Origin of the sequence: Pectobacterium sp. F1-1, from assembly GCF_025643735.1 — a bacterium.
GTDB lineage: Bacteria > Pseudomonadota > Gammaproteobacteria > Enterobacterales > Enterobacteriaceae > Pectobacterium > Pectobacterium colocasium.
On sequence record NZ_CP104733.1, the window covers coordinates 2,537,542 to 2,595,212 of the forward strand.

At 52.4% G+C, this 57,671-nt stretch carries 53 protein-coding genes and 2 pseudogenes (2 of these 55 only partly in view); 23 read left to right on the forward strand and 32 right to left on the reverse strand.

The features are described from left to right. On the reverse strand, positions 1-184 hold the start of the coding sequence (locus NAL19_RS21715) for a hemagglutinin repeat-containing protein (RefSeq protein ID WP_317630280.1). The gene continues 17,078 nt to the left of window position 1, outside the view; the window shows 184 of its 17,262 coding nt (coding positions 1-184); the start codon lies at positions 182-184; its stop codon lies beyond the left edge, outside the window. A gap of 50 nt (positions 185-234) precedes the next feature. Continuing rightward, positions 235-1,908 (reverse strand): ShlB/FhaC/HecB family hemolysin secretion/activation protein, encoded by a 1,674-nt coding sequence (locus tag NAL19_RS11195; RefSeq protein ID WP_263057369.1) that lies wholly within the window; start codon positions 1,906-1,908, stop codon positions 235-237. A 335-nt stretch (positions 1,909-2,243) separates the two neighbouring features. Here NAL19_RS11195 and NAL19_RS11200 point away from each other — a divergent pair, with 335 nt between their 5' ends. Then, on the forward strand, positions 2,244-2,909 hold the full coding sequence (locus tag NAL19_RS11200) for a GntR family transcriptional regulator (RefSeq protein WP_225084771.1): 666 nt from the start codon (positions 2,244-2,246) through the stop codon (positions 2,907-2,909). A gap of 29 nt (positions 2,910-2,938) precedes the next feature. Here NAL19_RS11200 and NAL19_RS11205 read toward each other — a convergent pair whose 3' ends face one another. Together NAL19_RS11205 and NAL19_RS11210 are read right to left on the reverse strand one after the other, a co-directional pair. Then, the gene (locus NAL19_RS11205) at positions 2,939-3,361 is read right to left on the reverse strand and encodes a type III secretion system chaperone (RefSeq protein ID WP_263057370.1); all 423 of its coding nucleotides are present in this window, start codon (positions 3,359-3,361) and stop codon (positions 2,939-2,941) included. Between the two features lie 24 nt (positions 3,362-3,385). After that, on the reverse strand, positions 3,386-8,269 hold the full coding sequence (locus tag NAL19_RS11210; RefSeq protein WP_263057371.1) for an AvrE-family type 3 secretion system effector: 4,884 nt from the start codon (positions 8,267-8,269) through the stop codon (positions 3,386-3,388). A gap of 179 nt (positions 8,270-8,448) precedes the next feature. Here NAL19_RS11210 and NAL19_RS11215 point away from each other — a divergent pair, with 179 nt between their 5' ends. The 8 genes from NAL19_RS11215 (at position 8,449) to NAL19_RS11250 (ending at position 18,116) form a co-directional block, all read left to right on the forward strand. Further along, a complete protein-coding gene (locus NAL19_RS11215; RefSeq protein ID WP_263057372.1) occupies positions 8,449-9,933 on the forward strand; it encodes a pectate lyase in 1,485 nt (494 codons plus the stop codon). A 1-nt stretch (position 9,934) separates the two neighbouring features. Then, positions 9,935-10,258: a DNA-binding protein gene (locus NAL19_RS11220; protein WP_263057373.1), complete on the forward strand. Its 324-nt coding sequence runs from the start codon at positions 9,935-9,937 to the stop codon at positions 10,256-10,258. A gap of 720 nt (positions 10,259-10,978) precedes the next feature. Then, entirely contained in the window at positions 10,979-11,512 is a 534-nt protein-coding gene (locus NAL19_RS11225) for a fimbrial protein (protein ID WP_225084775.1), read from the forward strand. A 58-nt stretch (positions 11,513-11,570) separates the two neighbouring features. Continuing rightward, on the forward strand, positions 11,571-12,293 hold the full coding sequence (locus tag NAL19_RS11230) for a molecular chaperone (RefSeq protein WP_263057374.1): 723 nt from the start codon (positions 11,571-11,573) through the stop codon (positions 12,291-12,293). Then, complete coding sequence (locus NAL19_RS11235; protein WP_263057375.1) at positions 12,290-14,854, forward strand: fimbria/pilus outer membrane usher protein; 2,565 nt, start codon at positions 12,290-12,292, stop codon at positions 14,852-14,854. Before NAL19_RS11230 ends, NAL19_RS11235 begins: the two co-directional genes overlap by 4 nt. 14 nt (positions 14,855-14,868) lie before the next feature. Continuing rightward, positions 14,869-16,311: a fimbrial protein gene (locus NAL19_RS11240; RefSeq protein WP_225084778.1), complete on the forward strand. Its 1,443-nt coding sequence runs from the start codon at positions 14,869-14,871 to the stop codon at positions 16,309-16,311. Between the two features lie 21 nt (positions 16,312-16,332). After that, positions 16,333-17,085, forward strand: a complete 753-nt coding sequence (locus NAL19_RS11245; RefSeq protein WP_225084779.1) for a molecular chaperone — start codon at positions 16,333-16,335, stop codon at positions 17,083-17,085. 170 nt (positions 17,086-17,255) lie between these two features. Next, positions 17,256-18,116, forward strand: coding sequence for a MarR family transcriptional regulator (locus NAL19_RS11250; RefSeq protein WP_263057376.1), 861 nt, complete (start codon positions 17,256-17,258; stop codon positions 18,114-18,116). A 407-nt stretch (positions 18,117-18,523) separates the two neighbouring features. Here the strand turns inward: NAL19_RS11250 and NAL19_RS11255 are convergent, their stop codons facing one another. From NAL19_RS11255 to NAL19_RS11310, 12 genes are all read right to left on the reverse strand, one after another. Then, positions 18,524-18,844 carry a hypothetical protein gene (locus NAL19_RS11255; protein WP_225084781.1) on the reverse strand — a complete coding sequence of 107 codons (321 nt, stop codon included), beginning with the start codon at positions 18,842-18,844 and terminating at the stop codon, positions 18,524-18,526. A gap of 283 nt (positions 18,845-19,127) precedes the next feature. Then, positions 19,128-20,186 (reverse strand): type III secretion protein HrpN, encoded by a 1,059-nt coding sequence (locus NAL19_RS11260; protein ID WP_317630281.1) that lies wholly within the window; start codon positions 20,184-20,186, stop codon positions 19,128-19,130. 145 nt (positions 20,187-20,331) lie between these two features. Further along, positions 20,332-20,679: a type III secretion protein gene (locus tag NAL19_RS11265; RefSeq protein ID WP_263057377.1), complete on the reverse strand. Its 348-nt coding sequence runs from the start codon at positions 20,677-20,679 to the stop codon at positions 20,332-20,334. Further along, positions 20,672-20,863: an HrpT family type III secretion system protein gene (hrpT, locus tag NAL19_RS11270; protein ID WP_263057378.1), complete on the reverse strand. Its 192-nt coding sequence runs from the start codon at positions 20,861-20,863 to the stop codon at positions 20,672-20,674. Before hrpT ends, NAL19_RS11265 begins: the two co-directional genes overlap by 8 nt. A 29-nt stretch (positions 20,864-20,892) precedes the next feature. After that, on the reverse strand, positions 20,893-22,962 hold the full coding sequence (gene sctC / locus NAL19_RS11275) for a type III secretion system outer membrane ring subunit SctC (protein WP_263057379.1): 2,070 nt from the start codon (positions 22,960-22,962) through the stop codon (positions 20,893-20,895). Continuing rightward, the gene (locus NAL19_RS11280) at positions 22,955-23,389 is read right to left on the reverse strand and encodes a type III secretion system chaperone (RefSeq protein ID WP_263057380.1); all 435 of its coding nucleotides are present in this window, start codon (positions 23,387-23,389) and stop codon (positions 22,955-22,957) included. The genes sctC and NAL19_RS11280 overlap by 8 nt, the downstream gene beginning before the upstream one ends. Then, on the reverse strand, positions 23,376-23,600 hold the full coding sequence (locus NAL19_RS11285; protein WP_015840423.1) for a type III secretion protein HrpF: 225 nt from the start codon (positions 23,598-23,600) through the stop codon (positions 23,376-23,378). Before NAL19_RS11285 ends, NAL19_RS11280 begins: the two co-directional genes overlap by 14 nt. Before the next feature lie 124 nt (positions 23,601-23,724). Continuing rightward, the gene (gene sctL, locus NAL19_RS11290; RefSeq protein ID WP_263057381.1) at positions 23,725-24,324 is read right to left on the reverse strand and encodes a type III secretion system stator protein SctL; all 600 of its coding nucleotides are present in this window, start codon (positions 24,322-24,324) and stop codon (positions 23,725-23,727) included. Between the two features lie 60 nt (positions 24,325-24,384). Next, positions 24,385-25,032 carry a type III secretion protein gene (locus NAL19_RS11295; protein WP_225084787.1) on the reverse strand — a complete coding sequence of 216 codons (648 nt, stop codon included), beginning with the start codon at positions 25,030-25,032 and terminating at the stop codon, positions 24,385-24,387. After that, positions 25,029-25,796 (reverse strand): type III secretion system inner membrane ring lipoprotein SctJ, encoded by a 768-nt coding sequence (gene sctJ / locus NAL19_RS11300; RefSeq protein WP_225084788.1) that lies wholly within the window; start codon positions 25,794-25,796, stop codon positions 25,029-25,031. The genes NAL19_RS11295 and sctJ overlap by 4 nt, the downstream gene beginning before the upstream one ends. 6 nt (positions 25,797-25,802) lie before the next feature. Continuing rightward, on the reverse strand, positions 25,803-26,174 hold the full coding sequence (locus tag NAL19_RS11305) for an EscI/YscI/HrpB family type III secretion system inner rod protein (RefSeq protein ID WP_225084789.1): 372 nt from the start codon (positions 26,172-26,174) through the stop codon (positions 25,803-25,805). Positions 26,175-26,240: 66 nt separating this feature from the next. Beyond that, the gene (locus tag NAL19_RS11310) at positions 26,241-26,447 is read right to left on the reverse strand and encodes a hypothetical protein (protein WP_225084790.1); all 207 of its coding nucleotides are present in this window, start codon (positions 26,445-26,447) and stop codon (positions 26,241-26,243) included. Between the two features lie 345 nt (positions 26,448-26,792). Between NAL19_RS11310 and NAL19_RS11315 the strand changes: the two genes are divergently transcribed. Then, positions 26,793-28,373 carry an EAL domain-containing protein gene (locus NAL19_RS11315; protein ID WP_263057382.1) on the forward strand — a complete coding sequence of 527 codons (1,581 nt, stop codon included), beginning with the start codon at positions 26,793-26,795 and terminating at the stop codon, positions 28,371-28,373. Positions 28,374-28,485: 112 nt separating this feature from the next. On the opposite strand, the gene NAL19_RS11320 is transcribed toward NAL19_RS11315, so the two are convergent. From NAL19_RS11320 to NAL19_RS11335, 4 genes are all read right to left on the reverse strand, one after another. Then, positions 28,486-29,550, reverse strand: a complete 1,065-nt coding sequence (locus NAL19_RS11320; RefSeq protein ID WP_225084792.1) for a sigma 54-interacting transcriptional regulator — start codon at positions 29,548-29,550, stop codon at positions 28,486-28,488. Positions 29,551-29,920: 370 nt separating this feature from the next. Continuing rightward, the gene (locus tag NAL19_RS11325; protein ID WP_225084793.1) at positions 29,921-30,562 is read right to left on the reverse strand and encodes a response regulator transcription factor; all 642 of its coding nucleotides are present in this window, start codon (positions 30,560-30,562) and stop codon (positions 29,921-29,923) included. Positions 30,563-30,599: 37 nt separating this feature from the next. Beyond that, positions 30,600-32,069: a PAS domain S-box protein gene (locus NAL19_RS11330; RefSeq protein ID WP_225084794.1), complete on the reverse strand. Its 1,470-nt coding sequence runs from the start codon at positions 32,067-32,069 to the stop codon at positions 30,600-30,602. 242 nt (positions 32,070-32,311) lie between these two features. Next, positions 32,312-32,857: an RNA polymerase sigma factor gene (locus NAL19_RS11335; RefSeq protein ID WP_225084795.1), complete on the reverse strand. Its 546-nt coding sequence runs from the start codon at positions 32,855-32,857 to the stop codon at positions 32,312-32,314. 344 nt (positions 32,858-33,201) lie between these two features. Here NAL19_RS11335 and sctW point away from each other — a divergent pair, with 344 nt between their 5' ends. From sctW to sctU, 11 genes are read left to right on the forward strand one after another with little or no spacing between them, the layout of a single operon-like run. Beyond that, positions 33,202-34,410 carry a type III secretion system gatekeeper subunit SctW gene (gene sctW, locus NAL19_RS11340; RefSeq protein WP_225084796.1) on the forward strand — a complete coding sequence of 403 codons (1,209 nt, stop codon included), beginning with the start codon at positions 33,202-33,204 and terminating at the stop codon, positions 34,408-34,410. Further along, complete coding sequence (gene sctV / locus NAL19_RS11345) at positions 34,407-36,509, forward strand: type III secretion system export apparatus subunit SctV (protein WP_225084797.1); 2,103 nt, start codon at positions 34,407-34,409, stop codon at positions 36,507-36,509. The genes sctW and sctV overlap by 4 nt, the downstream gene beginning before the upstream one ends. Before the next feature lie 9 nt (positions 36,510-36,518). Beyond that, positions 36,519-37,451, forward strand: a complete 933-nt coding sequence (locus tag NAL19_RS11350) for an FHA domain-containing protein (protein ID WP_263057383.1) — start codon at positions 36,519-36,521, stop codon at positions 37,449-37,451. After that, complete coding sequence (gene sctN / locus NAL19_RS11355) at positions 37,451-38,818, forward strand: type III secretion system ATPase SctN (protein WP_263057384.1); 1,368 nt, start codon at positions 37,451-37,453, stop codon at positions 38,816-38,818. Before NAL19_RS11350 ends, sctN begins: the two co-directional genes overlap by 1 nt. Beyond that, positions 38,808-39,245, forward strand: a complete 438-nt coding sequence (locus NAL19_RS11360; RefSeq protein WP_263057385.1) for a type III secretion protein — start codon at positions 38,808-38,810, stop codon at positions 39,243-39,245. Before sctN ends, NAL19_RS11360 begins: the two co-directional genes overlap by 11 nt. Then, positions 39,242-39,763, forward strand: coding sequence for a type III secretion system HrpP C-terminal domain-containing protein (locus NAL19_RS11365; protein ID WP_263057386.1), 522 nt, complete (start codon positions 39,242-39,244; stop codon positions 39,761-39,763). Before NAL19_RS11360 ends, NAL19_RS11365 begins: the two co-directional genes overlap by 4 nt. Next, positions 39,760-40,917, forward strand: a complete 1,158-nt coding sequence (sctQ, locus tag NAL19_RS11370; protein ID WP_263057387.1) for a type III secretion system cytoplasmic ring protein SctQ — start codon at positions 39,760-39,762, stop codon at positions 40,915-40,917. Before NAL19_RS11365 ends, sctQ begins: the two co-directional genes overlap by 4 nt. Next, positions 40,914-41,567 carry a type III secretion system export apparatus subunit SctR gene (gene sctR / locus NAL19_RS11375; protein WP_039494872.1) on the forward strand — a complete coding sequence of 218 codons (654 nt, stop codon included), beginning with the start codon at positions 40,914-40,916 and terminating at the stop codon, positions 41,565-41,567. The genes sctQ and sctR overlap by 4 nt, the downstream gene beginning before the upstream one ends. Before the next feature lie 7 nt (positions 41,568-41,574). Continuing rightward, positions 41,575-41,835 carry a type III secretion system export apparatus subunit SctS gene (gene sctS, locus NAL19_RS11380; RefSeq protein WP_180740882.1) on the forward strand — a complete coding sequence of 87 codons (261 nt, stop codon included), beginning with the start codon at positions 41,575-41,577 and terminating at the stop codon, positions 41,833-41,835. Between the two features lie 6 nt (positions 41,836-41,841). After that, positions 41,842-42,642 carry a type III secretion system export apparatus subunit SctT gene (gene sctT / locus NAL19_RS11385; protein ID WP_225084802.1) on the forward strand — a complete coding sequence of 267 codons (801 nt, stop codon included), beginning with the start codon at positions 41,842-41,844 and terminating at the stop codon, positions 42,640-42,642. Positions 42,643-42,655: 13 nt separating this feature from the next. Beyond that, positions 42,656-43,735 (forward strand): type III secretion system export apparatus subunit SctU, encoded by a 1,080-nt coding sequence (gene sctU, locus NAL19_RS11390; protein ID WP_263057388.1) that lies wholly within the window; start codon positions 42,656-42,658, stop codon positions 43,733-43,735. A gap of 30 nt (positions 43,736-43,765) precedes the next feature. Here sctU and NAL19_RS11395 read toward each other — a convergent pair whose 3' ends face one another. Continuing rightward, the gene (locus tag NAL19_RS11395) at positions 43,766-44,701 is read right to left on the reverse strand and encodes a LysR family transcriptional regulator (protein WP_263057389.1); all 936 of its coding nucleotides are present in this window, start codon (positions 44,699-44,701) and stop codon (positions 43,766-43,768) included. A 142-nt stretch (positions 44,702-44,843) separates the two neighbouring features. Here NAL19_RS11395 and NAL19_RS11400 point away from each other — a divergent pair, with 142 nt between their 5' ends. Continuing rightward, positions 44,844-46,262 (forward strand): M20 family metallopeptidase, encoded by a 1,419-nt coding sequence (locus NAL19_RS11400; RefSeq protein WP_263057390.1) that lies wholly within the window; start codon positions 44,844-44,846, stop codon positions 46,260-46,262. Positions 46,263-46,499: 237 nt separating this feature from the next. On the opposite strand, the gene NAL19_RS11405 is transcribed toward NAL19_RS11400, so the two are convergent. From NAL19_RS11405 to NAL19_RS11425, 5 genes and pseudogenes are all read right to left on the reverse strand, one after another. Further along, positions 46,500-47,309 carry a MetQ/NlpA family ABC transporter substrate-binding protein gene (locus NAL19_RS11405; protein WP_225084806.1) on the reverse strand — a complete coding sequence of 270 codons (810 nt, stop codon included), beginning with the start codon at positions 47,307-47,309 and terminating at the stop codon, positions 46,500-46,502. A 335-nt stretch (positions 47,310-47,644) separates the two neighbouring features. After that, the gene (menC, locus tag NAL19_RS11410) at positions 47,645-48,757 is read right to left on the reverse strand and encodes an o-succinylbenzoate synthase (RefSeq protein WP_225084807.1); all 1,113 of its coding nucleotides are present in this window, start codon (positions 48,755-48,757) and stop codon (positions 47,645-47,647) included. 41 nt (positions 48,758-48,798) lie between these two features. Then, entirely contained in the window at positions 48,799-49,458 is a 660-nt protein-coding gene (locus NAL19_RS11415; RefSeq protein ID WP_225084808.1) for a methionine ABC transporter permease, read from the reverse strand. Beyond that, positions 49,451-50,473, reverse strand: a complete 1,023-nt coding sequence (locus tag NAL19_RS11420; RefSeq protein ID WP_225084809.1) for a methionine ABC transporter ATP-binding protein — start codon at positions 50,471-50,473, stop codon at positions 49,451-49,453. Before NAL19_RS11420 ends, NAL19_RS11415 begins: the two co-directional genes overlap by 8 nt. Positions 50,474-50,901: 428 nt before the next feature. Next, positions 50,902-51,592, reverse strand: a pseudogene (locus NAL19_RS11425) (IS1 family transposase); the annotation flags it as partial. Between the two features lie 39 nt (positions 51,593-51,631). Between NAL19_RS11425 and NAL19_RS21840 the strand changes: the two are divergent. After that, positions 51,632-51,883: pseudogene (locus NAL19_RS21840) on the forward strand (methyl-accepting chemotaxis protein); the annotation flags it as partial. A gap of 69 nt (positions 51,884-51,952) precedes the next feature. Here NAL19_RS21840 and NAL19_RS11435 read toward each other — a convergent pair. From NAL19_RS11435 to NAL19_RS11460, 6 genes are all read right to left on the reverse strand, one after another. Continuing rightward, positions 51,953-53,257, reverse strand: a complete 1,305-nt coding sequence (locus NAL19_RS11435) for an aspartate aminotransferase family protein (RefSeq protein WP_225084810.1) — start codon at positions 53,255-53,257, stop codon at positions 51,953-51,955. Continuing rightward, entirely contained in the window at positions 53,254-54,378 is a 1,125-nt protein-coding gene (locus NAL19_RS11440) for a phosphotransferase (RefSeq protein WP_263057391.1), read from the reverse strand. The genes NAL19_RS11435 and NAL19_RS11440 overlap by 4 nt, the downstream gene beginning before the upstream one ends. After that, positions 54,371-55,105: an SDR family NAD(P)-dependent oxidoreductase gene (locus NAL19_RS11445; RefSeq protein WP_039537747.1), complete on the reverse strand. Its 735-nt coding sequence runs from the start codon at positions 55,103-55,105 to the stop codon at positions 54,371-54,373. The genes NAL19_RS11440 and NAL19_RS11445 overlap by 8 nt, the downstream gene beginning before the upstream one ends. A 390-nt stretch (positions 55,106-55,495) precedes the next feature. Next, a complete protein-coding gene (locus tag NAL19_RS11450) occupies positions 55,496-56,314 on the reverse strand; it encodes an ABC transporter permease (RefSeq protein WP_225084812.1) in 819 nt (272 codons plus the stop codon). Positions 56,315-56,350: 36 nt separating this feature from the next. Continuing rightward, positions 56,351-57,619, reverse strand: a complete 1,269-nt coding sequence (locus NAL19_RS11455; protein WP_225084813.1) for an ABC transporter permease — start codon at positions 57,617-57,619, stop codon at positions 56,351-56,353. 42 nt (positions 57,620-57,661) lie between these two features. Beyond that, positions 57,662-57,671: the end of an ABC transporter substrate-binding protein gene (locus tag NAL19_RS11460; RefSeq protein WP_263057392.1), read on the reverse strand. Its footprint extends 1,070 nt past the window's final position; the window shows 10 of its 1,080 coding nt (coding positions 1,071-1,080); its start codon lies off the right edge, out of view; its stop codon occupies positions 57,662-57,664.

Genomic DNA, 57,671 nt, shown 5'->3' on the forward strand with positions numbered 1-57,671 from the left:
AAATCCCCGCGCTATTCGGCGTGGCAATGTTGATGACCGGCACGCCATTGCCGGCCTGATCCAGCGCAGTGTTGCCCGCCGCGACCTGCACGCCCGCCGCCATCGCCGGCAGCAGCGGCTGAAACGCAATCAGGTGGATCAGCGTATACGCCAGCAGGCGCTGTGTGGTTTTTACTGGTTTCATCCCTGATCCCCGGTCTTAATAATTAACAACGAAAAATTAAAAATGAATACTTAAAAAGACAGCCCAACGCGGTAATACACCACGGCGCTATCCGGTTTTAGCCAGTCGGGGTGTGCCAACGGCCAGCCAACCGTGATTTGTTGTGATAGATATTGATTCGCGACGCCAGCCCCTACCGCCGCACCCCACAGCGTGCCCGCCGCTTCGCTTTCGGCCTGATGTGAGAAAAGGTGCCCGCCGTCCACCGCCGCCGTCAGGGTGACGCTACCCAACAGCGGCAACTGCATCGCCCGCCAGTTGAGTTCGTTGCGCCAGTAACCACCGCGATTGCCCGAAAGATACTGCTCTTTGAAGCCACGCACGGAGGTCTCCCCGCCCAGCGTGACCTGTTCGCTGCCATACAGGTGCTGCGGCGAATACTGTCCATAGAGGTTGGTGAGGTAATGGAGATTGTCCGCGATCGGGTAGTAATAACTGGCTGCCAGCGTGACTTTGTTAAACTCAGCGCGCGGTGCATCGTCAGATTTACCGTCATCCGTTTCCGCACCAAACCAGCGCGTTCCCCGACTGTACGCCGGATTCAGCGTCGCCAGCCCGCCCCAAAGCTTCTGGCTATGATTGATGCCTACAATCGCACTGCTGAGTTTACGGCTGCTGGTTTCCAGCAGCACATCGCTCAGGTAGTTCTTTCCGATGCGGTGCGACATTCCTGCCGAGAGGCTGGTTTTCATGTCGCCATTACGGAACACCACACGTGACAGCGTGGCGCGGTGCGTCTGGCTATCGCCAGTTGAATGCCAGAGAAAGTCCCGGTTGATGAAATCGTTGCGATAGCGGCTCTCAGAATAGTCATAGCTGAGCGTCCAGTAGCCGTAAGGCAGCGACACGCCCGCCTGCAGGCTTTCGGCATTGCGACTATCGCGAAATGCGCTGCTGTGCCCGCCGTTGATAAACCACTGATCGGCCAGTCCCAGTACATTATCCGCCCACAGGCCGCCATTTAGCTGCCGCTCCCCGGTACTTTTCTGCCCGCTATTATCAAAACTGACGTTTGCCGTCAGCGGGATTTGCTTTTTGCTAGTCAGGTTGACGATGGAATAGCCTGGCTGGTTGCCGGGCTGAATTTCGATGCTCACCTGCTGCGTCGGCATGCGGTTGAGCTGTTCCATGCCCTGCTCGATATCCCGGAGATTGAGGATTTCGCCTTCCAGCCCTGGGAAAACCTGCTTTAATGCCCACGTTGATTGATTATTAATGTTAATAGATTCGAGGCGACCTTCCAGAATATCGATCTGCAATACACCGCTGGAAAGATCTTGCTCAGTAATAAAGGCTCGGCTGGTAATATACCCCCGTTCGATATACCAATTACTGACGTCATGAATCAGCTGGTTTATATCATTAACATTAATACAACGATTAATATAATCTTTATTTAACCGTTCTTTATCGCTTTCACGCAGCAGCGAACTGTTGTGATAATTAATTTCCTTAATGGGAAAGCAGTGCCCAGTAGCGCTGCCGCCCGCTGGATTTATCGTCGTTTGTGGCTGATTTAATTGCAATAAGGAATCACGCTGCTGCCGGGATTGATCGATCACCTCGGCCTGCCGCTGCTGGATGTCATTTCTGTCTGCCGGATTAAGCGACGCGGAAAATGCCGGAAATGCTGTACAAAAAAATAGCGCAGGCGTGATAAGGATCAGCCTGAAAAAACCACGCATGGTTTCATCCCTGAGATAATAATTTTTTTGGCATAGTAGAACCGTTAATTACCAAGCTCAATATGTCAGGTAATATATAATTTTATGACAATTGGTTTGCGTTAAGTCGCGATAAAATATTCTCTTAACCAATAATTTCAGGGCTGTTACACCTCATCATACAATACTGCGTATTTCATGACCTTTTCTTGTCGATTCACCCTCCAGGAGATGCCTCCCCCATAGCATCGTTGATGCATCATATTGTATAGTAGCGCCTCATTGCCGCAGGCCATTGCGGCGTTTAACACAGGCTTATCTCACCACGTTGCGCAGTGCTTCTCTCTGGGGGAACAGTGAATTATCCAATTGGGCAGATCAATCACAGCTATCTGGGCTCCAGCGTGTATACCATGCTGCGTGAAGCGCTCATTACCGGTCAACTCAAACCGGACGATCGCCTGAGAATACGGGAACTCGCCGCACAGGTTGGCACCAGCGTCACGCCGGTGCGAGATGCGATCCTGCAACTGGCAAAAGAGCAGGCGTTGGTGCTCAAAACGCCGCGCGATATCCGCGTCCCCCAATTGACCGAAGCCCAGTTTATTGAGATCCGCACACTGCGGCTGGCGCTGGAAGGCACAGGGGCCGAGCAGGCGGCCACACACATTACGCCGAAGATGCTGGAACAGATTGAAGAGAATATTCGCCAGAATCGTCTGGCGATTGATGAGAAAAATCTACGCGAAGCCCTGCGGTTAAATAGCGAATTTCACCTGTTTCTAGCACAGGCGGCGCGTATGCCGCTGTTGACGCAGTTTATCGGCAGCTTGTGGATGCGCACCGGCCCATTGATTGCACAGGCCTATGCACATTTTTCCGTGCAGATGGCGATAGAACATCACGAAGACGTCCTCGCCGCGCTACAGCAGCGCGATGCCAGCGCCGCTCGGCAGGCCATCCAATCTGACATTCTGGACGGCAGCGAAACGATGCTGGACTTTATTGCTATAGATCACTAATCCAACCGCAGGTCACTAATTCAACCGCGTTAAGCTGCCATGAGACGAGGTAATAAACCGCGAATCAGCAGTCGGGTTTCTTTTGCCTGACTGATAAATGCGGGCAATAGCGCGGTAAAATCGGATTCGTCCAGCGATTCTGCACTATGCTGCGTGCACAAGCGTAGTGTCGAATTCTCATCCAGCGCCAGCCAGCAGCCTTTCATCGCCGCCATTTCAAAATTAAGCATCAGCATGAGTTGATAAACCGCGGTGCTGACTTCCCCCTGAAATCGCATCACATCACTGTGCAATAGCAGTACGCCGCTGCTGGCGGGGACTTCCAACACCACCGCTTCCTGCCCGTCAGGTTCGCGCAATGCACAGATTCCGTCCTGCAAACCCAGTGGAGTACGACTATGCGCGCCGTAATGACGTAATAGACGCGTAATATGCTGTTGTGTCGGTGTCATGCTGTTCTCCTTTACGCTTTACCATTAACTGTTAAGTTGCAGGCCTTCCTGCTGTAGTTGCTGCAAGGCGCTGGCGGTAGCCGGATTGGCCTTTGCAATTTCACCGCCCAGTTTGTAACTTTGCGGTACGTTTTGATCTTGTCCGTAGCTGAAGCTGACGCTGCCGAGCAGTTTATTCATGCTGACGCCCGCACTGCTTGAGGCGTTGATAATGACCGCCGGGGTATTAAACCCTTCGCTCTTCTTCACCGTTTGCGAAACGTCAATGCTGGCGAGGCGTAAATTATTGCCGTCTTTAAACAACGCAATCACATCATCCTTGCCGTGCGTTTTGTTCTGAATGCCCTTCTCGATCTTTTCCCGCACATCGTCTTTCAGCTCCAGAGAGACCGTCACCGATGCCCGGTCGTTATCCTGCAAACGGCTCACGATGTCCTTCAGCGCCGGATTGTCCGCAATCAGCTGATTAATGCGATCGGCGTTGCTCGGTGGCAGTGAAGAAAACAAATGGTTACCGATGACCTGGAACAACCCGTTTTCCGTCAGTTTGCTGAGATTGGTATAGGATGTCGTGTGCTTAACGCTATCCAGCGTGGCACCGTCGCGCTGCGCGACCTCCTGTCGTACGTTCAACTTTTGCAGGCTCATCAACCCCTGATGTTGATCGTCAGTTTTTGCTGTTTTATCCGCAAAATGCGCATTCAGGATGGCCAATTGATCGTCCGGCTCGGCTATTTTCTTCGCGCCATCAATCAAGAGCTGGCTGGCCGGATCGTTAAATGCAGCGTTCAGCGTTTTGGTCAGCGCGTCGATGTCCTTTTTCTCCAGCGGTTCGGCTTTCTTCATGCCCAGGCTGATCGATTGGTTCGTGCGCGAGTCTGCCGCCACATTCACCCCGATGCTGGCCGAGGTGAAGAACGGGACGGTGCCATCCGGCGTGGTTCTGGCGGCACCCGCGCTGAGGGTCGCGTTTGCCCCCATCGCGGCCTGATTCATGAAACGCAGGCGGTTATCGGATTCCGTATGGGTGGTAGATTTCTCGCCTTGCGCCACGCTGGACGAACTGGTGGCAGACAACACGTTGGCGCTTGCCGTCAGGCCCACCGACCCGCGCAGCGTAGCGCTGGTTGGCGCTGCGCCTTTTTCTGTCAGATTGATGCCGCCGCGCAGCTCCAGCGCCGCGTTGCTGTCCAGATTGAAGCTGACCGTTTTACCCGCCTTCACGCTGTGTTGTTCCCCTTTATCCAGCAGGGCAAGCGGGTTGATCGTGCCGCTCGACAGGCCGTCAATAAATCCGGGCAGCTCTTCTTCGCTGAGGGTAAAGTTCAGGGCGTTTTGCTGCGCCATTTGCAGGCTGGCGGATACGCCGAATGAGGCGCGAACATCCGGTGCAAAGCTGTGTTTGCTGTTAATGTTTTGCGTCATCTGCGCCGAGGTTTTTCCTGTCAGATACTCGCTGACGTCATATCCGCCGGAATAGCTCACTTTCCCGGTGATCCCGCCCGAACGTTCGAAAGCGACATTGATGCCGTTTTCACCGCGAGAGAAACTCAGATTGTAATTTCGCTCACCACTGACACCGCCGCCCGGCACCGGAGGGAAAGGCAATGGCGTGCCGCTGACCACAAACGACATGGATGCTCCGCCGCCATAGGTCCGGTTAAACGCGATACTTTCGTTGCTGTCCAGCGATAGAACCGTCGCCTTCATTTTATCGATCATGTCCGTCTGGCTGGCCGCTTGCATCACGGTCTTTGACGTCACACTGACCGCGTTTTCCTCTTTCCTGAACGCCTTCATAAAGGTTTTAACCGCGTCGTAATCCGCTTCCAACGACTTATGATTGGTGAAGCCCATGTCGGTCATCTTCTTCACCGGATTGTCGCCGTACTCTCCCTGCCGCAGCGCGTTAAGTTCTTTCATCATCGAGGCCAGTTCCGCCTCACCCGGCGATGTGCCGGATAACGTACCGATGCGATCGGTAAGCTTATGCAAATCACCCAGCACCAGGGTATCCAGTACCAATCGCGTTTTCGCCAGCGACAGCGCATCACTGGTATCCCGCTGCTGCCCAAACGCCTCACTATTCGGCTTTTGCGCGATCGGCGTTTTACTGTCTACAAAGGTTTTAATCAGCGTGCTGGCCGTACTCGTTTTCGATGATGGATGATTTTCCATCGCCGCCAACAGCACCGGAGCCAGATCTTTTTCTCTGCCATGCAGTCTGGCAGGCTTGCCTTCCGTGTTCATGACACCGTTATCGTTCACCACGCCTTGTTGCCTACCGATAAGTAAGGCGGCTTTGGCCGAGCTGCTTTCCAGTTCGGTCTGAAACTGCTTGAGCAGATTCACCAGTGGTTTCCCTTTTTCGCCCAGATCCAACTGGTCTATCTTACTTTCCAGATCCATCGCCGCGCCCTGCGGCTGGCTCGTCGTGGCATCCAGTTTTTTCAGTAATTCAGTCTGCATGTCATAAACAGGCTTCAGCCCTTCACGCCCGTTGATCTGATGCTGAACGTGGTCAGCAAAGGTTTTTAACGGCCTCGGCACATCCAAAGTGAACGAGACAAGATGAGCGCGCAGCAAATCTGACAGCTTGCTTTTCACCTGTTGTGACTCTTCACCGGTTTTCCCCAGAACCTGAACATCGGCCTTAGCCGTCACTCCGGTTAACGGTATCTTCATCCCTTTGGTTGCCACATCGAGCCGACCAAACACCGTTTCTGCGGCACGGGGTTCTGCGGGTAAGGCTTCCTGCCCTTTTGGTACAGTCGTTTTCCACTCGCTTCCTTGCTGGGTATGTAATTCATGGTCGTCATGCGCGACCTGCAAATGGTGCTGGGCATCCGTACCCAATGCGTTCACCTTGCCTTCTCCCGGCGTCTTCACTGGCTGCCATTGTGCGCTGTCATGATTCGCCGCATTTTGCCAGTCAGCTTTCGGCAGTTGAAAAACCTGCCCTTCCTTATTCAGAGCGAATAGCGTCTGCTGGTGATCCAACGTGATGTCCTGAATCTCACCGGACAGCCCCTGTTTCGGCAACGCCAGCGGTGGGGCGGCGAGCTTATCCGTGCCCGGCTTGATCTGGTGGAAATGCAGGTCGCCCTGCTTATCGACAGCAATAAATTTATTACGGTTGATCACCGCCATCGCCGAGACACCATCGTCCTTCGCGATACCAGGAAGCGCGGTGCCCGCAGAGGGCGTCATTCGCACTTGCGGCAGCGCAAACACGGTGTTGTCACCGTGCGTGAACGTGCCTGATTTCTGGTTGATAGACAGCGGCGTGATTTCACCGTCTTTCAGCGTGTAAGCCTGATTATCCAGCCCACGCTTCAGTTGGCTGGCTTCAACGCCGGAGGCTTCCCAGTTTTTGGTATTGCCGTTGTGAAAATGGACTTTGCCATCCTGCAGCCCGATTTGCCCCAGTCGTCCCAGATCTACAGTGTCTTTCGCCGCAGGAGCCGTCGTGGTCAGCCCCAGTTTATTATCCACCACCAGACTGTCGCTCAGGTTCCACCCCGGCGTTGGCGACACCCCATTTTGCCCCAGAGGCGCGACGTGTTTTTGCCCCTGACGATCGGTGGCGAGCGCCTGCGTCTGGCCGTGTTCATCGTGAGCAAATCCGATAATACGGTGGTCGTCGCCCAGCACCGCATTCAGTTCTGGCGTGCTGGCCGGGGTTAATGTGACGTGCGGTTCACCCGCCTCAGGCAGCGGTGCGTGGTAAAGCTTGCCGTCATTATCCGCAATCAGCAGGTGTTCTGCGGTTAACCCCACCGTTTTCGCATACACCGGTTCTCCGCTTTCCAGTTTGAGATCCACTGGCTGCGGCGTGGCATCCAGCGTACTCATCATATGTAACTGCGTAAGATGATCCTGCTCGGTCAACACGGCGGTTTGACCGTTCTGGTTGGCAGAGAACGCGGTAATCTTATCGCTGAAGGTTGATGACGCGCTGCCCGACGACAGGTTGCTCAGCGTATGGCTATCTTTGACCGCATACAGTTGGCCATCCCCTTGCCGAGACAATTGGCTGTGGGGGACATCGCTGCTTTGCTGCCAGACGCCAAATTCGGTATTCAGCGCAAAGAGCTTGCCGTCATGCAGGCGTAATGATTCGCCAGCGCCTGAAGCAGAATCGGGCTGTCGATGAACACCGGTCAACAGCTCATGGTTCATGCGCCCGGAGAGCGGCAGGCTGGTCGATTCCCCTGCTTTGGTTTGCAGAGAGAGGCGCTCCGGCGTGGATTCTAGCTGTACGTTACTTACACCAGATTTACCCGCTGGCATCGCGCTGCGACCGCTGCTGTGCAGCGCAATATGCTGATTTTCATCGCTTTGGATCACGAACAGTCGCCCCGACTTATCGACTAACGCATGCTGCTGCGCAGCCTGATTTTCATGATGGGCCACGAACGGCTGGCTGTTCTTCCCAAGGGTCTGTTGTAACAGCGTGGTCAACGCCTCCGGCAAGCCCTTGCCGAACTGAAGCTTACCGTGGCTGTCCAGCGTGATATCGGCTTTAGCAGCAGGTGTAGCGGTACTGCTGCCACGGATGTTGATCTCAGCAGCCTCGGTAGCGGCAAAACGCGGCAGACTTTGGATCGGCCCGCCCGACGCCAGCGACTCACGCTGCACGTGCGGTAAACGCTGGCTCGCGCTTCCCAATGAAAAGAGTTCTCGCAGGGTGGTCGACCGGGCGCCCCGGCTTTTCACCTGGCTGCTGCTTCCCTGCTCCAGTTCTGGCGGTTTGTTTTTATCATGCAAACCTTGCTGAATCAGGGATTGCGCGCCTTTCTGGCTTGCACTGGTGCTACTGCCCTGCGATAACGAGGTTTTAGCTAACGTGGCGGGGGCAATCTCCGCAATAGACAGACCTGGCTGAACGTGCTGGATTTTCTGCATAACAAGTTCCAAAGGTAATGAAGTGAACGTGTCAGTTAAGTGGTCATTTTTACCTTTCGGTTCCCGACACCTTTCTCTTCCCGAAGCGGGAACCACATCACACCTTCCCTCACTTAATACGCAACAGACGTAAGCCTGTTAATGACCCATTCCGATTCATTCACTTTCAAGGAGATGTTATGGCTGATATGACGATTACGCTCAGCATACAACCCAGCGCAGGCCTGTCATCAACAGGCCTGAATTCCCCGCTTTCAGGCAGCAATGGCGGGGTATCGCCACGCTCTGCGCAGCAGGATAGCCAGCTCATGGAGGCGCTGGGTACCCTGCTTAGCGCGCTCTTGCCTAATGCACAGGGCAATACGCCGTCCTCAACCGATGGCAGCCCGCTTGGCCAGTCTGGCATCGGCAACGGCGGAAGCTCTGCGTTAGGACAAAACGGCAGCCCTGCCGATATATTGATGAAACTGTTGGAAGCGCTGATTCCGGGTAAAAACGGGCAGGAAGCAGGAAATCCACTGTCTTCCGGTTCGTCGGGGACGGCAGGCGGCAACGGCGGTGCCTCACCGCTGGCGGGTTCATCCGGCACGGGTGGAGCAGGCGGCACGCAAAATCCAGAAGATCTGAGTCGTTCCCTGCTGCAAGATTCGGCTGGCAGTGCATTAGATAATGCCATCAGCCCAACGGCAGACGGCGGCGGCCAATTGAGCGGTAACGATCTGTTAAAAGCGCTGCTGGAATTAATCGGCAATCTGATGGATTCCCAGAAAGGTGAATTCGGCCAGCCGCAAGGTAGCGGCCAGTCTCAGGGTGGTGGCTCACCATCAGTGGGCGCGCCACAGGCTGCATCCGGCGGCGGGTCGCCTGCTGCACCGTCTGCGGGTGGCGGTGGCTCACCTGCTGCACCCTCAGCGCCCTCAGCGCCCTCAGCGCCCTCTTCACCCGTTGGTGGTAACGGCGGCGGTACGTCTGCACCACTAACGGCAGCCCCAGCCGGTATTGGTGGGGGTTCTGCGGCATCGCCTGCCGCTTCAACCGCGGGAGCTGGCCCAGTCTCCTTCCCAACAGCCAGCGGTGATGCTACCGTAGTAAATGAAACCATTAAAGTCGGCCCCGGCGAAGTCTTTGACGGCGGCGGTAAAACCTTCACTGCGGGTAGCAAGCTAGGCGACGGTGGCCAGGCTGAAGGCCAGAAACCGGTATTTGAGTTGGCTCCGGGCGCGACCCTCAAAAACGTGGTGTTTGGTGATAACGCAGCGGATGGCGTACACGTTCGCGGCGATGCCAAAATAGATAACGTGCACTGGACCAACGTGGGTGAAGATGCGCTGACAGTGAAATCCAATACTGGTAAGCCAGCCAACGTGGAGATCACCAACAGTAGCGCTCAGGGTGCTGCCGATAAGATCTTCCAGTTAAACGCGGATGCCAACCTGACCATCGATAATTTCAAAGCGAAAGATTTCGGTACGTTCGTTCGCACCAACGGTGGACAACAGGGTAACTGGAACTTGAACCTGAGCAACATTGACGCAGAAAACGGCAAATTCTCGTTTGTGAAAAGCGACAGTGAAGGGTTGAACGTCAAAGGCAGCAATATCAACCTGACGAATGTCAATAATCACTACAAAGTGCCGGATTCCGCCAACTTGCAGGTGAATTAAGATGCCAAACACGATGACACCGCAGTCCCCTACCCGCTGGGCGGATCTCGCCCGACAAGGCGGATACATTACGCCGGCTCAACGTGAAGCCTTCACTCAGGCTATCCATCTGGTAAGAGCAAAGTTGAATACCGTACTTAGCCAATCAGGGTCGCTGCGACGGGGTGAGTTCGAGTTCGACGCCTTTGTGGATTCGCTGGAGCAAGATTTTCTGCACCAGGCCGACATCCACACTAAAAACGGGCTACATAGCGACGTGGCACAGACCTCGTTCTGGGTCGCCCGTTTGATAGCCGATCGCTTTATTGCGGTACGCCAACGGTAACACCTGCGCCATACCGCACCGGGGAAAAGCCAGCCAGGAACACCTGTGCTGGCTTTTTCTATTTAATTGATTACCGGCTCTAAAAAATGGAATAATTACCACGAGTGATATTTTCTTTATTCGACATTACCTGAATTTTTTATGAGCAAGCAAACGATTACATGCTCTCCATCGATAGGGAAATAATGATGAATAAGTAGTATTCTTTCCTTCCATAGTCATAAGCCAAGATCTAGTTTGGAAAATATTAAAAATAAGAATCCTAATTAATTCCATGTAAAACCATATCAATCAAATCACACAACAACAATCATACTAGACTATCATTTTTGGAAAAAACTCATTAACAAATTTCAAACAAAACAGCCCAAAACTAGCAAAACACCAAAAAAAATCATTTACAATCAATGGTATATTGATTTTTATTTAAAAAATGAACTTTTTTGTGTGTATGTTTGACATATATCATTATTGATACATAATTAAGTCAAGATAAGAATTAATAATAGTGTTATTGACATAGATTCCTATGATTAAAATAACAGCAGTCTTTCATTAAAAATAAAAATAACACCCACGCAATCCATAATAAATCAAAGGAGGGAATGATGCTTCCCCCCTCCCTGATAGGTTATTTAAAAGACGATGGAATTAGCACTGAAAGTCAGAAATTACTTGTAATTCTATTATATTTATCCAAAAGCAATTGAGGACTAGTATATGAAATTCACAACTTTAAGCCTTGCTCTGATGTTACCTTTCGCAGTATATGCGGATAATACCGTTACCTTTTTAGGTGAAATATCTGACTCTACATGTAATGTTACAGTCAATGGAGCAACAGGGAACATTTCCGTCCTTCTTCCAACCACACCAGCCAGTGAGTTGTCACAGTCTGGTGATATTGCAGGACAGACCCCCTTTAAATTTGTGGTAAGTGGTTGTACTGCAGTTACAGAACAGACCGTAGGGATGAGGCTTGTTCCCGTTTCAACAACCAGTAACGGAGACTTAGAAAACCTTGCAACGACCAATGCCGCAAGCAATGTGTCTATTCAGTTGCTCGATAACTACAATAATGCTTCGAATGTCATCAGCTTTACGTCTGGTGAGTACACAACACCAACATTGGTTAATCTTCCTACAGGTACGAATACTGTAGAGTTTCCTTTCACTGCACAGTATTACGCAACTGGAGCCGCCAGCGTCGGGAAAGTACAGACTCAATTACAATATGCACTGACCTACAATTAATCATTAATGAAGGAGATGGCTATTCGCCATCTCCTTATAAAATATCTAGGATACGTGTATGAGTGCTATTTTTAATATAAAAAGCATAGTCTTGATTTTATTTATTTTAGCAACGTCTACATCTTACTCCTCAGTGGTTCTTGTTGGCACAAGGGTTATTTATGAATCAAATAAGAAGTCAGTTGACTTAAAATTCAGATCCTCCGATACAGTTCCCAGCATAATAAATTTATGGGTGACACACCATGAACAAACACCCAATACCAATGATGCACCATTCATTATTACCCCATCGATTTTTAGAATTGACCCTAATAAGGGGCAATCCGTTAAACTGATGTTTAGCGGAGAGAATTTGCCAGATAACAAAGAGTCTTTATTTTATCTGCACTTTGTTCAACTACCTGCATCAGATAAAACAGCAAATAAACTCTTGGTGTCTTATAAAAGCACTGTAAAACTTTTTTATCGACCAGCCAACTTGACGTATAAAATTGATGATTTAGTATCATATTTAAAAATAGATACAAGCCAGCTAAACATGGGAGTATTTACTGTACTTAATGAATCGCCTTTTTATGTCACACCAACTAAAATAGTCATCAGCAAAAATTCAAACCAGTTAATTTCAGTGCCAGATGAAGAGTTAAATATGATTCATCCTTTCAGTGCTCGGCAATTTAAAGTAAAACCATATAAATTAGAAAAAAAACTTACGGTGTATATTGGTCTTATCAACGACCTAGGTGGAATATCGACCTATGAGATAACATCAAAATGAAAAAACAAACTAAATCTAATCTGACAAAAAAAATTCTGACGTTAGTTTTACTTACAGTAGTGCAAGTAAACGCTGTTGCTGAAGATAGTATGTTAGATGAAAATTTAGTTTTTGATGAGAGGATGTTCAGGGGAAGTAACATTAGCCAGAGTGTATTAGAACAACTTACTACCGAAAATTCCCCCTTACCTGGAAACTATAATAACACACCGATTATAATGAATAAACTGCTCGTTGGAGAAGATAATGTAACGTTGATTCAGCGCAATAAAAAAACAGTAACATGCTTGTCAAAGACAATATTAGAAAAAGCTGGATTTGAAGAAATCTACATAAGAAAACTTGACTCGCTTCATGAGAAAACCTCATGCGTAGAACTATCGGAGTTGACCTCCGAAGCGACAGTGAAGCTCAATTCAGATCTTGCTTTAGAATTCATCGCAGCGCAAGCAGTGCTTAAAAATAAAAATGGTGAAATAAGCGAATCAGCTTTAAATAGAGGAGAAAGTGTCTTTTTCTCTAACTACGTGGCTAACTATTTCCATAACAAACAATCTGGAATTTATTCGGGAGAAAGTGATTATAGTTATTTAAGCTTAAACTCCGGTTTAAATATAGGTCTATGGCAGTTTCGCCAACTATCAAGCTATAATTACAACACCAGCAATTACAAGAATGGCAAAAGCAATAGTGCCACATGGAACAATATCTCAAGCTATTTTCAAAGACCAATATATGAAATAAAAAGTAATGTAGTGGTCGGAAAAATAAATACCAGCGGGCAATTCTTCGGCGGTCTTGGTTATAATGGTATTGAGCTATCTTCAGATGAACGTATGTATCCTGTGGCTGAACAAGGTTATGCGCCAACAATATCAGGAATTGCAAAAACCAATGCTTTGATAGAAGTCAGGCAAAATAATGCATTGATTTATCAAACCACTGTCTCAGCAGGAAGGTTTGTCATCAGAAACATAAATCCTACAAGTTATAATGGGGATCTTAATGTTACAGTTATAGAATCTGACGGTTCTAGAACTAGTTTTTTGGTTCCTTTTTCTGCCGTACCCGATTCAATTCGTCCTGGTAAAATAAAATACTCAGCATCAGCAGGAAAAACACGCAATCTTGTCATCGATGAGGATTTCATTGATTCATCAATTCAGTATGGTTTAAATAATTTCATAACTATTGGCAGTGGCGCAAGGTTAGCCAATGATTACAAAGCTGGTGTTTTAAGCAGTGTTTTTTCTACACGTTTTGGTGCCTTTGGTATTAATGGTACATTTTCATCAGCAAATCTTGGTGGCGAGTATGGTGTCAGAGAAGGTGGCATGGCAAATTTCACTTATTCTAAAACATTCCAACCAACCAGTACAAATGTATCACTAGCCGGATATCGTTATTCCACAGCAGGCTATCGAGAGTTTAGTGACTTTATCTATGAAAAACATTATGTAAGTAACGGAACAATAAATAGATGGAACTCAAATACCTACTTACAAAAATACCGACTAACTGCTTCCGTTTATCAACCATTAGATCAATTTGGCAATCTCAGTTTTTCAATCTCAACTCAAGAATATAATAGTGGGCGTGCACGAGATCTTTACTATCAATTAAATTACAACAAGACACTTCTCAATAGAGTCAATGCAAGTTTATCTTTATCGCGGCAAAAAAATGGTATTTATTACCCTGATAGGAGTATGTCATCAAATTATGATACAGTGACTATGCTAACTTTTAACATTCCACTAGGGGATATGACGAAGTCGGTTTCCAGTTCAGCTTATTTTGATAAAAGAAATGGTAATCAATATCAAACTTCGCTGAGTGGAAGCGCTGGCGATAGACACTCTCCTTATAGCTATAACCTTAATGTTAATCATAGTGAGGGCGGCCATCAAACAGCTTATTCCGCTAACCTTAATAAGCAATATTCTCAGGCATCGGTAAGTGTAAACAGTGCCAAAGGTGACAATTATACTCAATTAGGTATGGGAGTAACTGGTGCCGTCGTTGCACATTCTGGCGGTATTCTGTTCGGGCCATATTTAGGCAATACGTTTGGTATTGTCGAGGCAAAAAATGCTAGCGGAGCAAAAATTTATAATGGTCAAGGTGCTACTATCAATAGCAGTGGTTATGCATTAGTTCCATCATTGATGCCTTATAGATATAACTCTATCGGCCTTACTTCTGATGGTTTGCTCAATAATAATGTCGACATAGAGTCGTCAGAACAAAGAGTAGCACCATACGCAGGTTCAGCAGTGATGTTAAAATTTAAAACAAACCAAGGATACCCACTGTTAGTTACATTGATGACAAAAAATAAAATATCCATCCCAATTGGCGCAGTGATTATTGATGATACTGGTAAAGAAATTGGTATCGTTGGCCAAAATAATAAGGCGTATTTTCGTACTTCACTCCCTCAAGCAGAAGTAAAAGCTGTCTGGGGTGATAATGTTGATGAAAGCTGTCTGGCAAATTACTCCATCAGTCCTGAGTTAATAAATCAAGACCTCATAAAAATATCAGTACCATGTCTTTAATATTGGAGGTGACCGTGACTAACATCATTAAAACAATCAGTAACATAATAGCACTATTAACAGCATTTTTTTTATCTCCAGCCTATGCTTCATGTAGTGGAATAATGGGAAGGACGATTACAGGTTATGATTATGATACTGCATCGATTGGAGTAGGCCGCATTAATATTACAAGCAGTTATTTACAGCCGATAGGAACTGTACTAGCTACCGGGATATCTAATTATAACGCTATTACTCGGGGAGGTTTAGCAGGTCTCAGTGACGAGGCAATTATTTTAAAATGTACTTCCCAGAACGATAAGAAAGGATTGGCATGGGCATTTGCTACTAATGGTGATAGTCGTATTGGTGGTTTTTATGAGATTCCTGGCAATCCGGGATTTTTCGCGACTCAATTCCCCTATGTGGCGATCAAACTGACTTTGGCTGATACTGGCGAGGTCTTTTCCAGAATCTGGCGACAGAGTGCAACTGCAGTTGTTACCGAGGACACCTCTGACGGTGGATTTGTCATAAGAAAAAAAAGTATCCCTAAAGTAGTTGCTACCTTGGTTAAATGGTCACAGGCATATGGTGAAACAATAGATGCTAATGGTAATAAAGTCGGTGCGACATACTGCCATGGAGCAGGTAATGAAACCATCATTCCAACAAGCCAGACCACAAACGTCAATCAGGTATGGTCGGCAGATTATTACTCAGTGAATGGTTTAGCTGCTGGTTGTGGTCAGCCTAGTGGATACATTAATTTACTCGGCACAGGAGGATATGTTGTTAATGTTGGTCTAGACTCCAATAAAGATGTTTGGGCCTGGGATTACTCTGTTCCTATTGGTTTAAATGGCAGTCCTGCGGCTACATTTTCTTACACCCCAAGCTGTGTCGTTCGAACGACGACACCCTATGTGATATTCCCAACCATGACAGTAAGCCAAATTAATGCTGGAGAAACAGTTTCCAGAAATTTTGATATAACCCTAGAATGTGATGATACTATGAATAAAACCGTCAGTACCTCTGCAATCGCGGTTGGATTACAACCTTCACTATCAGCCTTTAATAATGCCCAACGTTTGGGGCTTATCAATTCCGTCACAGGTGGCGTAACTTATTTGGTTTCAGATGATTATGATTCTGACAATATGGCAAAAGGTGTAGGGATTAAATTGAAGAACTCAGACGGTTATAGCTTAAATTTTGTTAGCTGGGATGGCTGTATGGCAACGGTATCTGGTAACACTTCATATTGCAAAAGTTTTGTCAGTCTTGAAGAAGAGCGATCTGCAGGATGGGATCCTATTATGAGTGCCAGTACAGTAGTAAGTAGAGATTTAATTAATGCAACTACATTATACAAAAAAACTTATATTTCTACACTAACTAAACTCCCCAGTGAAAATACTACCGTTGGAAAGATAAAGGCCACCGCTACGGTCTTGATTCGTTACCCATAAATAATACATCAGGATATAATTATGAAGATTTGCTTTTTCCTTTATTTTCTATTTTCCCCCGCCATTGTATTTTCTGGTGTAATCCCAGAAACCAGCCGAGTGATTTTTGATGCAAAGAATACTATAAAATCCTCTATTTTAGTTAACACGAATAAATACCCAGTTGTCGTTCAATTATGGGTCGATGACGGTGAGTTTAACAAAAAACCTGAGCAAACAGACACCCCTTTTGTAGTTACACCGGCAACAGCAAGAATGGAACCGCTAAAATTAAGTGAAATGAAGATAATTTATTCTGGAGATCCTCAACATCTCCCTACAGACCGGGAAAGTCTTTTTTGGATAAATATTCTTGAAATCCCTCCCGTTAATAAAAAATCCCAAACCGAAAATGAGGTGACCTTATCCATGCTTACGCAAATAAAACTTATATATCGACCAATTAGTTTAATGATCAAAGAGAATGATTTATTAACAAAATTAGATAACATTAAAGTATCATTAGTTAAAGAAAGTGATGGCGTCATAAATTTGAATTTCTCAAATCCAGAAGCATATGTCGCCAGCCTAACATCTGTTACTCTATTAAACAATGATGGGCGTAAGGTCATATCACTTAAGAACAGTGAAAACATGAATTTAACTTTACTGCCAAGGAGTTTGAAGAAAATACCAATTAATTATGATGAAAAAACAAGTAATATAAGTTCGATTGAATATTGGTTGGTTGATGATATTGGGCGTTTTTTTCATAAAAGAAAAAGTTTACTTTAGATTTTTCGACATGTTTTACTTTAAAGTTTTCACCAACATCAGTTCACTGAGTCAAATAACCCCATCGCTAATCTGTAAATAAAAATCTCATAAAAACCATCAAAAAAACCAACCTTTTAATTACATTTCAATCAAAATATGATATTTTAATTTTTTCATGGGGTTACATTATGTCTAAAAATGAAATTGAAGAAATAATATTATTAAATTCGAAGTCAATCAGAAAGAACAAAAATTTTTTTTCCGCAGTATCGGAGCTCTATAAAAATGATAGTGAGCAACGTATCAATCAACCGACTTTCTATAAATATGTGTTAAATGAATCCAGATTCAATATTATACTAATTACCTGTTGTTTTATTTTCACACAGAGAATAAGCTCTTTAAAATCTATTAAAGAGTTTTGTCAGACTAATTTAATATCTAGTCAAAATACAATAATTGCAATCATTTCCTTACTCAGAGTATCGGGAAGAATAGAAGCAATACGAGACGAAAGTGATGGAAGAAATATCAAGTTAGAGATAACTAAAAAAGGTATGAAAGACTTAACCGTTTACATATCAGCAATGGTTTCACCTCTAAAAAAACTTTATCCAGAGTATAATTTTGATTTTGAAGAAATAGAGAAAAAGTCATTCTTAAGTGAGTTTTTTTATGGTATATCAGTGCCTCTTCTTAATGGTGTTACTTATAAAAAAATCAATACAGAAATAGATTATTACATTGATAAAGATGGTGGTCGCTCTCTTTTACTTTATCTTTATATCAAATCTGAACAATCTAATGGCACGATTAAGTATACTACTAACGAGTTAGCTTGCGAATTTTCAGTTTCACGAACTCAAATAAAACGATTGTTGGATAAACTAAATGAATTTGGAAATTTTAAAAGATACGATAAAAATAACATCGAAACCACTTCCTCTTTCAAAAAACTAATTGAGGATTACTTATCAATATATTTCTCATACATAGAATTTTATATATTTACATCAGCTGATCTGCGTAGAAATCTGATCAGCCATTAAATTTAAATTTAGGAAGTTATTTTAAACAGCCTTTTCTAGGCTGTTTTTTAATAAAAATTTAACTTGGGTTTATTATTCAGGCGTGTGCACTCCGATAAACAGAAATATTCAATTTAGAGATATCATAACATACTAATTATATCATGCTGCGTCGACCACTATGCTCAAATATCGATTTGCTGAGCATCACTATTTGGAAGCTTGTTCAACCCGAACGTAAAGAAAAAACGGGAATCCCACCTATTAATGGAATTATAAATGAAACTCAGGACATAAAATGCTGGCTATATCAATGCATCAGCATTTCCATGAATAAATTGACATCGAGGAATATCGGTTAATAGATAAAAGCTCGGAAACATCAATACAGGTGTACAACTAAAGAATTGCACTTATATCAATTAGTGTTACTTATACTTTATTTCTAAAACTGCAATTTTCATCATACTATCAGTATAATTCAATGAGACTGTGTTAATTAATGAACCTTTGATTGGGAAGATATTTCTCACACTTTTTGAAAGAAGAGTTTGAATATTTATTTTTTCATTCACTTTATTGTTCTGCATGCATAGGATATTTATTTTTTCGTTTAATTGTTGAGTCATGCATGTTGACTCAACCAAAAAACCGGTAATAGATATATTTTTTAGCTCATCTGCATTTACAATCGCTGGGATTGCAAATAACGCGCAAAGAGAAAGAGATTTGATGACAGCGTAGGGCATTTATAAATAAACCTTGAAAAACTTTTCGGTCAACAAAGTCTAAATAATAGACTTCACAATGATTATCACTTTACGATAGTCACTAGAACAGCATATCACAGCATGGCATACCTATCAAAGAGAATAGAGTGTAAATTATTAGCCATTGTAATATATAAAGAAACAACCTGAATTAATGATAAAAATACTAAACGAAACAATCTGATTGATTTAAATTGAAATAATCACATTAGAGCAAATAACAAGGAGCAGTGCTTCCGCCCTGCTCCCGATCGTTTTTGTTTTAGCTGGCGAGCTTTTGCAGCCCCATATTGACGATACGGTCGCCAATCATGGACGCATCAATACCCAGAGATGAGCCACCGTTGCCGCGTGCGCTCAGGTTAGTATTACCGATGTCCCCCGCAACGGCACTCTTGATCATACCGACCGCCTTCATGAATTTATCCATGCTGCCTTTGGTCATGCCGTCGTCATCCGGCTTGCTCAGCGCCTTCGCCCAGGACTTGTCATCCTGTTTCGCCGTTTGCCAGTTATCTTTCTGGTATTCCGGCTTGCCGAAGACTTCAGGATATTGATCCATAAACTGACCAATTTCTTTCGCCATCGCGCGATCTTCTTTATCTACGAAGTAACGGGTCGGGCTGTCATTATGCGTGCTGATGTTGTTCAGCTCCTGCAAACCGGCTTTTTGCCCAACGCTCATTCCCAGCGTGCTGCCCAGTTGATTGAATGCGCCCGCACCGCTCAGGCCTTGCAGGCCGCCATTACCCAGTTGCAGTGGTGAAGTTTGCCCTTTCGTCTGGCTCAGACCGTTGCCCAGAATCGCGGACAGCGCATCGTTTACACCTTGGGTGTAGGCAGAAATTTCCGGCGACGACGGCTGTTTGTTGCCGAACAGCCCACCCTGCTGCTGCGACACGCCGCCGCCCAGCAAATCTTCCAGTGCGCTAAACAGCAGGCTGCCCATCATGGCCGATGGATTCATGGCATTCATACCGGCACCCAGCGCCCCGCCCAAGCCGCCGCCAAGGCTACTACCGAGACCGCCGCCCAAACCACCGCCTAGCAAACTGCCACCTAATCCCCCCAGGCTGCTGCCCAATCCGCCGAGACTATTGCCGAGTCCACCGGCAAGACCGCCCCCCATCATGCTGCCCATGAACAGCATGGTCGTCATAATATCGGACAGCTGTGCTGCGATGTTGCTACGCTGGCCACCAAACGCCGACTGCGATGGCGAACCGCCATTTTGTGAAGACGGAGATTGAAATAAACCGCCGTTACCGCCCGCCTTGATCGTAATTTGCAAAGAAGTACCGCCACCAAGAGAATTAAGCATAATGTTTCCTCAATGAGTAAATGGGTTATAAAAGCGCCAATGGATGTGCGGTTAGCCCGCGTGATTGTGACACTCCCCCATTAAGTGATTTTCCTGCCTGTCCGGTTCCCGTCTTATGCACGAAAACACACGACTTTTTCACCCTTCAGCGCGGCGGCAGGCCAGCCAAGCGCCAGAGTTCATCGAGCACCGCGGCCGACTCACTTACGGTGGATAATGTGCGGCGTAACCGCACATTTTGCTGTTCATCCAGGCTCAGGCTACAGGCCGCCAGTGCATCCGCCTCCAGAAAGCGGCGTTGTAAAATTTGCCGTAGCATTCCGGGATAATGTCGGGCAGGCGCCAGCATTAAGATAAGCACCGCCTGCCGCGCCGACACCGCCGTAAAGCACAGCGTGACACCTGGCTGTACTAACCAACAGGCCATTGAGGTGGTTTCCAGTGCCGTGAAGAAGTCATGCTGATTATCGAATACCGCCGCTGGCTCATTCATCCACGCTGACCCTGCTGTAATCCGCCGGGCCGCTGCGCAAATCGGGTTGCCACCAGATGATGAGCTGTCGCGTTTCCGGCTGCGGACGACAGGTGACGGAAGCGCAGTTAGCGGCCTGCCGCGGTGCAGTGCAGCCGCTTAGCAAAAGCGCGATCAGCGCGACGGACAGTGCTTTTTCGTTCATGAGAATGTCCTTGGTTAATGTGGAGGCCGCTATCGGGATGTCAGCACAGGGCGTCGGGCGGATTGAGAAGCGAGCGCAGGCTGCAACGCCAGAAACACTTCACTGGATTCCCCCGGCGCCAGCGTCGTTTTTGGCCACACGGCGACCGCCAGCGTACGGCTACTGGTACAAGCAGCTTCATCAAAACGCTGTGGCTGTGTTCCGCCATTGCGCACGACGCCGACGGTCAGGCGCACCTGGCCGTTGTCGTACCACTGATAGCGCGAACTGTCGTAGATCAGGCCCGACTGCGAGCGACACACCTCACCCAATCGCGCGCCGTTGTTGCCGGTCTGAAATCCGGCGGGAAGTTGACGGCTGGCGAGATCGCGAAATGCGCCTTCAATCAGGCTATAGAGATCCGTTTTACCGTTACGCTGCGCGACGCGGTTCATTGCGCCGTTTAACTGCTGCCGATTGGCGGAGGAAACGTAGCGTGTGGGATCGGTTTGGTCGCCGACAAGATGCGGCGTCAGGATAAACAGACGTTCACGACGGGAGACTTCATGGCGCGTCGAGGTAAACAGTTTCCCCAACAACGGGATATCCCCGAGGATCGGAATGCGACGATCGCGGTCACCGCTCTCCTCAACGTGGAAACCACCCAATACCAGCGCACGATTCTCACCAATCAGCGCCTGCGTGCTGACCGTGCCTCGTTTCACGCCCGACGCTTCTCCTTCGCGTCCCGTCTCTACCTGACCATCTTCGATATCGATAACCAATTGGATGCTACGCTGTGTTCCTTCGCCCACCACGCGCGGCGTCACTTGCAGGCTGGTGCCGGCAGTCACTGGCTGAATGTCCGCGACACGTTCCCCCGTCGCGGTGATGAACGCCGTCCTGCTGAAATCGACAATCGCGGGCTGATTTTCCAGCGTCAGCACGGAAGGGTTGGCGACAATCGAGGCCGTTCCCTCCCCCTCCAGTGCCTGAATATCCGCGAAGAAGCGATTGAAATCACTGACAAACAGGGTGCTCCGCCCCATCATCATGGTGCTGCCCGCGCTCACATTGCCGAGCTGCGCCTGCCAGTTCGCTTCCAGCCGCGACAGGGCGGTTCGATCCACATCGAGAATAATGGCGTCAATGTTGACCAGATTCTGCGGTACGTCGATGTGCTCGACGAGCTGCTGATACTCCGCACGACGTTTTTCATCATCCCGAATCAACAGCGCGTTATTGCGCACATCAGCGGAAATCTTGCCGCTTAGCGTCACTCGCGCCGACGCTTCACCACTGCGCCCAGGGTTATTGCGGGTGGCCAGCCGGGTCATCAGCGAACGCGTACTGTCCCGCATCGCTTCCATGCCCGTATCCGGCTGCACAGGCATCGGCCCCGAGGCACCCGCCGGTGCCGCACGTTGACCATCCATCAGTTCATTGAGAATGGTCGCGACGCCGGGAATGGTGACCTTCTGATCGCGATATTGCAGCGTCCGGTCGGATACCGAGGCATAGCGCAGCGGAAAAATCATCACTTTGCGTCGTTCGTCCTGCTTTTCGCGCTGCTGGCTGAAATTACGGATCAGATCGATATACGCCTGCGGGCCGGTGACCAGAACCACACCTTCTTCAGGCAATTCCCCCCAGCCGAAACGCGCATCGAGCAGTCCGATACCGCTGAGCGCCTGTTTGATATCTGGCGCAGCATCCGGAGAAATCTCCAGACGCACTGATGCCTGCTCATCCTGCGGGCTGACATACAGGGCGTTGTTATAGACAAACCACTGAAAGCGGTGCTCCAACGCCAGTCTGTCGAGAAACAGCGCGGGGGTTTCCGCCCGAATTTTCGCCGTCACCTCACTGTCAGCGATATTGCCCAACACCAAATCCACACCGTGGCTGTTGGCAAAATCCGTCAGAATCGCAGACAGCGGCGTTTGTTCGGCAGAATACGCATACGCCCCCTTATTCCATTCGGCTGGTGTGACCGCGTGCGCCAGCGAGATCATCCCGTTCACCGGGATAATCCCGATCAGCACCACCGCCCAGCAAAACCAGCGATAGGCCACCAGCAAAATGCGATACGATCGATGACGCTTCAGTCCCTTACGCATGTCGTTCTCCTTGCAAAAAAACCAGCGTGTTCAAATTCAGTGGAGCGGAAACGGGCACCTTCGCACGTGGCGTGAGCAAACTCAGCCAAACGTCCCGTTGATTCAGTAAGGTTTCCAGGCTGCGGCAGAGCTGCATGACGTCGTCAGCATCGGGTCGCATCCATAGCCAGAACTGTTCGTCCTGCGGTGAGAGCGACAGGATGGCGGTGTCATCCTGAAACTGAGCGTGGGCGGCATCGGCCAGTTGCAATGCGCGCGCCAGCATCGGTTCATCCGGCAACGCACGCAGCGGAATGGCCGCGCGGCATGCCACACCCGATGACTGCCGCACCATCGCCACCGCGCCGCCGTCAATCTCCAGCTTGAGCGTCGACGTCCCGCCGTTTAGCCAACGCTCCAGCATCGCGGCCAACTCAGTTGAAGTCATTGATGATGGCCTTTGCCAAGCCGTGTTTCACGCTCAACAGTTGCCCGACCGCCCAACTGGCATTGGAATAATCCATACTGGCTTCAAAAAAGGCGTAGCTGTCCGCCTGGCTGGCACCGCCTTCGGCAACATTCAGCGCAATATCATCCAGTTGTTTCTGCGAATCGACCAGGTGTGCGTCAAGACGACGCTGGATTGGATTAAGGGACATCGCACACTCTCCTCATAAGGTAGTTTTTTCACAACACAGGTTTGGTCGTTGACTTAAAAATGGGTCATTGACCTGATAGTGAGTGGTTAACCCCGGTGTGCAGTTCCCATTGGCAAGGATCATTTCATATAGCAGCAGGATATTCAGGCGGAATGAGCTGCGTTGTCGCCTGCCGCCAGCTCAGCGACATCACGCCATGCGCTGTTATCAGCTTCATTGCATCGCTCTCCAGCGCCTCATCGCTGGCGAGACGCCATTCCAGATGCGCGTGCGCCTCCAGCCAGTTCTGTACATCGGCAAGCTGAGTAGGATGGCAGTAAAGCGTTCCCCGGCTTTCCCCCTGCTGTTGCTTGAGTAACTGCCGCAGCAAAGCATGATGGCGCGACGGTGCTGGCGTTTTATCCAGCAACTGCGCCAATGCCTCGCGCAGCAATTGCCCCGCTTGCGTAATCACGATCTTCTCCAGATGCGTTCTGTCTTGCCGAATGCCCTGAAGTAACGTGTTTGCCTGCTGCCAGAACGCCGCCTCTGCCTCTTCTACTGCCTGCGTGCATAGCGTTTTGGCGCGTTCGTGCGCCTGTGCCACGATCGTCTCAGCCTGCGCATTGGCCTCTTCCCAGAGTGTTCGGCTATGCCGATGCGCCGCAACCCGCTCCGCCGGGATAATCACCGTCTCATCACGGCTGGCACCGGGTAATGTCACAAACGTCTTCGTCATCAACATGCTTCGTCCTTCCTTGCTAAGTGAAATGGAGGGGGATAAAAAGCGATCGGTATGAGAAATCTAGGCTGGTACAGACGCTTTCCAGATCAGCGCATCGCACAGCGCATTGAGTCTGGCTGCGGGCACGGACATCGTCGGAACAGGGTCATGATTTTCGCCGTCGCGGTACCCATCACGTGGAAAAAGCAGCCGCAGATGCGGCCAGCACGCTTCACCATAGCGGATACGCAGCAGCAGCAACGCATCCTGATAGCCAACGGCAGGTGACATCGACGGCGATGACGCCGAAAAAATGATCGGAGCCGGTAACCATAAACCCGGCCGCAGCGCCTTTGCCAAGCGCTCGCACCATATGCCCTCCGCATCCGCGCGATCCAGGTTACGCATGGGCTGACACACCCGTGCCATCAGGCGCAATACCGTTTCCCGCTGCGCCGTATCCAACGCCCCTATCTGCATCAGTGAAACGTGCATCAGTGAAGAAAACGGGTCCGGTGGCAGCCGCTGCGGCAAAGAAAAATGGCGATGAAGCTGCGCCGCATTCACGTACAGCCAGTCGCGCCGCTGCGGTACCTCAGGCAACGTCACCTTCCCGCGCCACCAACTGGGATCGGCCTGTAACAGGCAATCCTTTACCCACCAATTCAGCCATGTCAGCGCGGCGGCGTCACCTGATTCGCGTCCTGAGCCTTGTGCTTGTGTTGTCATTGTGACGACGATGCCCCCGCTTTTTTCTGCTGCCATTGCCGCAGGTAAGGTGTGCCAACGCGCCAGCCTAATAGCCCGGCCAGTAGCAAACCGAACAATCCGGCACTCCACTGCCAGCGCCGCATTTCATCCGGCGTGAGCGTAAATGGCCCCAGCGAGACAACGGGGATCGTATCCTGATACGGCTCGGCCGGAACAAAGACGATAGCCAGCTCTTTATCATCTTTACCGGACAGGCCGGGAATACTGCTGGCCACCATGCGGCGAATGCGTGGTTCCATCCCGTCAGGTTCCAGTTCGGCGCGGTATTTGATAAACACCGCCGCCGAGGCGGGTTGCACGGGTTCGCCGGGGGCGATACGCTCGGGCAGCACCACATGCACCCGCGCGACCAGCACACCGTCAATCTGTGCCAGCGTCGCTTCGACCTCCTGCGATAAGGCATAGATGTAGCGGGCGCGCTCTTCCAACGGCGTCGAGATCACGCCGCTTTTCTGAAAAACCTCGCCCAGATTGGTACGCGACTGCTTCGGTAAACCCGCCGCATTAAGGATATTGACGGCACGTTCCATGTTTTTTGCATCAATCACCAGCGTGACGCCGGTTTTGTCTACCCGTTTCTCCGCACCGATATGATAGCGACCGAGCATCGAAATCGCTTCGTTAGCATCGTTCTCCGACAACCCGCGATTCAGCTCAATCGGCTCGCCGCAGCCAGCCAATAGCCCGATCAGCAGAAGAAACACTCGCTTATCGATTTTCATAGGCCGCTACTGTAAGTTGGTGAGTTTTTCCAGACTTTGCACACTTTTCGCCACCAGTTTGGCGCTCAGCAGGCTTTCCAGATAGAACGATGACAGCGTTCGGGTCGCATCCAGTACATCTTTGGGATTATTCGAGCGCATCGACTGGCTGACATCGCGTTCGGCGGATTTAAAGACGCCGTTCAGTCCCTGAGATTTTTCCGCCAGCGCGCCCAGCCACTGGCTATTACCGCTTTCTGCCGTCACCGGTGCTGACGACAGCGCCGCACTAAACCAGGACACATCCTGATTATTGGCGGAGAAGGAAAAAGACGAGCCGTTGTCCGCCAGCGGAGCATCCCCCGACTGAGACAGCGTAGTGGCATGATTAATTTTCATGGTGTGGATTCCATCGCGGACGGATAAAATAAAGCCGGAGCAAGGCTCCGGCTCGTTCGCTCACAATCAGAACTGGATAGCTTTCGCCGCTTTCTGCCCGGAGTTCAGTGATTTGGACGCAGAATCCATCTGACCATCCAGAATGGAGTTTTCCGTATCCAGCGCAATTTTCTGTGCCTGAGCGCCTGCTGCACGCGTCAGAGAACCGGCCATCGCGGTATCCAGAGTCTGAGAAGCCGCCTGAGATGCAATCTGAGAAAGTCCTAAAGCCATGATATATCTCCAAATATAATGAATGTTTACGGTGGTGAACTGTCATGCTGTACATACAGTCATCTTGTTCATTCATTAAGTGGGAGAGCGGGTCAGTGAGTTCCAACAGAAAGGAAATTCTTTCAGCAATGGTCATTCAAGAGGAAGAACTAGCCCGGTTTTATCTGTGTTTCCGGCCGTTAGTTATCGTAGATTTTCTTTTAAAATAATAAAAAGCGTTATTACCTTACCGAAAGGCCGTATGTTGTTTCTGATTTGCAGGAGCGTTTTACGCTGTGTCACTGGCAAGGATGCGATACCTGAACCTATGCCGTACTATTCCCGTCGCGCAGCCAAATGGTCGCTATGCCCAACTTAACTACCCATACCGGATTGTGGTTCAGACTTGTTTTGCTTTCGTTTGCCAGCGCGGTGCTGGCGCTGTTTATTGGGCAAGGCATTTTAGCCCGACTGGAACAAACACAGCTACAGAAGTATAGCCAGGAGGTACTCGATCAGGGCATCGCCGTCGCGAATGAAGGCCGGGAGACCATCAACCGGGTGTTAACGCTGAACAACGCGCCGTGCTCCAGCGCCGACCTGAAAGAGTTACGCCTGATCTCCTTTTATTCCGTGTATCTACGCGATATCGGGCGTATCAAAGACAACTATCTCATCTGTTCCGCAGGCTGGGGGATCCTCAACCCACCGATTTATCTGCTGCCGCCAAACCTGACGACGCCCGAGGGCGTACAACTGTGGACCGCCATGAAAGACGTGGTGGACCCACGTATTACCGCCGATATGGCAAGCCTCCACGGTGTGGTCACGATCACTGCGGCCGCGGCATTTCGCCGCTTCATTCATCCGCCAGCCGAATACAGCGCGGTGCTACTCACGCGTAATCTGGATCATGTCTATCAGACTTTTGGCCATATCGACCTCTCCGCATTTAAGCAGACACCACAGCCGCATAACGCGTGGCTGACCATGGGAAAACGTCAGACGTTTTTCTGTGCGCCAGACCGGAATATCTGCGTACTGGCGCAGTTGGATTCGGCGGGTATCTTGTATCGTCCCTGGTATATCATCGCCGCCCTGTTTTCTCTCGGGGCGCTCATCGGTGCCAGTTTTACCCTGTCCTACCAGCTCTATGACGATCGGCACCATGCTTTGCCATCGCAGCTAAAACGCGCAATCAAACATCAGCGACTGCATGTCCATTACCAGCCGCTGGTCAGCCTGCCAAAGCGCGCGATTATTGGCGTAGAAGCGCTGGCGCGCTGGAAGAATGAGCGTGGTGACAATGTCTCGCCAGAAATTTTCATCAGCATCGCTGAAAACATGGGTTACTTAGCCGAACTTACCCGCATTATTACCCGTCAGGCGCTGCGGGATATGCAGCCGTACCTCACGCAGGAAACCCCGTTTCTGCTTAGCATTAACCTGTCTGTCTCCGACATTGTTTCGCCCGATTATCACCGCTTCCTCCAGCAGATGTGTGAGGAATTGGCGATCGATAAATCGCGTATCATGTTGGAACTAACCGAACGGTCAAGTACGTCGCATCAAGCACTGGCTGACGGCCTTGAGGCACTACGACGCTCCGGCTATAAGATCGCGCTCGATGATTTCGGTACGGGTTATTCCAACCTCGACTACCTGAGCCACTTACCGTTCGATATGATCAAGATCGACAAGACTTTCGCCGGCGCCATCGGCACAGACACGGTGAATGCCGCCATGGCGGATTTGTTATTTACCCTTATCAAAAAACTGGATGTCCCGGTGATCATCGAAGGGGTAGAAACGCGTGAGCAAGCCGCCTACATCCTGCAACAATGCCCTTCGGCGATTATTCAAGGATGGTATTTCAGTAAGGCGGTGGCGCTGCACGATCTACCGGATATCCACCGCTATCCATGCCCACCGATAGAAATGGTGTAGCGAGAACGGTACCAGTAGAACCGGTGCAACCTCAACGCAGACCTGCCGTCAAAAGCAGGTCAGCCAGCATTGCCCACCGTATCCCGACAGATAAACGTTCGGCGCCTGGCCTTTATGCCTGACAGGCTTCCCCGCCCCCAGCACACCTCTCTCGCGCCGTCACATTCAGCACTTTCAGGCGGTGATAAAGCGTCCGCTTGGGGATCCCCAATTCCACAATCACATCGTCAATGCAGTGGTCGTGCCGGCGCAACGCATCCTGAATCAGAAATTTTTCGATCCGCTTTAACCGATCTTTCAGTTGCAAAGGACGCGGGTGCAACAGCGGCTGAACTTCTGCCAAAGGCGACAACCCCAGCGCCCAGCGATCCGCCGCCGCTTTCAGCTCGCGGATATTACCCGGCCAGCTGTGGGTCAGAAGCTGTTCGTAAATGTCTGCCGTCATCGGCGGCTGCGTCATTTTCAGGCGTACCGCCGCTTCCTGACTAAAACGCTGAAATAGCGGCAGAATGAGATCGCTGCGGGAGCGCAACGTCGGCAGTTGAATTTTTACCGTATCAAGACGGAAATAAAGGTCGCGACGAAACAGCCCTTTTTCCACCAGTTGCAGCAGCGGCGTTTGCGTCGCCACAATCACACGCATATCAACGGGCGTGAACTGGGTGCTCCCCAACCGCTTTACGCCGCGACTTTCCAGCACGCGAAGCATCTTGGCTTGCAGCGTCATGGGCATACTGTCGATCTCATCCAAAAACAGAATTCCCTTATCCGCGCTTTCCAGGTACCCGGCACGGGAACGATTGGCGCCGGTATAAGCACCGGAGACCACGCCGAACAGTTCGCTTTCGGCCAAATTTTCCGGCACGGCGGCGCAGTTCACCGCCACCAGAGGGCCGCTACATTTTGACAGTCGGTGAATGCGATTCGCCAGCGTGTCTTTGCCCGTGCCGGTTTCACCTTCAAGCACGATGTCGACATTAAGCGGAGCAATAACATTGATGATTGGCGACAGCGATGAGTGAATGTCATCAGCCGTAGACGAGGGATGGCCTAATGGTGCCCGACGATCTGCTGATGACGGCTTCTCGAATGACGAATACGCAGGTGATGAATGCGTTTGTGAAGAATGCACCAGTGAAGAATCGTGCTGTCTGTCCTGACGGTAATGATTATTCATTGACTACTCCTGGAGCCCAAACGGGCTAACTGACTGCCTTCCATAACATGGGGTGTCCCACCAAACCTCCGTGGCATTTCTCCGCATAACGCACACCAAGGTATTTCAGATGGAACGATGACAAGCATTACCGCCATTGAATAATGAAACCATCAGGCATCGCTGAACATCAGGTAGGAATTCCAGATAACGTTGTAGGGAAATGCCTACAAAAACATGGCCAAAACAAGTAAAAACAGCTAATTACGCTTTCGTATAATACGCAGGGAAACGAAAAGATATCGTTAGAAAAATGTAAGCATCAGCAAAGGGATTCACCGACGGTTGAATCCCTTTTATCTGTTATGCTTCGCACAGCGGACGCCTGCCGCTAGGGAATAAGCTTCTTACTAACGACATATTTAACGATCTCCACATTGGTGCTGAACTGCATTTTTTCCATCAGGCGCGCCTTGTGGGTGCTGACCGTTTTGTTGCTGATGGCCAGCGCATTGGCAATGGCGTTGATGCCCATCCCCTGCGCAAACATAATCATGATTTGGTGCTCTCTTGCCGTCAGCACATCGTGTTCGGCTCTCCCGCTCTCCGTGTAGTTGGAAAACACCAGCTGCTCGGCAATCGTGTGGTCGATATAGCGAGCGCCCTGCGCCACGCGCCGAATCGCCGCCAGCAGCGCTTCCGGGTCTTTGTCTTTGGTGATGTAACCTCTAGCCCCGCTCTTCAGCGCATGCTGCGCAATTTGCGCCTCACTGTACATGCTGAGTACAAGAATCGGCAGACGCGGATATTGCGCCACCACGCGTGAAATCAACGCTTCACCGCTGATACCGGGCATCGACATATCCAGCAGCAGCAAATCGGGCTTCACGCTGCGCAGTTGCGCCAACACCTGCGCGCCGTTTCCCGCTTCGGCAACGACGCTCAGCGACTCATCCAGCGCAAAGATCTGCTTGAGCCCTTCACGCATGATGACGTGATCGTCTGCGATCATTAAACGTATTGATTTGCCCATCGCTCATTTCTTCCTTTTTGTTGTTCTTGTCCCGTCATTAACGGGTATCGCCATTTTTAGGAAACGTTAACTGCACCAGCGCGCCTTTCCCGGGCGTACTTTCAATGATGACTTCGCCTCCCAGCATTCGCCCTCGCTCCTTCATGCTCATGAGTCCGAAAGCGTTTTTATTTTTGGCGTGGGCATCAAAACCTTTACCGTTGTCCTTAATGCACAGCACCACGCAGTCCTGCTGGTTATCCAGTGTGATGAGCACCTGTGTAGCCGCGGCGTAGCGCGCCACGTTAGTCAATGACTCCTGCACGACGCGAAAGGCTGCCGTAGTGCTTTCGTCATTGAGCGCCAGCGGCTCCCCCTGCGTGCGCAACAAGCAGGTTGCGCTGTAGTGTCGGTTAAATTCGTCGCACAGCCATTCCAGCGCGGGCGTCAACCCCATATTCAAGACATTCGGCCTGAGCTGGGTTGACACGTTACGCACCACCTGAATCGTCTGGTCGGCTAACTGCATCAGCTTTTGCAAATGCGTCTGCATATCGGGATTCTCTTTGGCAAAACACATGCGCATCAGCGACAGGCTCATGCGGATCGTGGTCAGATGCTGTCCCAGTTCATCGTGAATTTCCTGCGCGATATGCTTGCGCTCTTCCTCGCGTGAAATCTCACGCTGGCGCGCCAGCAGACGCAGTTGCATATGAGAGTCGACCAGCTTTTTCTCTGCATAACGAATGGCGGTAATATCCCGTCCTACGGTCAGAATCGACACCAGTGCGCCATGCTGATCAAATTCCGGCACGCAGCGAATGTGATGAATACTCTGATGACGTTGATCGCCTCTCCCCCGCGACTCCATGACCTCGCCTTCCGCGCTGCTGCGGGTATCAACCACCTGCTGAACCAGCTGTTCCATACGGATTGCACACCCCACGCCGGGCATTAACTCCGTAATCATACGGCCCAGAAGTTGCTCTACGGTGAAGTCCAGGTGTTTCAAACTGGCGGGATTGGCGTACAGGCAATTCAGGTTGGGATCAAAGCGGATAATCAAATCCGGCGTGTTCTCAACCAGCGCGCGAAACTCCTGCTCGCGCGCGTAGGCCAACTGTTCGATATGTTTACGTTCCCTGATATCTCTGACGACACACATGCTGTAGCTACGTCCTCTATGTTGAAAATGCGTGAGATTAACCTCGACGGGAATAGTCATGCCGTAGCGAGTAAGGTGCTGGGTTTCAAACGTGGTACCCACACCCGACTCATACGCCTGCAACCAGTCGGGTGAGCGATGCTCGGCGACCCAGAACGGGTCGATATCGACCACGCTCAGATGCATGAATTCCGTAATGCTGTAGCCAAGCGTCTGACTAGCCGCTTCATTGACGTAACAAAAACGCTGATCTTCATTGACGATATAAATCGCGTCCTTAATGCGGCCAAATGCAAAATCCACCAGCTCCAACTCGGGAGCCTTGGTTTTTTCATCGGAACGAAAAGGTTGGGTGAACATCATTGCCATCTCCTTATTGTGAATTAAGACACGTGTGCAGCCACCCGCCGTGCAGGTAGCGCAATACGGCGTCTCAACATTCCAGAAGATGGACAGGAAACCCTGCAATGGCATAAATGCGACCTGATATCACGACGTGTGACCCACTCACTGAACGGCAACCGCCACCTTGGACAAGGCGGTTACCACATCAGTCAGTGAAAAACGGTGGGTGCAGACACATCCTTTCGTCCCGTGAAACGCCGTCAGGACTCAACAGCCTGACGGATCGCACCTCGGGCACGAGACAGCCGTGACCGCACCGTACCGATGGGGATCTCCAACTGCAACGCGAGATCCTGATAGCTGGCATCGGTATCCAGCAATTGCATCAGCATCTGACGGGTATCCTCAGGCAGTGAGACGATGGCATCCATTGCACGTTTCAGTGCCCGCTGACTTTCGGTGATAGCACCGGGATCGAGATCTATTGCGATGTGTTCCAGCACCTCATCCCCCATTTCCAGCGCGCGCTGTCGTGCCTGCTTGAAATAGTTGCGCACCAGATTGAGGGCAATGCCGAACACCCATGTCTCCGGCCGCGATGCTCCCGCAAACTTATCCTGATGTTTGAGCACTTCCAGATAGGTCATTTGCTGTAAATCCTCAACGTCGTCATGGTTGCTAACGCGTTTGCGGATGAAGTTATGCAATTTCTTTCCGTGTTGGCGAAACACCTGTTCCCAATCGACAGCAAGCGCTGGGTAAAGCGAAGGGGTCGGTTCGATGTGTTTCAGGGTAGACATTTCCATTTGCTGACTCTCCGTTGTTGTGCCCTATTGGCAAAAACGGAAGAGCAAGCCCTGTGCCAGCCCGGAATTGTTTTTATCACACTGATTTTTAATCAGTTATTTTTCAACTTATCTTTTATCGTGCCATTTTTTGCCAACGCCAACAGCACGAAATTGCAAGTTATTGCAATCAGTAAAACGGCATTTAATTCAATTCGCCATCAAATTCTATCCGCCATCACATTCAGCGTGCTCCGATGACTTCATGCCGGGGAACCCATTCTTTTCTGTTTCCACATAGCAATACATTCATACCGCTGCACGTTCATACCACGACACGTAGCCGACTTATTCAGGATGACACCATGATCAAAATGCCGACCGTCCTTCCCTCTAGCAACGCCCTGCCGCGCCCTGTCGTCGTGGATGACGATCCCGCGCCGCAAGCGGCAGTGCAACAGACCAGTTCGCACCATGCGTCTCCCGGTTCGCCGTTATCTACCTCAATGGAAGAAGTAGCAATGGCGTTTGGCGAACAGGCTGAGCGGAGAAGTAAATCGCTGAATCGACGCCACATCGCCCAGCAGCCGGAGGCGCGCGCCACTGCGAATGTCGAGCGGATTGAGAAACTGACGGAACTGTTCAGGATGCTGGAAAACCCGTCGCAAAGTACGCTCGATCAGCAACTGAGCCGCATGCGCGATCTGCTGATGCAGAAAGGTTCGCCGTCTCTTGAAGCGGTGCTGGAAGCCGCAGGCAACGATCCGGCGCGCGGCGATATCCTGCTGCGCCATATTCAGCAGCAATCTGCCCAGCCGTCAGAACTCGCGACGGCGGCAGAGCATGCGCTACAGCAGTTGCATCAAGAGAAAGGGCCAGAAGTCCGAGCCGGTCTGAATACCGCGACGGCCATTGCGCTGTTCAGCACCCAGCCGGAACAAAAACAGGCGATGCGTGAGCTGTACTACCAGAAGATTGTGCATCAGCAGTCGGCCAGTGCGCTGCTGGACTCTCTTTTGGAACGCTTTGATGCCGCGACGTTTTCCATTGGGCTGCGCACGTTGCAGCGGGCGCTGGCGGCGGATATCGCCTCGCTGACACCCTCTATCTCGAAAGCCGTGCTCAGCAAAATGCTGAGCAACCTCAACGATTCCCGCCATCTAAGTCATACGCTGTCATCCAGCCAGACACTACTCACGCGACTGGCGAATAAAGTGCCTGCCTTTACGCTCGGTGCCGTGGAGCTGACTCGCCGTCTGATTGGCCTGAGCGCCAACGGTGCCTATGCCCGCGATCTGCATAATCTCGGTCGGGAAGTCGCCGGAACACAGGTACAGCATCAGGCGATGTTTTTCAGCGCCCTGCTGCCACTCGTCAGCGACCTGCCGCATCCGCTGTGGCGAGACAGTAAAAACCGGCAAACGGCGCTACAACTGATACGCGGCATGATTGGCGATATCGCCCAATACGAAAAGCAACAGGCCAATAATTCTCAGCATAACGAACGGGCGCCGCGTGACGCCGCATCGCCGCAAAAACAGGATGCGCGCGACTCGGATAAGGAGCAGCCATGAATCTGCTGATTACCTGGCTGAACCGCATTGCGCTAAGCGCGATGCAGCGCTCCGAGGTCGTTGGTGCGGTCATCGTGATGTCTATCGTCTTCATGATGATCATCCCGCTGCCTACCGGCCTGATCGATGTGCTCATCGCGCTCAATATTTGCGCCTCTTCCCTGCTGATCGTGCTCGCGATGTATCTGCCGAAGCCGCTGGCCTTCTCGACGTTTCCGGCGGTGCTGCTGCTGACCACCATGTTCCGACTGGCGATCTCGATTTCCACCACGCGCCAAATCCTGCTCCAACAGGATGGTGGCCATATCGTTGAAGCCTTCGGTAACTATGTAGTGGGCGGGAATCTGGCGGTCGGTCTGGTGATCTTCCTGATTCTGACAGTGGTGAACTTTCTGGTGATCACCAAAGGCTCCGAGCGCGTGGCCGAAGTGGCGGCACGTTTCACGCTGGATGCGATGCCCGGTAAACAGATGTCCATCGACAGCGATCTGCGTGCGGGATTAATCGAAGCCCACCAGGCTAGGCAGCGGCGCGAGAATCTGGCCAAAGAGAGTCAGCTGTTCGGGGCGATGGACGGGGCGATGAAGTTCGTCAAAGGCGATGCCATTGCGTCGCTGGTTATCGTGTTCATCAACATGATCGGCGGTTTTGCCATCGGGGTTTTGCAGCACAACATGGCGGCTTCCGATGCGATGCACGTCTATTCGGTATTAACCATCGGCGACGGACTGATCGCCCAGATCCCCGCTCTGCTGATATCGCTGACCGCCGGAATGATCATCACCCGCGTCTCGGCCGACGGACAAAAAGTGGATGCCAATATTGGCCGCGAAATTGCGGAGCAGCTCACCAGCCAGCCCAAAGCGTGGATCATCTCCTCCATCGGCATGTTTGGCTTTGCGCTGCTGCCAGGGATGCCAACGCTAGTGTTTATCGCCATCAGTCTGGCGTCGCTCGGTAGCGGCTTATTTCAGCTTTGGCGCATCAAACAACAGGGGCAGTTGGATGCCAGCCAGTCGGAAGCGGACAACATGCCTGCCGAACAGAACGGCTATCAGGATCTGCGGCGTTTCAACCCCACGCGCGCCTATTTGCTGCTGTTTCATCCGGTCTGGCAGGGGCAACCGACCGCGGCGGCGCTGGTGCAAAATATCCGTCGCCTGCGTAACAGGCTGGTTTATCGCTTTGGCTTTACCCTGCCGTCCTTTGATATCGAATTCAGCGATCGGTTGGCGGAAGATGAATTTCAGTTTTGCGTTTATGAAATTCCCTATGTGAAAGCCACGTTGGTTACCGACCAGATGGCCGTTGCCAGCGGTGCTGTCGCACAGGCCAATGACACACTCGCCACACCGGGGCACACATTGCGGGATGAAAGCCAATGGCTTTGGTTGCCGCTGGCACACGTCGCACAGCAGCCGGACGATGTGCCGCGCTGGACGGCGGATGAACTGATTCTGGCGCGTATGGAACAGGCCATTCATCGTACCGGTTCGCAGTTTATCGGCTTGCAGGAAACCAAATCCATTCTGGCCTGGCTGGAGAGCGAACAACCGGAATTGGCGCAGGAGCTACAGCGCATCATGCCGCTCTCCCGCTTTGCCAGCGTGCTGCAACGGCTGGCTTCCGAACGCGTGCCGCTTCGTTCCGTGCGCCCTATCGCCGAGGCGTTGATTGAAGTCGGCCAGCACGAACGGGATACGCTGGCGCTGACCGACTACGTGCGTCTGGCGCTCAAATCGCAAATCTGCCACCAGTACAGCGACGAAAACAGTCTGGCCGTCTGGCTGCTAACGCCGGAAAGTGAGGAGCTACTGCGCGATGCGCTGCGCCAGACGCAGAATGAAACCTTCTTCGCCCTGACGCAGGACTACGCCTCAACGCTGCTCAGTCAGCTACGGCAGGCATTTCCGCCGTTCTCCTCGCAGCGCAGTCTGGTGCTGGTGGCGCAGGATCTGCGCAGCCCGCTGCGCACATTGCTACAGGACGAATTTCACCACGTTCCGGTGCTGTCCTTCACCGAACTGGAATCCACGCTGTCGATCAACGTCATCGGACGCCTTGATCTTTACGACTCCCCTGACCCCTTTAGCGCATAGGAATACACCATGTTTGAATTACGCGTGTTGACTGGTTTACATCGCGGTGCGGCGCTGCCGCTCTGTGGCAACGCCTGGCGCCTCGGCGCCGCCGATGATGCCGATCTCGTGCTTTACGATCCCGGCATAGCGCCGTATCACAGCCAGTTGGAGAAGACCGCTGACGGCTGGGCGCTCAACGCACAGGATGGCACCGTATGTAATGCGGAAGGCCATACTGTCGAACACATTGAAGCGCTACCGCCTGGCACACCGTTTGCGCTGGGGCAGATTTGGCTCTGCATCGTGGCAGCCGATACCCCGTGGCCTGATGAAAGCGAGCCAGCATCGGTACCGGAGGAGAGGGTTCCTCCCACGGAAGACGTCGTAACCGCTGATGCCTCGCCGGTTCATCCTATATCACCTATCCCCACTTCCTTGCCACGCCTGCCGCTGTGGGCCAAAGCCAGCTATCTGCTGCTTGGCGCGCTGCTGTTGGTGATGGTCGGCAGTTGGCAGTTGCAAGAGAGTGTCGCGATGCCTGCCGCTCCGCCGCAGGATACCCGTAAACCCCTCAGCACCCTGCCACAGCTGGAAAGCACGCTGCGCATCATGTTGCAAGAGCGGGAACTGAGCGCGGCCGTGAAAGTGGCTGCGTATCAGGATCGCCTCACGCTTACCGGACAATTAACGCCGGACGATCAAAAAAAGCTGGAACGGATGCTCGCCCAACTCCACCAACGTTATAGAACCGCGCTGTCCGTGGATAACCGGACGCAACTGAAAACGGAGCAACTGCCGTTTCAGATCGTTCAGGTCACCAGCGGATCCCGCGCCAACGTCGTCACGGCGGACGGCCAGCGCTTTTTCATCGGCGATGAGATCGACAACCTGCGTCTGGTGAAAATTGATGAGCACCAGATTGAATTCAGCGGCAGACAACAGATAACGGTGAACTGGTAATGCAGACTCAACCTTCTTCTTTTCCCCTGCTCGATCAGTGGGTCGCACAGCAGCGCCAGCATCTGGCAGCCTATGCGCCCGTGGAGAAAAAAGGCCGCGTCATGGCCGTCAGCGGCATCCTACTGGAGTGCAGCCTGCCGCAGGCGCGCATTGGCGATCTGTGCTGGGTGGCCCGTCAGGACGATAGCCAGATGATGGCTGAAGTCGTGGGGTTTAGCCCGGACAATACCTTTCTCTCTGCGCTCGGAGCGCTGGACGGCATCGCACAGGGTGCCGCCGTGACGCCGCTGTATCAGCCGCACTGCATTCAGGTGTCGGAACGTTTGCTGGGCAGCGTACTGGACGGGTTTGGCCGGGCGCTGGAAGATGATGGCGAGAGCGCGTTTGTCGAACCCGGTCATGCTACAGGCCGCACACAGCCGGTGCTGGGCGACGCGCCACCTCCGACGTCCCGACCGCGTATCAGCCAACCGCTCCCCACCGGATTACGCGCCGTCGATGGCCTGCTGACCATCGGTCAGGGGCAACGCGTCGGCATTTTTGCCGGTGCGGGCTGCGGTAAAACCACGCTGCTAGCCGAGCTGGCGCGTAATACGCCGTGCGACGCCATCGTTTTCGGGCTGATTGGCGAACGTGGCCGCGAACTGCGTGAGTTTCTCGATCACGAACTGGACGACGAACTGCGCAGCCGCACCGTGCTGGTGTGCTCGACCTCCGATCGCAGCAGCATGGAACGCGCCCGCGCGGCATTCACCGCCACCGCCATCGCCGAGGCTTACCGAGCCGAAGGCCGTCAGGTGCTGCTGATTATTGATTCCCTGACGCGTTTCGCCCGCGCCCAGCGCGAAATCGGTCTGGCGCTCGGCGAACCGCAGGGGCGTGGCGGGCTGCCACCGTCGGTCTATACGTTGCTGCCGCGTCTGGTTGAACGCGCCGGACAAACGGAAGACGGCGCCATCACCGCGCTCTATTCCGTTCTGATCGAACAGGATTCCATGAACGACCCCGTCGCCGACGAAGTACGTTCGTTGATTGACGGGCACATTGTGCTCGCCCGGCGGCTGGCGGAACAGGGGCACTATCCGGCTATCGACGTGCTGGCGAGCCTAAGCCGCACCATGAGTAACGTCGTGGATACCGATCACACCCGCCATGCCGGCGGTGTGCGACGTCTAATGGCAGCCTACAAGCAGGTCGAGATGCTGATTCGCCTCGGCGAATATCAGCCCGGTCATGACGTGCTAACGGATTCCGCCGTCAATGCCCATGCGGAAATCACGCAGTTTCTGCGTCAGTCGATGCGTGAACCGATGCCTTATGGCGTGATTCAACAACAGCTCGCCGGAGTCAGCCGCTATGCCCCATAACACCGAACGTGATGCCGAGTTACAGACCGTGCTGAACCTGCTGATGCCAATACGCCGCCAACGTTTAAGCCGCAGCGAACGTCAACAACGGCAGGAAGAACAGCAATTAAAGCGAATTGCGGAACAGCAACAACATCATGAACAGCAGGTCGAGCTGCTGCGGCAGGCCAGCCAGGCACAGCGCAACCAGTTTGCCACAGAAACGCAGGGGCAACGCCACACGCTGGAAAACCTGAAAAAACGCCTGGCCGCCGAACAGCGCTTACTCAGCGCGATCGCAACAGAAACGCAGCAGGTGCAGGCCACACAGCAGCAGCACCGCGACCAACAGCGTCAGGTTGATCACGCCCGAGATGCCACCCGCCAGTGCCAGAAAGCGGTGGAAAAACTTGACTATCTGCTTACGTTACCTCAGGAGCACGTATGAATAACCGACAGATTGCGTCATCCGAATCCAAGGCGACGCAGAACGCGCAGGCCGTGCTGCACGGTAAATCCTCTCGCGTAGACGACCCGCAACACATGGATTTCTGGGAGGCCTTCACGTTTTCAGACGGTTTTGAAGAGGCGTTTTATCAGGACGCGCCAATTGCCTTGTCACCAAGCCATCCCATCAACGGCCCACCGCCGCCGCAGAGTGAAGCGCCAGACAGCCCACAATATGTGACACCGTCACAGTGGCAGCCACTGCAATGTGAGCTGATTGAAGCAATGGACAACATCTGCGCCCCGCCGTTTGCTTTTAGCCTGCAACTGCCGCAACTGGGCGATATCGATGCGCGTTTAGCCACGCTGGTGCCGCGCGGCTGGGATATCTCCCTGCGTTTCAGTCGGGAAAGTTACCACCAGTTAAAAGATCGGCGCGAAGCCTGCCGCCATGCGCTCTCCAGCGCGCTGGACTGCCCGATCAACCTGCGTTTTGACGCCAGAGAGTATGAGCGATGAAACCGAATCTACAGCACATCAAGCGGCTAACGCTGCCGACCCTGCGCGCGCAACACGCGCGTATTCGATCGACATTGGCCACCGGACTCGCGCTGCCGTTTACCCGTGAGGGACAGGTCGGCCGCTTGCACCTTCAACTGGCCACGGAAAGCAGTCTGGCGGAAGCATCGTCCACCGCACAGGCCAGCGACTGGCGTAGCGACATCGGTGATATCTCACTGACCGATCCGTTCCCAGTGCTCAGCCTGCTGTCGGATTGCCCGCTACTGCCCGTCACCGAAGACGATGATGCGGCTCAGGAGTGGTACTGGACACTCTACAACCAGTCACTCAATCCCGTACTGCGGGCGCTTGTCGGGGAAATTAACCCGCTGAATCGTTCTACGAAACCACGTGATGCAGGAGAGCAACATGGCAGCAGCGTTGCACTCTGCGCCTGGCTCAGCGTGAGCTGGAACGGTATTAGCGTGCGTAGCCGGATGCAGGCCGCTGACGCCGTCTGGCTGGCGCTGTTTTCCCGCGCTGACTGGCACCGCCAGCGCCGTGAGCTGCCCGCAGGAATGGCGATCGAGGTTCCTCTTACGCTGGCTGATGCCGTGCTGCCGCTATCCGCATTACTTCGTTTACGTACGGGCGATCTTATTCTCCCCAACCGCCCGTGGTTTACCCCCTCCGGCGAGGGAATGCTGTCATCCGGCACGCTGCGCCTGCACGGTACGCTACAGCTCACCGGGCACGCCCCCTACACCTTTACCGTTACCGACATGGAGACTGTCTCAATGCCTTCGTCCACCACCGACACGATGCTAGCCGATCCGCATTCCGATGCATCGGCGTTTGAATTCACATCAACAAGTGACACTGTCACTGGTAATTTACCGCCGCTGCCGGTCACCTTACACCTTCGTTGCGGGAGCCTGACGATGACGCTGACAGAATTGCAGCATCTTGCCAGCGGTAGCGTGTTAACGCTGCGCGACGTGGTGCCGGGGCAAGCCTGGCTGTATCACGGCGACACCGCCCTGGCGAGCGGCGATCTGATCGATGTGGAAGGAAGACTGGGGTTACAGATTACCGAGCGTTTTGCCGCCCCCCCGCAGCATGCCGCGATAGCAGATGAAGAGCACGCCACCGCACCGGAGTTGGCTCCATGACCTCCGGCGCGTTCGACCCGTTGATGTTTGCGCTCTTTCTGGGCGCCCTCTCCCTGATTCCGCTGATGATGATTGTCTGTACCTGCTTTCTGAAGATTGCGATTGTGCTACTGATTACGCGCAACGCCATCGGGGTACAACAGGTGCCGCCCAATATGGCGCTGTATGGCATCGCGCTCGCGGCAACGCTGTTTGTCATGGCGCCAGTGTTTCAGGACATCACCAAACGCGTGCAGGAAAAGCCGCTGGATATGACCGACATCACGTCGCTTCAGGCCAGCGTGACCTACGGACTGGAACCGCTGCAAACCTTTATGTCACGCAACGTTGACCCGGATATCCTCACCCATCTGCATGAAAACAGCCTGCAAATGTGGCCAGCGTCGCTATCCGAAAAGGTGAATACGCAAAATCTGCTGCTGGTGATTCCGGCGTTCGTGCTGTCGGAGCTACAGGCTGGGTTCAAAATCGGCTTCCTGATTTACATCCCGTTTATCGTCATCGATCTCATCGTCTCGAACGTGCTGCTGGCGCTGGGGATGCAAATGGTCGCGCCGATGACGCTCTCGCTACCGTTAAAGCTGCTGCTGTTCGTGCTGGTCAACGGCTGGACGCGGCTGCTGGACGGCCTGTTCTACAGCTACCTGTGAGGCCGCGATGGAAATAATCACGCTTTTCCGTCAGGCCATGGTGATGGTCGTCCTGCTCTCCGCGCCGCCGCTGCTGGTTGCGGTGATCGTCGGCGTACTGATTTCACTGCTACAGGCGGTGATGCAGTTGCAGGATCAGACGCTGCCTTTCGCCGTTAAACTGATTTCCGTCGGGCTGACGCTGGCGATTTGCGGGCGCTGGATTGGCGTAGAACTGATGCAGTTGGCCATTACCGCGTTCAACATGATTGCGCAGACCGGGGTATAAATCCGCATGATCGCCACCATTCAGCACGTTTACGACTTTATTATTGCTATTACGCTCGGCATCGCCCGGCTGTATCCCTGCTTTATTCTGGTGCCGGTTTTTTCACTCAACGTGCTGAAAGGCATGATGCGCAATGCCGTGGTGATTTCCCTGACGCTGCTACCTGCCCCCATCGTACAGCAGCAACTTTTGCTGACGCCGCTGTCCTGGCCGATGCTGCCCGGCCTGTTGCTGAAAGAGCTGATCGTCGGGCTGCTTATCGCGCTGATTCTGGCGATGCCATTCTGGCTGTTTGAATCCGTCGGTGCCCTGTTCGATAACCAGCGCGGCGCGCTCATGGGCGGCCAGCTCAACCCCGCGCTGGGTTCGGACGCCACGCCGCTCGGCCATCTGCTGAAGCAGACCCTGATTCTGCTACTGATTATCGGTATCGGCCTGAAGGGGCTAACGCAGTTGATTTGGGACAGTTACCAGATCTGGCCGGTGCTGTCCTGGCTGCCCGCGCCGGGTGAAAAAGGATTTGAGGTTTATCTCAGTCTGCTGGCCGACACCTTCACTCATCTGGTGGTGTACGCCGGGCCGCCGGTCGCGCTGCTACTGCTGTTGGAATTCAGCATTGCGCTACTCAGCCTGTATAGCCCACAGCTTCAGGTGTTTGTTCTCTCTATTCCGGCCAAGTGTCTGGTTGGAATGGCATTTTTCATCGTCTACCTGCCGGTATTACAGTATTTAGGCGACCACAAACTTCAGGGGTTGCCGGATCTTAAGCACCTGCTCCCGCTGCTTTTTACGGCATCAAACAGCTAATCAGGCGGAACCGATGAGCGAAAAAACGGAAAAGCCCACAGAGAAAAAGCTGGAAGACGCGCGCCGTAAAGGGGAAGTCGGGCAAAGTCAGGATGTACCCAAACTGCTGATCTGCGTCGGCCTGCTGGAATGCGTACTGGCGCTGGCAGACAGCACCATGGGGAAACTGCAAGCCCTGGTGCAACTGCCGCTGCAACGGCTGGATGCCCCGTTTGCGCAGGTAGCAAAAGAAGTCTTTCATGACGCCGCCGTGCTGGCGGGCACGCTCTGTCTGCTGGCGGCCGCGATCGCCGTACTGCTGCGCGTGGTGGGCGGTTGGATCCAGTATGGCCCGCTGTTTGCACCCGAAGCGCTGAAGCTCGATCTCAATCGGCTGAATCCGATTAACCAGTTTAAGCAGATGTTTTCGATGCGTAAGCTGTTGGAAATGCTGACCAATATCCTGAAAGCGGTGGTGATTGGAACAGTCTTTTATAAAGTGGTGGTGCCGGAGCTGGAAGCGCTGGTTGAATTAGCCTATGGCGATCTACACGGTTTCTGGCAAGGGGTGAAAGCGCTATTGACGCGCATTGCCCGTACCACGCTAACAGCACTGCTGGTGCTGTCCGCACTGGATTTTGGCCTGCAAAAATATTTCTTTCTCAAGCAGCAGCGTATGAGCCATGAGGATTTACGCAACGAGCACAAGGATTCCGAAGGCGATCCGCACATGAAAGGCCACCGCAAATCGCTGGCGCACGAATTGATGAACGAACCCGCCGCGCCGCGCCCCAAAGCGAAAGTCGAAGACGCCGATATGCTGTTGGTTAACCCAACGCACTATGCGGTGGGGCTTTACTATCGTCCCGGCAAAACGCCGCTACCGCGCATTTTGTTTAAGCGGGAAGATAGCGCGGCGCAGGAACTCATCGCGCAGGCGAAAAAAGCCGACATTCCGGTGATTCGCTTCATTTGGCTGACCCGCACGCTCTATCGCACTACGCCGGAGGGCCACTACATTCCACGCGAAACGCTTCAGGCCGTGGCGCAGGTGTATCGCGTCCTACGCCAGCTCGAAGACGAGCAAAAACGCGACATTATCGAGATGGAGTGAGGGTGAAAAAGACGTAAAATCAGCGCGACGTCAATGAGCCGCATCCGTCGCCACCTTGCTCAGATAATACGCTTCCCCCTGACGCAGCTCCGCCATCATGAAATCCAGAAAAGCCTGCTGCTGGGGCGCATGGGCTTTCCCTGCCAGCGTTTGAATCTGAAGCGAACGCTGGTCAAGCTGCCTGATGTTCAGCGGTTTCAGACACATCGGTTCCTGCAAACACTTGTACATCACGGAATAGAAGCTACAGGCGGTGACCGCCCCCGGCGTGCTCATCGCATAGTAATACAGCGTGGTGAAGTTGTTGCAACACAGCGTCGGTTCCAGAAAAGTGCCGTTCATGCGGCACGAGAGGTCAAACAGCTGGCGCAGCGTGGTCGACGGTTCCGGCAGCGCCAACGGGAAAGGATGCAGATCCGCCAGTTGAATAGACTGCTGCGCCAGCGGATGATCGTCAGACATCAGCAGCATCAGCGGTGCAGGCAGCGCCAGTTCCACATTTACCCCCTGTTCAGGCGCCAGCGCAAACTGGAGTGCGATATCCACTTCGCCATTGCGGATCATCTGGGACACCTGCATCGCCGAGTCCACTTTTAGCGCAAAGGTGGTATCCGGGTCATGCTGGCGGAAACGCGCAAACAGCGTCGGCAGCAGATCAAACGCCATCCCTTCCGTGCAGCCGATGCGCAGCAGTGCCCGACGGCTGGCTTTCAGCCCCTGAATCTCCGCCACGGCAGCATCCATGTCCATCATGCTCTTGCGCACATGGTTTTCCAGAATGCGTCCGGCATCGTTTAACACCATGCCACGCGCGTGACGCTCGAACAGTGGTACGCCGATGCGTTCCTCCAGCCGCTGGATTTGACGACTGATTGCAGAAACGGCCACAAACAGGTGCTGACTGGCGGCGCTAAGCGAACCGGTGGTGGCAACCACTAGGAAATAACGAATCTCGGTGCTGTGCATGGCGGTGTTCCTTTCAGACATCGCGGGGGATTCGCAGGTTTATATTAAAAGCAAAGCTTAATTGCAATTTTTATTATTGTTGCAAAGCTCATTTTTTCTTTAAATATCGGTAACTTCGGCACATTATCCAGCAAGGAAAGGCATGACTAGCGCAGACCTTATTCGTATCGCCTGTGAACGTTTCGATCGCGGAGAATTTAAACAGACGTTGGCCCGGCGTATTGCCCACGCCAGCGAGAGCCAGAAAGCCGGTAACCAGCGTGCACTGAACCGCTATCTGGCTGATGAGATCCAACCCGCGTTGCAGGCCATGGGGTTCAGCGTCACGTTCATCACCTCGTCAGACGACCGCCATCCTCCTTTTCTGTTGGCCGAACGTATTGAAGACCCCAGCCTGCCGACCGTGCTGTCTTACGGCCACGGGGATGTGGTTTTCGGTGATGAAGAAAACTGGCGTGATGGGCTCAAACCGTGGGAATTGGTGGAGGAAGGCGACCACTGGTACGGGCGCGGCAGCGCGGATAACAAAGGCCAGCACAGTATTAACCTGATGGCGCTGGAACAGGTATTTCAGGCGCGTGGGCAGCGTCTGGGCTTCAACTGCAAACTGCTGTTCGAGATGGGCGAAGAAATTGGTTCACCGGGGCTTGCCGAGCTGTGCCAACAGCACAAGCAGGCGCTGGCAGCCGATATCTTTATCGCCTCCGACGGGCCGCGCCTCAGCGCAGATCGCCCGACGCTGTTCCTTGGCTCTCGCGGCTGCGTCAATTTCCGCTTACGCATCAAGGCACGCGAGCAGGCCTACCATTCTGGCAACTGGGGTGGGCTGTTGAGCAATCCGGGGACACAGTTGGCGAACGCTGTCGCCAGTCTGGTCGACGGACAAGGACGGATGAAGATCGATGCCCTGCTGCCACCGCCGTTAACGCCCGCGCTACGGGATATCCTCAGCACCATAACGCCTGCCAGTGGTGAGGACGACCCGGCGATTGACGTAAACTGGGGCGCAGAGGGACTCACGTCTGCCGAGCGGTTATTCGGCTGGAACACGCTGGAAGTGTTGTCATTCATTACTGGCAATCCGCACAAGCCGGTGAATGCTATTCCCGCCGAGGCTACCGCCATTTGCCAACTGCGCTTTGTCGTCGGTACCGACTGGCCGCGTCTGGCGCAACATGTGCGCCAGCACCTCGACCAGCACGGCTTCACGCAGGTAGACATTGAGGTGCTTAACACCTCTCCGGCGACGCGCTTTAACCCGGAAGATCCGCTGGTGAACTGGACGCTGGCACTGATGCAGCACATCAGCGGCAAGCAGCCCGCGCTACTACCGAATCTGGGCGGATCGCTGCCTAATGATGTTTTCGCCGACATCCTCGGCTTGCCGACGCTGTGGATCCCGCACTCCTACCCGGCATGCGGTCAGCACGCGGTCAACGAACACCTGCTGAAATCCGTCGCCCGCGAAGGATTAGCGATCATGACTGGCCTGTTCTGGGAGCTGGGGGAGCAAGGGCATGCGTTGTTAGAAAAACACCGAGAATATGCGCGTCAGGAGTGATGTTTAGTGCTTATCTTCTCTGTCTTTCACTGGCATTAAAAATTAGGCTGAGGTGGAGATGACCGCCGAGTGAGCGGCATAATTTCAGCCATCAGCCTGGGTTCATAGGGCAAGCGGCGTTTGAGCTGCCCTATGTCGGGCGGGATACAGTGTTATAAACGAGCACTCATACCAATACGCCCGAAACGTTCCCTTTACTTACATAGATTAAGGGCTTAATTACAAACAAAACCGTAATTACTTTTTCATCCACTCCGGCTTCTGGAACGCGTGGAACATGGAGTTTTTGTCTTCAAAGAACGCGGCGAATTCCGGAGATTGAACGGCGGCTTTCAGATCTTGAGCAAACGGTTTATCAGCATCTTCCGCCCGCACGACGATCATGTTTTTCAGGTCTTCCGGTAGCACATCCAGTTGAATTGCATCAGACAGGTTCAGGCCAGCGGCCATCGCGAAGTTGGCATTAATCAGCGACCCTGTTACGCCACCCAATGCACGTGGCAGTTGTGCCGCTTCCAGCGGCTTAAAGACCAGCCCTTTCGGGTTTTCCGTGATATCGCGCAGCGAGGCTTTGGTCGGCGTAATCTCTGGATTGATCTTGATCAGGCCGTATTTTTGCAGAAAATCCAGCGAACGTGCCAGATTAGAGGGATCGTTTGGCAGCGTGACGATGTCGCCCGCTTTCAGCTCATTCAGCGAGCGCACTTTGTTGGAGTAAAAGCCCATGCTGGCCGTCGGCACGGTGATGACTTCCGCAAGTTTCAGCCCTTTATCCGCGCTGAAACGGTCAAGATAGCGGCGGTTTTGAAACAGGTTGGCGTCGATACTGTTGTTCGACAAGGCCAGGTTCGGCTGGATGTAGTCGCTGAATTCGCGCACTTTCACATCGTAGCCTTTTTTCACCATTTCTGGTTTGATCGCTTTCGTGACCATATCGCCATACGGCCCCGGCGAGACACCGATGGTGATTTCTTTGCCTGCATCTGCTGCATAAGCCTGAGAGATACCCAGCGCCAGCATGAGTGGAATGAGTTTTTTCAATCGCATCGTTGCGTTCCTGTCTGTCTGATTTAGTCAGTCTTTACCATTATTTGGGGCGTAATAGGTGCCATGATATTGATGACGAAGTAAGGCGGGCAGAGAGCGTGGGTAGATCGTAAAGACGCTGTAAATACATCCCTGTACGCTCGAGCCGCGCCATCCCTGGCGCGGACGCTTTACTCTTCTATCCCACGCTCTCTGCTGCCATGTCGTATAACGGTTATGGGCGTCGTAGCGCCCTATGCTATTTTTATAACGTTATTCCCTGGTGTTGGATAACGTTTTACTGCTCACATGTTTTACTAAAAAAAGGTTACTAAAAAAGCTGATTCAATAATCCGTTAAAACAAAAAGGTTTCCTGCCCGTAGCAATATTTGTCATACAGTTCAGGGTTAATCTCGAAGCCGATTCCCGGTTTATTTGGCACCGCAACGCAGCTATCTTTGTCCAATTCAACAAACGGCAGCATGAAGTCTTCATGCCAGTAGCGGGAAGACGGCGGAATATCGTGCGCGTAGATAAAGTTCGGCAGCGTTGATACCGCAATGTTGTGTGCTTTACCGACCGCCGTATCCAGCATACCGCCGCACCACACCGGAATATTGTGTGCCTGACAGTAGTCATGAATCAGCTTGGTTTCGGTAATGCCGCCGACACGCGCGACTTTAATATTGATGATTTTGGCACTGCCCAGTTCGATCGCTTTACGCGCGTCTTCAACCGACGCAATGCTTTCGTCCAGACAGATCGGTGTATTTACCGCCGCCTGAAGTTTACGGTGATCGATAATATCGTCGTGCGCCAGCGGTTGTTCAATCATCAGCAGATTGAATTTATCAATGCGCTTAAAGAACTCGATGTCATTCAGGGTGTAGGCGGAATTGGCATCCACCATCAGCGTAATATCACCAAACGCCTGACGCAGCGCCAGAATATAGTCGTAATCTTTTCCCGGCTTGATCTTTATTTTGATGCGCTTGTAACCTTCGTTCAGGAAATTATCGACCACGTTGACTAATTTATCGGGCGTTTCCTGAATACCAATACTCACACCGGCTTCAACGCTATTCCGCACACCGCCCAATAATTGATGCAGCGGTACGCCTTTTATCTTCGCGTAAGCATCCCAAATACCGCCTTCGATTGCTGCTTTAGCGCAGTTATTACGCTTTACCGGTGCGAAAATATCACGTACCTGCGAAGGATGTTCAATATCCCCGGCCTGCTTAATCATCGGGATCAGGAAGTCACGCATAATATGCCAGGCGGTGACGTTGGTTTCTTCGTTATAAAACGGCAAAGAAATAGCCGAGCAATCACCGTAGCCAATCTGTCCGCCCGCATGAACTTCCGCGATGGAAAAGTGTTTCTCCGTCTGTGTCGCAAAACTGGTAGTAAATGGCGTTTTCAACGCCATTTTCATTTTTCTTAATACAATTTTATCTATTTTCATGACATCTCTCTGCTGCCCTGAATACCCTATTCTGTGGTGGTTTAGCGGCGTTCGCGCTTATTCGCCCGTCGCGATAGCCTATCACCCAGCGTTTGCACGACCTGCACCAGCACCACCAGCGCAATCACGGTCACCACCATGACTTCGGTTTCATAACGGTAATAGCCGAAGCGGATCGCCAGATCGCCCACACCGCCGCCACCGACAATCCCCGCCATTGCCGAATAGCCAATCAGGCTGACCAGCGTGATCGTCAGGCCACGTAATAATCCTGCCAGCGCTTCCGGTAACAGAACGGTTCCGATAATGCGCGTCGGGCTGGCACCAAACGCTTCTGCCGCCTCCACAATGCCGGGATCGACTTCGCGCAGCGCGGAATCCACCAGTCGAGCATAAAAGGCAATCGCCGCGACAGACATCGGCACCGCCGCAGCCACTGGCCCTATCGTGTTCCCCAGCAGGAACTGTGTTAATGGCAGCAACAGCACCAGCAGGATCACAAACGGGATCGAGCGGATAATGTTTACCAGAATGGTTGATACCAAATAGATAAAACGGTTTTGCCAGAATAAATGACGATCGGTCACATAAATCGCGATACCTAACGGCAGGCCGAATATCACCGCACACAGCGTTGAAATACACACCATCGTGAAGGTTTCACCGAAGGCGAAAACTAATTCACCCCATAACTCAGCCATTGATGACCTCCACCCCAAAAGTATTCTGTCGGATATAAGCAATAGCGGCTGCGAGATTATCCGCCGCAGGATCGTCACGGTATGAAATCTGGGCGATAATATGTCCCAGCGCGCGATCGTTAATGTATTCAATATTGCCGTGCAGAATATTTACCGATACCTGAAACTGCTGCGCAACGTCGGATAATATAGGCTGCTCGACAGAGTCATCGGCGAAGAGTATTTTCAGCAAGACACCTTTATTATTCTGCTTAAAGCGTTCTGGCAATTCGACCGGACTGGTATGGCTAACCAACTGTTTGGTGTAGGCGTGCTGAGGCGAAGAGAAGATGGTAAAGACGTCGCCCTCTTCCACAATATTTCCGCCTGTCATCACCGCCATGCGCTGACAAATACTTTTAATCACGCTCATTTCGTGGGAAATAAGCACAATTGTGATACCTAATCGGACATTGATGCTTTTCAATAGCGCCAGAATAGACGCTGACGTTTCCAGATCCAGCGCCGAGGTCGGCTCATCACACAGCAGCACTTCGGGGTGATTAGCGATAGCGCGAGCAATGCCCACTCGTTGTTTTTGCCCGCCGCTCAACTGCGCCGGATAGGCTGTCCCTTTGTCCTGTAACCCGACCAACGCCAGAATTTCCGGCACGCGCGAGGCAATCTCTTCTTTACTCTTACCCGCGGCACGTAGGCTGAACGCCACGTTGTCATACACATTACGGGTGTGCATCAGATTAAAATGCTGGAATATCATCCCGATACGCTGCCGATGCTGGCGCAGTTCGCGGCCGGACGCATCGCTAATCAGCGTATCGCCCAGAAACACGCGCCCTTCGGTCGGGCGCTGCAATAAATTGATCGTCCGCAGCAGCGTACTTTTCCCCGCGCCGCTGGTGCCGACAATCCCAAAAACTTCACCCTGTTGAATGGTCAGGTTGACGTTGTTTACCGCTCTGGACTGTGCTGCTTTACCGGTGGGAAAATCAACGCTCACGTTTTCTAACCGAATCATTACCTGACTCACTCCTGCTGACTGACTATTTTAAGAAACGTATCGTCGGCATACGCAAACGGATGCCTGTTTGATGTAAGGACAAAATCTACTCCCCACCGTTTAAGCATCGAGAGACACAGGCGAGGCCTCACTGCGGGAACCGCCTCTGTATTTCCCTTAATAACGCGCTTAAATGACGCATAGTAGGGCAAGGCCTGCCTTATTGTTTTCGTATAACTTTTGAGGATAAACGCCTTTTTTATTGAGGAATAACCGGGCTATTTATGGCTGTCACTTTTGTTATAGTTATATTAATTACTTATAAATCAATGGAATATTAAAAAATATTCGTCTGTTTAAAGTAGAGAGAAATGAGCTTTGCGTCAATGATAAAAAAAGCAAATCACCCTTCTGTTTTTTAGAAATTCTGGTAATGCCTCCAATGAGTACAACATGTACCTTTCGATGAAGGAGCCGATGACTTTCTCGTGAACCTCAATTGAGCGTGAGAAGCAAATCGTTTTGCGTGCCAGACGCTTGATGCGGGTTCGGAGCGTCAGATTGTTACGTTCAATGCGATGTGTAAAGATTTTACCTGTCAGGTGCTTCTCATGCGGCACTTCTCTCGCATAGCTGCCCCAGTCGTCGCTGGTTATCATCCCAATGCTGAAGCGCGTGAGCAGAGCCAGCAGTTTACTGCACGTTTCATCGTTTTGCGGCCCGAACGTATAAGCCAGAACGCCGCCTGTTTTGGTGTTATGGGCATACCAGAGCCAGTGTTGGACGGCTTTGCTGCCGACAACACTCCATTGCTCATCAAGTTCACAGATAAGGGCGACACTGCATGAGCGACCGGAGAAGAGGTTATTCGCTTCGGGGCGAGTTTTTTAAGGTGCGAATGACCGTGTTGATGCCTATCTTCAGTGTTCTGGCGGTATCGCGCACACCGGCGCCGTTATGCGCCATATCAACGATTTGTTCTTTCACTCTCGGCTTCCGCGCTTCATAGGTGTAAGTCAACTGGAAAACACGCTTACATGACCGACACCGAAAGCGCTCGTGTTGTGAAGTACTACGACCATGGCGATAAATTTCATCTGAATGACAACGGGGACAATGGACGGTAACGGTAGCCACAGAACACCTCAAATGTCCATAGAGTAACAGAAATTTCTATCGATTGAAGGCATTACCAAAAGTCGCAAGCGGCGATCTGACGCACCGCATCGCCACGCCAGCCAACTGGCAACGACCGCCTCGCAGCACGCCGTGGACGGCGGCAAGATGATGGGGGATGTGACCGCCGCCATGCAACTGATGGTATCCTCCGCAGATAAAATCACCAATAGCATTAGTGTGATCGACGGTATCGCCTTCCAGACCAACATCCTGGCGCTGAACGCTGCGGTAGAAGCCGCACGAGCGGGCCGATGAACTCAGTCATGCCGTCGCAGCGTTTCGTATCTAGTCACCGTTATCACGGCCCTCACGTGCGGTTTATAGCTTCCGCGCGTGGGTGTTTGTGACCTTCAATACCTCGCTCAGCGTGGTTAAAAACACATCGGCGTGTTCTTCCTGAAACACCAGCGGCGGACGAATTTTCAGCACGTTCGCCGCTGGCCCCGTCGCGCTGATCAGCACACCGCGCTGGCGCATGGCATTCACTACCTGCAATGCGGATTCCTTTGCTGGCGCTTTGCTTTCACGGTCGCTGACCAGTTCAACACCGATAAACAGGCCGTAAGCCCGAATATCGCCGAGTAGCGGGAAATCCTGCGCCAGTTGCTGCAACCCCTGTCGCAGATAATCACCGACCCGCTGAGCATTCTGCTGCAACTGCTCTTCGCGAATCACCCGTAGCACCGCGTGCGCCGCCTGGCAGGACACCGGATTACCGCCGAACGTATTGAAATAGCGAACTTCTCGCCCAAATGCCTCGAACAATGCGGAACGTCCAACCAGCCCGGCGATAGGATGCCCATTGCCCATCGGCTTCCCTAAACTCACCAAATCCGGGACGACGCCGTGACGCGCAAAGCCCCACATTGACTCCCCAGTGCGGCCAAAACCCGGTTGCACTTCATCCGCGATAAACAACCCGCCCGCCTGACGAATGAGCGCCGCCGCCTGCGCCATTTCGCCTTCCGGTGCGCAGAACACGCCATCGCTGGAGAAAATGGTATCCACGAGCAGCGCGGCGGGACGAATGCCTTCCAACTGCATCTGTGCCAGCGCGTTACGAATACTGGTAAGAAACGCGCCGGGTTGACGATAGGTATCCGGTGCATCAATCAGTTTCACATGGTTACCGCGCGCCACGCCATCGCCCAGCGACGGCGACAACTCCGCCAGCGCACTGGTCACGCCATGATACGCCCAGCGTGTGACCAATACGCCCGTCCCCCCAGTGGTATGTCGAGCAATGCGCAACGCCAGATCGTTGGCCTCACTGCCGGTACAGGTCAGCATCACGTTGTTCAACTCAGCGGGGAACTCGCTCAGCAAATCTTCCGCAAAATCGACAATTGCAGCGTGCAGATAGCGTGTGTGGGTGTTGAGCTGAGCGCTTTGTTGCGCTATCGCCTCCACTACCGCCGGGTGGCAATGCCCGACCGAGGCCACATTATTGTAAACATCCAGATAACGTCTACCTTGATGATCAAACAGCCACACGCCCTCGCCGCGCGCAACATGCAGCGGCTCTTCATAAAACAGGCGGTAACCGCTGCCCAATACCCGCTGACGGCGCGCCAGCAACGCTTCTGTCGTTGTCATTTCAGACGTAATTTCGCTCTGATTCATCGCACATCCTCCGGGCAAACCTGCTGTAGACGAGTCACAAACTGCGCATGGGAATAGGTCGCGATGCGCTGCAAACTGTGCCAACAGCGCGGTACATTACGCAGCAGATACTCCCGATTATCGGGGTAGCGCGACGCCCGCCACTGCGCGATGGTTAAGGTCAGCGCCATGCGGGTCGCAATTAAATCCGGCAACAGCGCGATCTCCTCCGGCGCGAGCGGCCTGTTCTGGTGATACGCAGCAATAAAAGGCACAACATGTTCCAGCAGATCCGTCCCATCGCTAACCTGGTACGCCAGCGCCGTTGCCACTTCACAGATTAACGGGGCCAATACAGCGTCACCAAAATCGATAATGCCCGTCACCCGCGTCGGTGACGTCCCGGCGACCAGCACGTTATGCGGATTCAAATCGTTATGAATGACCTGGCGGCGCAAGGTCGCCAATGCGGGGGCGACACGGCTGTCATAGCGGTCAAAAATACGCAGAAGATACTGGTGCTGTTGCCGCTCAGAAATGAAATCAAGGTAAGGACGCACCTGCTCTGCGCGGCTGATATCCCATAGCAGAGAGCGGTTCGCCGCCGGATGCGTAAAGCCGTGAAGTGCGTTGTCTAACTGCGCCAGCGTGCCGCCCAATTGCGGCATCAATGCCGTTGAAGGCGCAGTCAGGTGCTGCGGCGTGCCTGCCAGATAGCTCACTAACCGGACGCGCAGCCGCTCGCCATCAATCTCAACACGGGTTTCCGCCCGACCTGCTGTTGTCGGCTGGATTCGCGGTACAGGCAATTCAGGCGCTTGCTGCGCAAGGTGCAGCAGCAACGCAGTCTGGAAATCGCTGACGTCGGCAGGCTCCGCTGCGTTGATCACCTTGAGCATATAGCGCTCATCTGGCGTGACCGTCAGGCAGAAATTCATATCACGCTCGCCCTGTAACAGCGTCATCTGTCCGGACAATCCATATTCCTGCTGCGCGATCGCCAGCGCCTGCGGGCAGGAAACCTGCGGTACGGCCTGCGTCATCAGTTCATCGTCGTGCGATACCGTTTCGGCAAATACCGGCTGATTAGACGCCGAAGGCGGGTGTGAAGGGAAAAGTACGCTGAGTCGTCCGTCAGACATGTTGTCCTCCGTTGATATGGATTTCCGCACCGTTGACATAAGAGGCACCGGACGTGCAGAGGAAATAGATCAGGCTGGCGACCTCTTCGGGTTTGCCCAAGCGCTGCATCGGCACCTGTCGTTCAATGATATCGCCCGTCCCAGGGGACAAAATCGAGGTTTCGATTTCTCCCGGCGCAATCGCATTCACACGGACGCCGTGCGGACCAAAATCAAATGCCATTTCGCGCGTCAATGCGGACAGCGCCGCTTTTGACGTGGCATAAGCGACACCAGCAAAAGGATGAACCCGCGATCCGGCAATCGAGGTCACATTAATCACGCAGCCCTGTGATGCCTTGAGTTCATCGAACAAGCCGTTTGCCAACAGCGCACAGGAAAACAGGTTGACGTTGAAGACCCGCAGCCAGGTCGCATAATCCGTGTCACGCACGCCCAAACGCTGCCCGTCTGCGCCTTTTGGCGAAATCCCCGCGTTGTCGACCAACGCATCCAGCCGCCCGCCCAGCTTTTCCTTAATCAGCGGCAGCGTCTGTTGCAGGCTGTCGATATCTTCCAAATCGAGATGAATGTGATTGAGCAGCTTTTCCGCCCACGGGCACTCTTCCGCCCAGTTCTGACGCGATGCGGTAAAGATCCGCCACCCCGCCGCGTGGAAATGCTTGACGGTGGCATGCCCGATGCCCCGACTGGCACCGGTCAGCAAGAGTGTTTTTTGTGCTGTCATACCGAATCTCCTGAGCCTGTTGTACACGATGATGTTGTACACGATCATCAAAATGGTGTTTGATGCATCATAAATTAGGTTTTAAAAAAAGCTGAAAAAATTTTCAGCAAAAACCGGTCTTTTCTCGTGGCGTAAAATGATGCTGAAGAGAAAACGTTTTTCAGGATGAGCAGCATGGATGCTGCGAAAGCCAGTGCCGCGTAGGGAACGCGTCACTGGCGGTCCGTCAGGAAAACGTTATCTCTGAAGGCACCGCGTAGCGGCATCATGAACCGCCAAAAAGCCAGGGTTCCAAGGGCGACGGCAATTGAGCCGCCCTTGGTCGTGCGCTCTCCCATGCAAAGGGAGAAATACAATATCAACGCGCACGAAACATAACTCTGACACGGATTAACTCCCACTCCGTAGCCGCTCAGAACGGCGGCGTAAAATCTCCATCACGATCAGCAGGACGAGCGCGGCACCCACCATCATGCTCGCGGCGGCGGCGATCGTCGGGTCGAGGTTCTCACGGATACCGGCAAACATCTGTAGCGGCAGCGTGCGCTGGCGCGGACTGGCGAGGAACAGCGTGACGATCACCTCATCAAACGACGTCGCGAAGGCAAAGAGCGCCCCCGAGAACACGCCAGGCGCAATTAGCGGAAACGTCACCTTACGAAAAGCCAGCAGCGGCGAAGCGCCCAGACTGGCCGCGGCTCGCGTCAGGTTGTGATCGTAGTTCTTCAATACCGCCGTGACCGTAATCACCACGAACGGCACACCCAGCATCGCATGTGCCAATACCAGCCCCAAATAGCTGTTCAACAGCGATAGCTTGGCAAAGAAGAAAAACATCCCTACCGCGACAATCACCACCGGCGCAATCATCGGTGAAATCAATACCGCCATCACCAGTGATTTACCGCGAAACTCACCGCGTACCAGCCCAACGGATGCTAGCACGCCGAGTACCGTCGCCAGCAGCGTAGCCAGTGGGGCAATCAGCAGACTGTTGCCTAACGCCCCCAGCCACTCGCTGGAGTTGAAAAACTCGCGATACCAGCGCAGGGAAAATCCCGTCAGCGGGTAGCTCAGAAACGAACCGGCATTAAACGAAAGCGGAACAATCACCAGCACAGGGACAATCAAAAACAACAGCATCGCCGCCCCGTAGAAATTAAAGAACGTGTTCCACAGACGGATCACCACTTCACCTTGCTGTCTCATTGGTTATCTCCCAGTATAAGGTTACAGATAGCGTGCTTAGTGCGCCGCCGCTTCCGCATTGGTGCGCGTCACGCGGATGTACACCACATACAGCAGCGTTACGATAACCAGCAGCTGTGTACCCAGCGCGGCCGCCATTCCCCAATTCATCGTGGTATTGGTGAAGAACGCGACAAAGTAGCTCAGCATTTGGTCACTCGGTCCGCCCAGCAGCGCTGGCGTAATGTAGTAGCCAATCGCCATCATGAAGACCAGCAGCGCCCCTGCCGTGACACCCGCGTACGTTTGCGGCACATAAACCCGCCAGAAGGCGATAAACGGATGCGCTCCCAGTGAGACAGCCGCCCGCACGTAATTCGGGGAAATGCCTTTCATCACCGCGTACAGCGGCAGAATAAAGAACGGCAGCAGGATGTGGGTCATCGAGATGTAGACGCCAATACGGTTGAACACCAGCACCAGCGGTTCATCGATAACACCGATGTTCATCAGCGAACGGTTAATCAACCCACCCGACTGTAGCAGTACAATCCAGCTCGCGGTGCGCACGATCAGCGATGTCCAGAACGGCAGCAACACCAGAATCAGCAACAGGTTTGCCCGATTAGATGGCTGCTTCGCCAGCCAATAGGCCAGTGGATACCCCAACCCCACACATAATAGCGTCACCACACCCGCCATCAGCAACGTGCGCAGCAGCACGTCGACATACAGCGCCTGATCGGCAGGCTGCGGGACAATCTGCTGCGTTGTGGCGTCAACTTTATGGTCAAACACGGCCAGCAGGTAATAGCTGGTAAAAGGACGCGCCGCGCGATCGAACGTTCGCCAGGTCGCCAGTTCTCCCCACATCGGCTGCTCGCGTATCAGTTGGTCGCGCATGTCGCTGCTGCCCTCAGCGGGCAACTTACGCAATGTACGGGTAATCAAGGTACGGTATTCCGCCCCTTCATACCCCAGTCGTTTGGTGATCGTGCTTAATTTGCCGCTGCTGCGGGCATCGCGCAGATCGCCGACCAACGCCCGAAAGACCGCTTCATCCGGCACATTGTTGCCCGACCATTGCCGCATAGCAGCAATGGTCTGTGGCATATTGTCGCGCAATTCCGGATTGGAGACGCTTTTCCCCAAAATCGAGGTGATCGGGAAGAGAAAACTCACCACGATAAACAGAAACAGCGGCGCAATCAGCAGCAGCGAACGCTTCTTATAGGCTTTCTGCGCTAGCCATAGTTGCTGCTTCAAGGTCGAATTTTCCTCGTTTCCGCCAGACGGTACAGCGGCGGCGACATCGCTTTGGGACATAGGCTCTTTCTCCATCATCACGTACGGTCAACCACTACGGTTTTACTGCGCG

Bases quoted from the DNA above. Each gene is read 5' to 3' on its own strand.
- sctV (WP_225084797.1), top strand. From the start codon at position 34,407: ATGAATCTGCTGATTACCTGGCTGAACCGCATTGCGCTAAGCGCGATG.
- NAL19_RS11230 (WP_263057374.1), top strand. From the start codon at position 11,571: ATGAGTGCTATTTTTAATATAAAAAGCATAGTCTTGATTTTATTTATT.
- NAL19_RS11220 (WP_263057373.1), top strand. From the start codon at position 9,935: ATGCCAAACACGATGACACCGCAGTCCCCTACCCGCTGGGCGGATCTC.
- NAL19_RS11315 (WP_263057382.1), top strand. From the start codon at position 26,793: ATGCCCAACTTAACTACCCATACCGGATTGTGGTTCAGACTTGTTTTG.
- NAL19_RS11260 (WP_317630281.1), bottom strand. From the start codon at position 20,186: ATGCTTAATTCTCTTGGTGGCGGTACTTCTTTGCAAATTACGATCAAG.
- NAL19_RS11455 (WP_225084813.1), bottom strand. From the start codon at position 57,619: ATGTCCCAAAGCGATGTCGCCGCCGCTGTACCGTCTGGCGGAAACGAG.
- NAL19_RS11210 (WP_263057371.1), bottom strand. From the start codon at position 8,269: ATGCAGAAAATCCAGCACGTTCAGCCAGGTCTGTCTATTGCGGAGATT.
- NAL19_RS11450 (WP_225084812.1), bottom strand. From the start codon at position 56,314: ATGAGACAGCAAGGTGAAGTGGTGATCCGTCTGTGGAACACGTTCTTT.
- NAL19_RS11205 (WP_263057370.1), bottom strand. From the start codon at position 3,361: ATGACACCGACACAACAGCATATTACGCGTCTATTACGTCATTACGGC.
- NAL19_RS11280 (WP_263057380.1), bottom strand. From the start codon at position 23,389: ATGACTTCAACTGAGTTGGCCGCGATGCTGGAGCGTTGGCTAAACGGC.
- sctL (WP_263057381.1), bottom strand. From the start codon at position 24,324: ATGTTGATGACGAAGACGTTTGTGACATTACCCGGTGCCAGCCGTGAT.
- sctR (WP_039494872.1), top strand. From the start codon at position 40,914: ATGACCTCCGGCGCGTTCGACCCGTTGATGTTTGCGCTCTTTCTGGGC.
- NAL19_RS11295 (WP_225084787.1), bottom strand. From the start codon at position 25,032: ATGACAACACAAGCACAAGGCTCAGGACGCGAATCAGGTGACGCCGCC.
- NAL19_RS11445 (WP_039537747.1), bottom strand. From the start codon at position 55,105: ATGACAGCACAAAAAACACTCTTGCTGACCGGTGCCAGTCGGGGCATC.
- sctQ (WP_263057387.1), top strand. From the start codon at position 39,760: ATGAAACCGAATCTACAGCACATCAAGCGGCTAACGCTGCCGACCCTG.
- NAL19_RS11305 (WP_225084789.1), bottom strand. From the start codon at position 26,174: ATGAAAATTAATCATGCCACTACGCTGTCTCAGTCGGGGGATGCTCCG.
- sctN (WP_263057384.1), top strand. From the start codon at position 37,451: ATGCAGACTCAACCTTCTTCTTTTCCCCTGCTCGATCAGTGGGTCGCA.
- NAL19_RS11435 (WP_225084810.1), bottom strand. From the start codon at position 53,257: ATGAATCAGAGCGAAATTACGTCTGAAATGACAACGACAGAAGCGTTG.
- NAL19_RS11335 (WP_225084795.1), bottom strand. From the start codon at position 32,857: ATGGAAATGTCTACCCTGAAACACATCGAACCGACCCCTTCGCTTTAC.
- NAL19_RS11195 (WP_263057369.1), bottom strand. From the start codon at position 1,908: ATGCGTGGTTTTTTCAGGCTGATCCTTATCACGCCTGCGCTATTTTTT.
- NAL19_RS11320 (WP_225084792.1), bottom strand. From the start codon at position 29,550: ATGAATAATCATTACCGTCAGGACAGACAGCACGATTCTTCACTGGTG.
- hrpT (WP_263057378.1), bottom strand. From the start codon at position 20,863: ATGAACGAAAAAGCACTGTCCGTCGCGCTGATCGCGCTTTTGCTAAGC.
- NAL19_RS11310 (WP_225084790.1), bottom strand. From the start codon at position 26,447: ATGGCTTTAGGACTTTCTCAGATTGCATCTCAGGCGGCTTCTCAGACT.
- sctJ (WP_225084788.1), bottom strand. From the start codon at position 25,796: ATGAAAATCGATAAGCGAGTGTTTCTTCTGCTGATCGGGCTATTGGCT.
- NAL19_RS11360 (WP_263057385.1), top strand. From the start codon at position 38,808: ATGCCCCATAACACCGAACGTGATGCCGAGTTACAGACCGTGCTGAAC.
- NAL19_RS11420 (WP_225084809.1), bottom strand. From the start codon at position 50,473: ATGATTCGGTTAGAAAACGTGAGCGTTGATTTTCCCACCGGTAAAGCA.
- NAL19_RS11440 (WP_263057391.1), bottom strand. From the start codon at position 54,378: ATGTCTGACGGACGACTCAGCGTACTTTTCCCTTCACACCCGCCTTCG.
- NAL19_RS11330 (WP_225084794.1), bottom strand. From the start codon at position 32,069: ATGATGTTCACCCAACCTTTTCGTTCCGATGAAAAAACCAAGGCTCCC.
- NAL19_RS11285 (WP_015840423.1), bottom strand. From the start codon at position 23,600: ATGTCCCTTAATCCAATCCAGCGTCGTCTTGACGCACACCTGGTCGAT.
- sctT (WP_225084802.1), top strand. From the start codon at position 41,842: ATGATCGCCACCATTCAGCACGTTTACGACTTTATTATTGCTATTACG.
- sctC (WP_263057379.1), bottom strand. From the start codon at position 22,962: ATGCGTAAGGGACTGAAGCGTCATCGATCGTATCGCATTTTGCTGGTG.
- sctW (WP_225084796.1), top strand. From the start codon at position 33,202: ATGATCAAAATGCCGACCGTCCTTCCCTCTAGCAACGCCCTGCCGCGC.
- NAL19_RS11215 (WP_263057372.1), top strand. From the start codon at position 8,449: ATGGCTGATATGACGATTACGCTCAGCATACAACCCAGCGCAGGCCTG.
- NAL19_RS11235 (WP_263057375.1), top strand. From the start codon at position 12,290: ATGAAAAAACAAACTAAATCTAATCTGACAAAAAAAATTCTGACGTTA.
- NAL19_RS11255 (WP_225084781.1), bottom strand. From the start codon at position 18,844: ATGCCCTACGCTGTCATCAAATCTCTTTCTCTTTGCGCGTTATTTGCA.
- NAL19_RS11395 (WP_263057389.1), bottom strand. From the start codon at position 44,701: ATGCACAGCACCGAGATTCGTTATTTCCTAGTGGTTGCCACCACCGGT.
- NAL19_RS11245 (WP_225084779.1), top strand. From the start codon at position 16,333: ATGAAGATTTGCTTTTTCCTTTATTTTCTATTTTCCCCCGCCATTGTA.
- NAL19_RS11365 (WP_263057386.1), top strand. From the start codon at position 39,242: ATGAATAACCGACAGATTGCGTCATCCGAATCCAAGGCGACGCAGAAC.
- sctU (WP_263057388.1), top strand. From the start codon at position 42,656: ATGAGCGAAAAAACGGAAAAGCCCACAGAGAAAAAGCTGGAAGACGCG.
- NAL19_RS11265 (WP_263057377.1), bottom strand. From the start codon at position 20,679: ATGAATGAGCCAGCGGCGGTATTCGATAATCAGCATGACTTCTTCACG.
- menC (WP_225084807.1), bottom strand. From the start codon at position 48,757: ATGAAAATAGATAAAATTGTATTAAGAAAAATGAAAATGGCGTTGAAA.
- NAL19_RS11250 (WP_263057376.1), top strand. From the start codon at position 17,256: ATGTCTAAAAATGAAATTGAAGAAATAATATTATTAAATTCGAAGTCA.
- NAL19_RS11350 (WP_263057383.1), top strand. From the start codon at position 36,519: ATGTTTGAATTACGCGTGTTGACTGGTTTACATCGCGGTGCGGCGCTG.
- NAL19_RS11225 (WP_225084775.1), top strand. From the start codon at position 10,979: ATGAAATTCACAACTTTAAGCCTTGCTCTGATGTTACCTTTCGCAGTA.
- NAL19_RS11325 (WP_225084793.1), bottom strand. From the start codon at position 30,562: ATGGGCAAATCAATACGTTTAATGATCGCAGACGATCACGTCATCATG.
- sctS (WP_180740882.1), top strand. From the start codon at position 41,575: ATGGAAATAATCACGCTTTTCCGTCAGGCCATGGTGATGGTCGTCCTG.
- NAL19_RS11400 (WP_263057390.1), top strand. From the start codon at position 44,844: ATGACTAGCGCAGACCTTATTCGTATCGCCTGTGAACGTTTCGATCGC.
- NAL19_RS11415 (WP_225084808.1), bottom strand. From the start codon at position 49,458: ATGGCTGAGTTATGGGGTGAATTAGTTTTCGCCTTCGGTGAAACCTTC.
- NAL19_RS11405 (WP_225084806.1), bottom strand. From the start codon at position 47,309: ATGCGATTGAAAAAACTCATTCCACTCATGCTGGCGCTGGGTATCTCT.